The sequence below is a fragment of the Natronorubrum sp. A-ect3 genome (assembly GCF_041821125.1).
In the GTDB taxonomy this organism is placed as follows: domain Archaea; phylum Halobacteriota; class Halobacteria; order Halobacteriales; family Natrialbaceae; genus Natronorubrum; species Natronorubrum bangense.
On record NZ_JBGUBB010000002.1, the window covers coordinates 1,007,064 to 1,062,151 of the forward strand.

Genomic DNA, 55,088 nt, shown 5'->3' on the forward strand with positions numbered 1-55,088 from the left:
ATGTCGAACGAGACGGACGGGAGCATTCAACTCGAGTACGAGATTGACGACAGGCCGCCGTGGCCGAAATCGATCCTTCTAGGATTGCAACATGTCGCAGTGATGATCGTCCCGGCGACCGCCGTGGCGTTCGTCGTCGCCGGCGGCGTCGGCCTCGATGCTGCCGACACGGCCTACATCGTACAGATGGTGCTCCTGTTCTCCGGGCTAGCAACGGTCGTGCAGGCCTACACCGTCGGCCCTGTCGGGGCACGGCTGCCGATCGTGATGGGCTCGAGTTTCACGTTCGTCGGCGCGGCGATCACGATCGGTGTCGACTACGGGATGGCTGCGGTGTTCGGGGCGATTCTCGTCACCGGGTTCACGGTCGAGGGACTCATCGGCTGGCAGTTCAAGCGCATCAAACCCTTCTTCCCGCCACTGGTGACCGGCCTCGTCGTCGTCATCATCGGGCTGTATCTCATTCCGGTCGGTATGGATTACGCTGCAGGTGGTGCCACAGCGGAGGAAGCCGGTGAGTTCGGTGCACTCCACCACATCGGACTGGCTGCGCTCGTATTGGCGATCGCTGTGGGGCTCAACATGTTCACTGCGGGCGTCACACGACTGTTGAGTATCCTCGCCGCCATCGGTGTCGGCTACGCGGTCGCCGTCGTGGCTGGACTCGTCGATTTCTCGCCCGTGGGCGACGCAGCTTGGATCGCCGTTCCCTCACCGACCCGGTTCGGCTTCGAGTTCGAGCCGGTCGCGATCGTCGTCTTCGCCTTCCTCTTTCTCGTTTCCGCGATGGAAACGGTCGGCGATATGTCTGGTGTGACGGCTGCTGAGGGTCGTAACCCGACCGATAAAGAGTTCCGCGGCGGGCTGTTCAACGACGGCATTCTGAGTTCGCTCGGCTCAATCTTCTCTGCGTTTCCGATTACGTCGTTCTCACAAAACGTCGGTATCGTCAACTTCACCGGCGTGATGAGCCGCCACGTCGTCGGCATCAGCGGCGTCATTCTCGCGGTTCTTGGTCTCAGCCCAAAAGTCGGTGCCGTCGTCACGACCATCCCCAGTGCGGTCTTCGGCGGTGCCGTCTTGCTGATGGTCGGCATGGTCGCCGCAAGCGGCGTCCGGTTGATCGTTCTGCACACCGAACTCGACCGACGAAACATGGTCATCGTGGCCGTCTCGCTTGGCCTCGGGCTCGGCGTCGCGACGACGCCTGAAGCGCTCTCGGGACTTCCGAACGCAGCAGAAACGTTCTTCGGGGAACCCGTTATCATGACGGCGCTGTCAGCACTCCTGCTCAACACGTTCGTTCCGGGCGAACAGAGCCCCCTGTTCGACGCCGTCTCCTCGAGTCCGGCGCCAGAGGCCGCCGCCGGTCCCAGCGACGATTAACCCCGTCGTGTGAACCGCTTCGGGAGGAGATCCCGAGGGACTCACCTCGTTCACCTGTCGCTGATTCCGATCGTCCCGGCAGATTCAACGTCAAGCCTGTCAGCTGTCGCTGCAAAAACGGTTCGTTCGCTCGCCGGTCGACTGGAGCCGGGAACTCGAGTCCGACGACTGACTGCGGGTGCAAACGACTGGGCACAACGCCTGCGTGTTCGGGGCTGACGACTATGGAACTGCCTGGTACGTGTTCCAGTATGGAGACCACTGTCGACCACATCGACGACCTCGAGGAACTGTTCTACCACAAACTCGCTCAGCAGTATTACATCGAAGAGGAACTCGTCGGGACGTTAGACGAGATGGCGATCAATGCGACCAACGATCGGCTGAGCGACGGCTTCGCCGACCACCGCGACGAAACCCGAACACAGATCCGGCGACTCGAGGACGTGTTCGCCGCGCTCGATCGACCGGCAGAACGACGCGAGGCCCCGATCCTCGACGCGCTCGAGGAAGAACGAGCGACGGTCGAAAACGCCATCGAAGACGACGACCTGCGCAACATGGTGTATCTGAACGCAGGGATGATGACCGAGCGCATCGAGATGACGGCCTACGAGGGACTGACATCGATCGCGGGCCAGCTCGGCTACGATGACGAGATCCGAAAACCGCTCGCGTCGAACCACGACGAGGAGAAGTCTGCCTACCGAGAACTGTCGGCGATGGAGACCGCGGCGGATATGAAGTCGCTGTGGGATCGACTGACGCCATCCTGAGTGGGGCTCACGTTTCGATGTGTCTCGCCCCTCGTGGCTGGACGTGACACGTGGTGGAACCAGCGGCTACAAGATCGATCACGTCGAACCCAAGCGCGTGCAACTCGAGTGCGTCTTCTTTGGGCCGTTTCGGGACGTGACTGGCGAAAAGATCGTCATCCACGAGACGGATGCCGAGACCGTCGGCGAGCTGCTCGTCGAACTCGAGACAGCGTACCCGGCTCTCGAGGGTCAACTGGTCGACGAGGATGAAGGCGAACTGGTCGGGAAGACGGTTGTCACCAAGAACAAGCGAAACGTCACGCACATCGACGGCCTCGAGACGGCCCTCGACTCGACGGACGTGATTCGGCTGGTGCCGTCAGTGTACGGTGGGTAACCGACCTCACCAGACACACCGCCGTTGATAGCGGTGTACGGACAGCGACTCGCCTCGGCTCCCGCCCGACCCCACTCGCTCGGCTCCAGCATTCTTTGCATGAGTATGCCACCCACGAGTATTATTTCCTCGAGAACGTACACTGGGCGTACTGCCGGACGATAGCAAGTTCGGCAACCGACCCAGCACCGTTTCCGAACACGATTGGTGGGTCACGCACGCTCGAGGGAGAGAACGCACTCGGATACCTGACCCAATTGGCGTCGTCGAGTGTCACGCCTCGACGACCCGCCGACGCGTTCACACTCCTGCGTGACCCCCTCACTGTGGTTCGATCGCGGCTGTTTTTTCGCGACGACTGGACAGGCTCGCCAGGCTAGATGCGCCCAGTCAAACTGAGCTCGCGAGAACAGCTATCGCGCGACCGTCGTGTGATGGCGTTGCAGTGACGGTCACTCTCGACTCTCGTCTGTGGCTGGTGCGAGCGACTCGAGCGCTGACTCGGGCACGAGCCCGTCTTCGGACCAGCCACGTGCATCGTAGTACTCGGTGATCGAATCCTCGAGATCCGGGATCTCGTAGGGGAGTTCGTCGTCGTCACGGTCGAACCCGCGCTGGTTGTTGAAATGACGCTCGAGCTGGACGGTTCGCGCACCGACCTCCATAAGCGCTGCATAATCGGCATCGAAGAGCGTCTCGAGGCGCTCGTCGGTGACGTAGTCGTCTCCGAAGGCACAGACGATCCCCGTGTCGCGAAACGCGTTATGATTTTCCTCGGCGACGAGCGTTTCGGCTTTGCCGAGTGTTCCCTGTGGGTCGAGTTGCCCGCTGTACTCGAGACTCAACAGGCTCGCATACATGTGGTCTGCGCCGCGATTCGCGACGGCGTAGGACAGCCCCTGGCCGTGGAGGACGCGACCGTCGTGGGCGGCAAACTCCACCCCCTTGACAGTGTAGTCCTCGACACCGAGCTCGTCGTGACAGCGGGCGACGCCCTCCGCGAGTTGCTCTCCCACGCCATCTCGAGTCGCGATTTTCTCGACGAGGTCCTGAGCGAGGGCAGCGTTTCCGAACTCGCCTTCGCTTGCGAGGTACGCAGCGACGGTAACACCCGCGGAGATAGTGTCCATGCCGAGCGTGTCACACAGCTCGTTCGCTCGCATGACGTCGACGATATCACCGACGCCCTGCAGCGAGCCGAAGGCGTAGACGGTCTCGAACTCCGGCCCTTCGGTCTCGACGCCGGTCGCCTCGTCCCGCGTCGGGAGCTTGCAGGCGTACGCACAGGCCGAGCACGCTCCTTTCGTGTACTTCTTTTCCTCGACGGCGTCGCCACCGATGGCAGCGACGTCCTCGAACTCGTACCCCTCGAAGTACCGTGTTGGGAGCGAGAAGTTGTCGTTGATAAACTCGGTGCCACCCGTCGTTCCCTGTCGGCGCATTCGGTCGTCCGACTGGGCAGCCTCCCGATGAATCTCCATCTCCGGCGGGTTTGGAATCTCGAGTGGCGGAGCCACGTCGCCGTCGAACGTGACGCATTTGACGTTCTTCGAACCCAGAACAGCACCGAGGCCGCCACGCCCGAACGCTCGCGAGTCGAACGTCATCACGGACGCAAACCGAACCAGGTTCTCGCCTGCCGGGCCGATCGCGATGCAGTGTTCGGGGCCGAGGTCGTGATGGTCGCTCATATAGTCGGAGGTTTCGGGAACAGTCGCACCCTCGAGTTCCGGCACGTCCTCGAATTCGACGCCAGTGTCTGTGACGTGGATGGCGAGCAGTTCGTCGCTCTCGCCTGTCACCTCGAGGACGCTGTATCCCGTCGCAACGAAGTTGCGTGAGAGATACCCTCCGGCGTTGGTCGAAACCAGCCCGTCAGTCAGCGGCGAGAGGCCGGTCATGTTCATCCGCCCGGTAAAGGACATCTGGGACTGCTGGAGTGGCCCCGTCGAAAGATAGACCCGGTTCTCGGGACCGAACGGATCCGCATCGAACGGAATTCGCTCGTGGGCGAGTGCCGTCGCCGTCGCGCGACCGCCGACGGTGGCTTCGAGGACGTCGTCGATTACCGTCTCACGTGTGGTCCGTTCACCGGCATCGACGGTGAGCAGTGGCCCTGTAGCAGACAGCATACTCACATGGTTTGAGACCGTGCTCCTTAGCTGTACGCGCCGCTTTCAGCCGGTTGACGACACGGATAGTCAGCAACTTCAACATTCCAGTGACGGTCCATAGCCACCCAGTACCAGAATACCCTCTAGTAACAACTGAACCGATGGCCACACGCGTCGCACAGCCGTCGTGCGATGCGGTGTGCAGTGGCCACTGTAATGACAGTTGGTGGTCAGTAGCAACGGTCGCTATCGCCAGCTAGAAAAAGCTTTGAGACCGGGGCAAATACAACCCCAGCGATGCAGTACGACGCGGTCCTGTTCGACTTCGATGGGGTCGTAGTCGAGACGCCCTCGTCCCAGCGGATGTACGACGCACTTGGACGAACATACGAGAAGCTCGGACGCTCTGGCCCCGTCGCAGCGACGCTTCAGGAACTCATGCACGGCGACTTCGAGTCAATCGCTGACCGCTGTCGACGCCTCGAGATCGACACCGACACGTTCTGTACCCAGGCGGCCCGCGAGATGGTTCGAGCCCAGCTCTCGGAGGTCGAGAACGGGCTGCGGTCGATGTATGACGACGTCAGTACCGTTCGCTCGCTTTCGGTCCCGCTCGGAATCGTCAGCGACAACCACCCAACCGTCGTCTCGCGGCTGCTCGATCGCTTCGGCCTGCGATCGGTGTTCGAGACCGTCTACGGCTGTCCCCTGACGCCGGAAGGGTTCTCCCGCCGGAAACCCGACCCGACGAACATCGACCGCGCGATGGACACCCTCGAGGCCGAGTCGGCGCTGTACGTCGGCGACCGGGCGATCGATGTGCAGGCCGCCCACAACGCGGCGATCGATTCGGCGCTGCTGACGCGCTCGAGTGAGTCGCCAGCGGACGACGCTGCCGACATCGAGCCGACGTATCGGCTGTCGTCGCTCACGCAACTGCCGGCAGTGCTCGAGTAGCCGGCTGCCAGTTTCGAGCCCGCAAGCGAACTGCCGTGTGTGGCCCTCATACCGTCGAACAGAACTCTATGAAGAGCGTTCGCCGAACGGGTACGGCGAATTCTCACAATATAGTAACAACTGCAGCTATTTACACACTGATCGCACAGCCGTCGTGCGATCAGTGTGCAGTGACTTGCAGTGGCTACTATAGTTCTGTCCGGCAGTATCTGTCCTGATCGATTCGGACGGATCCTGGGACCGAGCCAGTTATACACGCTGATTGCTGAATTCTGGTGTGGTCCCTGCCGAATCGAATACGTCCGCAGAATCCGACTCATTGCAGAGTCACAGCTATCGTATCACCGTCGATGACGGTCGCGAGTCGTTTTTCGCACTGAGTATCGAAGACGCCTCGAGTGAAGAGGCGTGGCTTATGTCTGATACCGTCGTCGCACTGGAGAACATGCGATAAGTACCGACCGAATCATCAGTGTTCCGTCTGCTTCTCTCGAACCACCCACAACAGCTGTCACCGGCCTCGAGACGTGACGGCGCGACAACACTCGGTTCGCCGATAGAAAACCGCTTCAGAACGCACGCCGTTGCCCCACTCGATGAGGCGTCGGATGTTTCTGACCGCTGGTGGCGTTCTCGCGGGGACAGTTACAGCAGGGGTCGTAAGCCGGCCGTCGGCGAACGAACACCTGCTGGGAGCGGCGCGCGAACCCAACAGCGCAGGCGAGCCCCAGCGAGTGACGGAAACGATTCTTCCCGGCACTGCCCACGAGACGCAGCTGTACGAGGTCGATGCACCGCAAACTGGTCCGACGGCGATGGTGTTCGGGGGCGTCCACGGCGACGAGCGAAGCGGGATCGACGTTGCCCACGAGATTACCGACTGGTCACCCGACGCAGGGACACTCGTCGTCGTCCCTGAAACCGACCGCGTGGCCGTCGACAACGACGAGCGTGAGGGTATCGACGGCGACCTGAATCGTCAGTTTCCGACCGACAGCGAGCCGGTGAGCGAACTCGCGCGTGGGATCTGGAACGCCGTCGAAGCCCACGATCCCGACGTCGTTCTCGATCTCCACCGATCGCTCGGGATCTACGGATTACACCGAGAGTACGTGGGACAGGCGATCTTTCACTCGCCGAACGCCCACGGTGGCGCACTCGCCGACGCGCTCAACGACGACGGCGTCCCGTGGTACCTGCCGTTGCATCGGTTTACCGCCCGGGAGACGTCGCTCTCGGGCTCGTTGCTCTTCCAGAAGGCGGCCCGCGAACTCGAGACGAGTGCGTATCTCTTCGAGACGACCGAGTTCCTCCTCGACCGCGAAACGAAAGTCGACCTCACGCGACTGGCAACGGCGCACGTCCTCGCGCTGCATGGACTGCTCGAGGTCGAGGTGGTGCGATGACAGGGCTGTTTCGACGGGCGCTCTCGAGTCCCGCAACGATCGCGACGTGGCTGTTGCTCGTCGTCCCGTTCGCGCTGGGCTGGCTCTCGACGGCGCTGTACTCACCGCTTTCGCTGCCGGGCTATCTGCTCTATGGCCTCGGGACAGCCGTCGGCAACGCCATCGCGCCGCGCTTTGAGTTCTGGCTCTACTGGGTTCCGTTTCTCGCTGGCTGTTGTGCGGTGTCCGTCGTCGTCGGCGTCGGCTACGAGTGGTGGCGCGACTGGACGGATGCGGGCTCGAGTGGTCGTCGTCGACAGTGAGCTGACCGCCGACCGGTCACGCTGGCCGCCAGCATCGGGTCGCTCGAGACAGCCTTGCCGCGAATCAGTCCCTTTTTACGCCGTGGTGGGGAATCATCGGTTATGAGCTTCGAGGAAGACGACCACGTCGTCCTGCACGACGAGCACAGCGAGTTCGATGGAGAGACCGGCACCATTACGCAGGCGATGGAGTCGATGTTCGGTGACGTCACCTACACGATCAGCTTCGAGGACGGACAGGAAGCCGGCGTTCCCGAGGATGCCCTCGAGGCAGCCGACGTGGACGACGAAGACGACGAAGACGAATAAGCGAGTTCCAGGGAGCACAACGGGCTCCCATCAACTCGAACCGCACCCGTATCACACAGATGCCACAGATCCCGCTTCACTACGTCGATTTACGCACGTTCTGTTACGCCACCGAGGACGAGAAACGCGTCGAGGAGGCGCTCCGAACCTTCCTCCCCGAGGAGTTCGAGATTGAACGCGTCGAGAGCGAAGGCCACTACGGCGACCGCATTCTCGTTCTCTCAGCACGCGTCGAGAACGCCGACGACATCCGTCACGTCCTCGCTCGACTCGCCGACCTCGAGTCGTTCGACCAGCTGATCGACGAACTCGACGAGCGGGTCACCGAGAACACCGAACTCTTCTTGCGACTGGACAAGCAGGCGGCCTTCGGCGGCGATATCCGTCTGGGTGATGGAATCACCTTCCGTGGCAAGGTCGAGGCCTACCCGGCAAAGAAAGAACAGGCCGTCGAAAACGCTGAGGACGTTCTCGAGCGACTCCGAGACGAGTCGTAGATCGGCCGGCTGTCGGTTGCTGTCACCTTTCACCGGAGCCGACGGTACAGCCGGAGCAACGCCGAGGTCGCCGTTCCAAAGCCCGGCACTCGAGACGAGACGGCAGCAGCACCGAGCAACAGAAGCCCGCTCCGTTTGCGCCCCTTCGCAAACTCCATGACGGCGTCGAGAAGCGTCGTCACGACGCTTGCGTTTTTCAGCAGGTCCGTTCGGTCGTGTGTCACACTCATTGTGATCGTTCTCACGGCGGCCGTCGACAAACGATGGGTGCTTGCAGGTGTCGGCTAGCCCGTCACAGGGTGCGTTCGCGTGTCAGATCTTCGAGAGCGAGCAGGCACTCGGGCCCTCGAGTCGACCAGTGAGCGCGGCGCTTTTCAGCCCAGCCTGCGACGGCTTTCGTATGCACATCCACGTCGTCGGTGACGATCCGGTTCGGTCAGCCGTCGTCGCCGCGCTCGGAGACGTCGATATCGCCATCGAAGACGCCAGTCCGGACGACCTCGAAGCGGCTCGGTTCGCGGTCGTCAGCGATGTCGCTGGCTCGGCGACGTTCACGCGGGCGAACGAGGCTGCACAGGCGGGCGGAACTCCGTGGATCGCCGTCGAAATCGGCGGTGTCGGCGGCTACCCGATTGCTGACGTCGACGCGGCCGTCTCGGGCTTTGCCCCGGCGACGGGCTGTTTCGACTGTCTCCGCCAGCGTGTCGCGTCGAATCTCGAGGAGGGGGCGATGAGCGACCGACCACAGGCGGATCGCAGCGCTGTCCGACTCGCCGGCGCAGTTGCCGGCCGGGAGTGTGTGCGAGTCCTCTCGGGCGAGGACCAGTCGGTGATCGGGCAGACGGTCGAACTCCCCCACAACAGACGGCGATTCCTTCCGGTGCCGGGCTGTGACTGCCAGACCGAGCCACGATCACGGGCCCTCGAGCGTGACGACGACTCGCTCGGTCTGGATGCGGCCGTCGAACACGCCGAGGCGGCGATCGACGACCGGGTTGGGATCGTCAGGAGTATCGGCGAGGTCGAATCGTTCCCCGCACCGTACTATCTGGCGACGACAGCCGACACGTCGGGCTTTAGCGACGCAAGCGCGCCGACACAGGCCGCCGGCGTCGCCGACGACTGGAACGCAGCGTTGATGAAAGCCGTTGGCGAGGGCCTCGAGCGCTACTGTGCTGGCATCTATCAGAACGACGAGTTCGTCCACGCAAGCGAGGCCGAGTTGGAAACGGCAGTCTCACCGACCGATCTCGTCCGGCCGGACGACGCCCCCGAATACGACTCGAGCGAGACGTACCGGTGGGTTCCGGGCGAGGACCTCGCGACCGGCGAGTCCGTCCATCTGCCCGCCGCGGCCGTCCAGTTCCCCCAGCCCGGCGAGTCGCTCGTGCCATCGATCACGACCGGGCTCGGGCTCGGCTCGTCAACTGTCGACGCCCTGCTGTCGGGACTGACGGAAGTGCTCGAGCGCGATGCGACGATGCTTGCGTGGTACTCGACGTTCGACCCGCTCGGGCTGGCAGTCGACGACGACGCCTTCGCGACCCTCGAGCGCCGTGCCCAAAGCGAGGGGTTGTCGGTGACGCCGCTGCTCGTCACCCAGGACGTCGATGTCCCCGTCGTTGCTGTTGCCGTGCATCGAGAGCCGGCTGCGCTGGATGGCGACATCGAGCCGGGCGACGACGCGTGGCCCGCGTTTGCCGTCGGCTCCGCAGCCGGACTCGACGCCACGGCTGCCGCACGGTCGGCACTCGAGGAAGCCCTCCAGAACTGGATGGAACTCCGGAATTTGGGGCCCGAAGAGGCCGCCGAGGCGTCGGGGGCGATTGGCGAGTACGCCGCCTTCCCCGACGCTGCTCGAGCATTCATCGACGTCGAACAAACGATTCCCGCAGCCAGTGTCGGCCCCGATCAGGTGCCCTCAGGTCAGGAGGCCCTCGAGGCGCTCGTCTCACGGACGGCCGACATCGGCTTGACGCCGTATGCGGCCCGACTGACGACGCGAGACGTCGAGGAGATCGGCTTCGAAGCGGTCCGGGTCGTCGTCCCCGGCGCACAGCCGCTGTTTACCGGGGCGCCGTACTTCGGCGAGCGGGCTGAGCAAGTGCCGACCGATCTCGGATTCGAGCCACGGCTCGAGCGGGCGTTTCATCCGTATCCCTGACTCGCTCGACTCGAGAGCGAAGAACACCGCAGCCGATCGCGTTACTCGTCGGGGTCGCTGTCGGGATCGTCGGTTTCGTTTCCGTCGGGATCGACCGGTTCGCTCGGCGTACCGTCCTCGCCGTCGACGGTCACGTTGTCTTCGTCGTCGCCCCGGTCAACCTCGATCACGAGCTCGTCATCGGTAAACCGGACCATCACGAGTTGGGTGTTCTCCGTCACCGACACTTCTCTGACCTCCACTGCTTCGTCGTCATCGATTCTGGAAACCCGGAAGCTTTGCTCCGTTCGATCTAAGTGCGGTGGCCCAACGGTTTCGTTCGGCGTGATGGAGTAGCTCTGCTCGTAGCTTTGCCGACCCGTCTCACGCTCACGAGCCTCGAGATGGAGGTTGTGTGTGCGTTCGGCTTCGCTGTGGATCTCGATCGGGATGACACCCTGAAATCCGAAATGCTCTTGGACCCCATCGAGACAGCCCGCAAGCCCAGCGGTAGCAGCCACCCCGGCGAACTGAAGTACCCTGCGACGATTCACGCTCGAGAGTCAGGGATGAACGAACGTAGGCGTTACTCTTCAGCTATTTCTCTCGAGCAGTCAGCACTGGCGTATGGTAGACCAGACCGTGTGTTTTTATCCCGTGATAGAGAAACACCCGCGTATGGAGAAAGTCACGATCGACGAGATCGATATCGAACGCAATCCGATGGAGGTCCACTCGGTTCGGCGGCCGATCTCACAGGCACTCGGGATGACGGATTTCGCGATGAACTACTTCGAGCTCGAGCCCGACGAGTCGTTTTCGGGTGGGTTTCACACCCATCACGATCAAGAAGAGGTGTTTTATGTTCAGGAGGGTGTCGCCACGTTCGATACGGAAGACGGTGAGGTGGCCGTCGAGGCCGGTGACGTGATCCGGTTTGCACCGGGAGAGTTCCAGCATGGATACAACGATTCCGACGAGCGCGTCGTCGGATTTGCCTTCGGCGCACCCGGTGCTCGACACGACTGGAGCGAGATCGAATCACTGATCTACTGTCAGGAATGCGAGGAGGAAGTCGGCCACGGGCTCGAACTCATCGACGGGAGTGCCTTCCGGATGACCTGCACGGCGTGTGAGAACACGTTTACGCTCAGCTGATCGCTATCGCCGACCTCGAGCGTCTCGCAGCGTGGTGGCGGGGTGCTGTTCTGGCCACCAGTGTTGAGCGAGTGTCTCAACTGAGACGGGTTCGACACCGACACAACGGCGTCGCTCGATCGGGTGTGAACTGATAGACGCCGCTGACGAGGTCGCCGTCGAAGTGCAGTGGTGTCTCTGTTCAAGAGACAGCTGTTGACATGTTAACGGTCACCTTCTCATCCACAACGAACATGTTACCTAGTATTGCGGCGGACAAGAGCGCTGCAGCGATGGGGAGGCGTCGAAAGAGGGCACGACTGTTCCCTGAATCCAGGTGACTGTCCTCGAATGGGTCGTTCCCGGTCCATAATCAAGCCGACCGCAAGATGACTTCGATACGAGCAATCTAACAATGGCACGAAACGTTACAATGAGCCTGATCGGTGTGCTCTCAGTGGGTGCACTGGTGACGGCAAGTCTCGGGTGGTACAGAACGTTCTCGTTTATCGGCGGGGCGATCATCCTTTCGGTGATCGCGACGTCGACGATCGAGCGAAGCGATAGCGACCCCGACCTGGCCCCGTATACGGGGCTGATCGGCGGACTGGCAGTGTTTTTCCTGATCGGTCTGAGCGGGATCTGGCTGACGTGGGATCCCTCGGTCACCGAATACAGTTATATACTCGGGCTCCCAGTTCCGACGCTTATCTACTTCGGGTTCCTCTGGCTGTTGCCGCTGACAGCAGCGATCTACTACTCGGTGATCTTCGATCGGATCGCCAGTGAGGAGATCGTCAACGACGTCATCGACTCCGCGCGCAAACAGCAGCGCCAGGAGTCGTTTCCGCTGGCACCGAACAGATCGAAGGGTCCCGCAGAAGCGACCGACGGTGGTGAGGTGACCGATGAATAACTTCCTCTCGATGCTGGCGCTCCCGCTCCAGCAAGACGGAATCCCTATCGCTGACGACCCCATCATCATCGCCTTCGGAGCAGCGTACCTGCTGGTCGTTCTCGCGATCGGAGCCTGGGGATGGATGCAGACGGAGTCGACAAGTGACTTCCTGATCACCGGCAAGAGCATCGGAACGTGGGTGCTTGCGATGACCGCGTTCTCGGTGATCCAGTCCGGCTTCGGCTTCGTCGGTGGCCCCGAACTCGTCTACTCGTTCGGGACGACGGCGCTGTGGATCTTCTTTACCGCGCCGCTTGGCTTCCTGCTTACCTGGATCGTCCTAGCAAAACGGATGCGCTTGCTCGCCGACATTCGGAACGTGTTGACGCTTGCGGATGCGACCTACGTCCGCTATGAGAGCGAGTGGGTCCGCGGGCTTACCGGGTTCGCCGTCGCCCTCGGTGTGGTGGCCTACCTCGCGGTCAATCTGGCCGCACTCCAGTTCGTCATGCGGGCGATCTTCGGCATCCCCCTCATCTGGGGACTGCTCGGCGGCGCGTTGATCCTGCTGTTGTACAGCATGCTCGGCGGCATGATCGCCGGCGTCTGGACCGACTTCCTGCAGGCGATTACGATGATCATCGGTGCTGTGTTCGTCTTCGCCTACGCGATGTCGTTCGGTGGCGGTATGGAGAACATCTCCCAGAACCTGGCGAGTGCAGATCCTGCCCTCGTCTCGCCGTTCGGCGCGCTCGGTGGTCCGGAAACGGCCATCCTGGTCGGTGTCGCCTGGTGGGTCCTGTTCTCCGTCGGCGCGGCCGGCCAACCTCATCTCATCACGAAGTTCTACATGAGCCGTGATATGACGATCCTGAAGTGGGGCGCACCGATCGCCGCCATCTCGTACGCGATCTCGAGTATGATCGCGTTCTCCGCCGGGTTCTCGATGCGAGCGATGGTCGAGGCTGGCCAGATTTCGGAGACGTTCTCGCCGTCTGAGGTCGGTCCCGTCTTCGTGCTCGATCACACGGGAAGCATTATCGCTGGCCTGATCCTCGCAGCATTGCTCGCGGCGATCATGTCGACGAGTGACTCCTTCCTCAACATCGGCGCTGCCGCGATCTCGCGTGACATCCCGCGAGCGCTGGGACACCCGATCACGGACGACCAGACGGAACTTCGCGTGACCCAGGCCGCACTCGCTGGACTGACGGTTCTCGCGACGGTCGTCGTCTTCTACTCACAGGCACTGGTCGGCATTCTGGGTGCGATCAGCTGGGGCTTCTTCGCCGCCGCGTTCGTTCCCGTCGTCGTCTTCGGACTGAACTGGAAGGGGGCGAGAAAGGAAGGCGCGATCGCAGCCCTCGTCGTCGGGATGATCTTCAACATCGTCTACAACGCTATTCCGGAGATCGCAGCCGTCACCGGAACCGAATGGCTCAACGAAGCGATCATGGCGACGTACCCGTACCCTGCTGCGGTGCCAGCTGAAGCGATCGCGCTGCTGGTCGCAATGGTCGTCTTCATCTTCGTCTCGCTGCTCACACAGGCGACCGAGGATGAACGAGCCGTCCCAGCCGACCTGCACGCGCTGTTCGAACGATGACGACCGTCGCCCAGTCCCAACCCATGACCGACACCGAAACCACGATTGCACGACTCACTCGCTGGCTCCGCCAGCGCCCGAACTCGATCGAGTTCTGGGAGCTGGTCATCACCGACGAGCGAGTCGTCTGGTGTTACGTCGGCCAGTCCTACCGATCGATGCTGCTGCGGGCTGATATGGGTGAACGCGATCGGGCGATCGTCGACGACAGCAAACTGGACGAACTCGAGGAGTTGGCCAAGGAGAACTTCGCCGTCCCGCTCGAGGCCCTCGAGTCGATCCGACTCGTGGAAGGCACGCGGTTTCGGCGCGCGAAACTCGAACTCGAATGGCGAGACGACACCGACAGCCGCTACAATGGCCAGATGACGCTGGTCAGTACCAGCGACGCCGACTCACAACGAGACATCGTCGCCTCCCTTGAGGAGGAACCACGCCTCGAGCACGTCGACATCGAATTCGACACGCGGCGCTGGCCGTTTTTCTGACGGCGCGTTTGGGAACGCACGTTCCCGACCGCCGACGTCGGGGACAACATATCGATCGGTGTCGAGCCTCGTACGCGGCGGCAGCCGGATATCTTTTTACACTGAACGGAGAGTGTTCGTGTATGTCCATGGATGCTCCATCGGCCGAGATCGACACGACACTCTTCATTACCGTCTCCGGACCACCGGGATGTGGGGCAACGACACTGTGTACCCAACTGGCCGAAGCGATGGGCTGTCCGTACGTCTCTGGGGGCGACATCTTCCGCGAGATCGCGGACGAACAGGAGATGACGCTCAACCAGCTGACGGCGAAGGCGGACGAATCCGACGAGATCGACCTGGCGATCGATCAGCGCTTGCAGTCGATCGCCGAAGAGTGGGGGATGGCGAACAAGCCGTTTATCCTCGAGTCCCGGCTGGCTGGCTGGCTCGCCGGTGAGCGTGCCGACCTTCGGATCTGGCTGGATGCCCCTGAAGACGTCCGACTCGCTCGTATCGAAGACCGCATCGAAACCGAAGCCGAGATGCGCGTCCGAGAGGTCAGCGAAGCCGGCCGATACAAGTCCTACTACGAAATCGATATCGACGAACGCGAGTTCTACGACCTCAATATCAACACCGCACGCTGGAGCAAACGCGGCGTGTTCGAACTCGTTCGGGCCGCCTTAGAAGAGTACGATCCCGAAACCGACGAAGGTGCGTTCTCTACCCCGACCGTCGATCTGTAACTCGAGGTCGCGTTCGGTCCAGTCTACTGCTGACTTGTGTGGCTGATGACGCCGGTTCTTTCTTGTTGTATGTCGACAAACATCATGGTATGTCATACTACGTCACGGTTACTGAGGAGACGTACGCGGACGCACGCGAGTCGTTTTCGTGGGATGTTCCAGACGGCTTCAACGCAGCTGTGGATCTGGTCGGGGAACACGACGGCGACCAGCCTGCGCTGGTGCAGCTAACCGACGACGGGTCGCGGACGACGTACACGTTCGGCGACCTCGACGCTCGGTCGAACGCCGTCGCAAACGCACTCGAGGCACGTGGTATCGAACACGGCGACCGTGTCGCTGTCGTCGTCCCGCAAAAGCCGGCGAACGTGCTCACCCATCTCGCCTGCTGGAAATTGGGAGCGATCTCGCTTCCGCTCTCCGTGCTGTTCGGTGACGACGCGCTTCGATATCGGCTGACCGACAGCGACACTCGCGTGGCCGTCGTCGATGCTAGCCAGTTGGCGACGATTCGCGAGGTCGCCCCCGACTGCCCGGCGCTTGAGTCCGTTCTCGTGGTCGATGACACGAGTTCCGAGACTGTCGACCAGCAGCGAATCGATGGGGTCACCGTGGAGCCGTTTGACACCGCCGTCGACTGGACGGCGACGGCGCTCGAACCCGCCGACACCAACGTCGACACGCCCGCGATCATCATGTATACGAGCGGCAGCACCGGGGAGCCCAAAGGTGTCCTTCACACCCACGGCGTCTGGCTTGGCCACTGTCCGGCGTTTCAGCTCTACTTCGAGCACGACGTGCGCGACGGCGTCTACTGGACGCCAGCCGACTGGGCCTGGATCGGCGCACTCGGCGATCTCGTCTTCCCCGCCTGGCATTACGGCCAACCGGTCGTCGGCTACCCGATGGGGTCGTTCGACGCCGAGCGCGCGTTCGAACTCATGGCGACCGAAGCTGTGACGAACACCTTCCTTCCGCCGACTGCGATCCGGATGCTGATGGACATCGAGGAGCCGACAGAACGCTACGATCTCTCGCTCGAGTCGATCTGTTCCGGCGGCGAACCGCTCACCCCGGAGATCCTCGAGTGGGCCGACGAGACGCTCGAAGGCGTGGTCGTCAACGAACTCTACGGGCAGACGGAGGCGAACCTGCTCGTCACGAACTGCCGGCAGTGGTTCCCGGCGAAACCGGGGAGTATGGGGAAACCAGTTCCAGGCCACGACGTCGCGGTGCTCGAGCCCGAGACGGGCGAGCGGGTCGACTCGGGCGAGGTCGGTGAAATCGCGGTGCGCCGCGGTGAGGATCCCGTAATCTTCGAGTCGTACTGGAACGACCCGGCGAGGACGGATGCAGTAACGCTCTCAGACGGGCCGGATGGCGACCGCTGGCATCTTACTGGCGACCTCGCCGAGCGAGACGAGAACGGGTCTCTCTGGTATATTTCTCGAGACGACGACCTCATCATCACGAGCGGCTATCGCGTCGCGCCGCGAGAGGTCGAGGAAACGATGCTCGCCCACGAAGCCGTCGCTCAGGTCGGTGTCGTGGGTGTCCCTGACGAACGACGTGGTGAGATAATCAAAGCAGCCGTCGAACCCGCATCGGAGGCGTCTGCAACCGACGAGCTACGGGCCGAGCTTCGCGAGTTCGTTCGCGATCGGCTAGCAGCCTACGAGTATCCGCGCGAAATCGAATTTCGTGATGAACTCCCGACGACGACCACCGGCAAGATCCGGCGGACGGAGCTCAAACCGGAGTGATTAGCTGTTGTCGGGCGAGTAGTTCGGCGCTTCGTCGGTGATGACGACGTCGTGAGCGTGACTCTCTGCCTGGCCGGCCGAAGAGACACGGACGAACTCCGAGCGCTCTTTGAACGCAGGAAGCGTCTCGGCACCGACGTACCCCATCCCCGACTGCATCCCACCGGCGAGCTGGTGGAGTTCGGATTTGAGCGTGCCCTTGTACGGCGTCGCGGCCTCGACACCCTCTGGCACGTACTCGTCTTCTTCGTCGGGTTCGTCCTTGAGATATCGGTCGCTGTCGCCCGACTTCATCGCGCCGACGCTTCCCATGCCGCGGTACTGCTTGTACTTCTTCCCGTTCATCGTGACGACGCGGCCGGGGGCCTCGTCGGTGCCGGCGAAGTATGAGCCGAGCATGACTGCGTCTGCGCCAGCGGCAACCGCCTTGATTGCGTCACCGGAGTAACGAATGCCGCCGTCGGCGATCACGGGAATGCCGTGTTCGCTTGCGACGTCTGCGACCTGTGCGACGGCGGTGATCTGGGGCATTCCGGCACCCGAGACGACACGCGTCGTACAGATCGAACCGGGGCCGATGCCGACCTTGATTCCGTCCGCGAAGTCGGCGAGATCCGCTGCTGCCTCGCGGGTCCCGACGTTGCCGACGACGACGTCTGCGTCGACGGACTCTTTGATCTCTCGAGCGCCGTCGATAACGTTCAGGTTGTGCGCGTGGGCGGTGTCGATAAACAGCACGTCCGCACCAGCCTCATCAGCCGCCTCAGCCCGGTCCTGTTCGAAGGGACTGACAGCGACCCCACAGCGAAGTCGGCCGCCCTCGTCACGGACGGCTTCTTTGTACTCTCGGCGCTGGAGGATGCCCTGCATCGTCACGAGCCCGACCAGCAGGTTCTCGTCGTCGACGACTGGCACACGCTCGATCTTGTGCTCGTACATGAGATCGAACGCCTCGCGGGGATCGATCTCCTCGGGTGCCGTGACGACCTCGTCAGTCATCGCCGCGGTAACCGGGTCCTCCTCGTTGACCTCGAGGTGGGGCCGGATGTCGGTACTCGAGATAATCCCGAGCACTTCGCCGCGGGTGTTGACGACGGGTGCGCCACCGACACCGCTGCGGGCCATCCGCTCGTCTGCCTCACGGACGCTCATCTCAGGGTCGACGGTGATGACCGAGTCGAGAGGGATAATGAGTTCGTCGGCGCTTTTGACGCGCTCGATCTCCTCGACCATCTCGTCGATGTTCATATTGCGGTGGAGCACACCGAGGCCGCCGTGGCGGGCCATCGCAATCGCCATCCCGCTTTCGGTAACAGTGTCCATCGCCGCCGAAAGGATCGGGACGGAGACCTCGACGTTTCTGGAAACCTTCGAGGTGAGATCAGCCTGGTCCGGTTCGACGCGACTCTCTTTTGGCCGAAGGAGTACGTCGTCGAACGTTAGCGCTTCCGGTACTGCTAGTTTCGAAGAATAAGTCCCATGTTCGGGAACGTCGTTCGCCATGTAAGCCGTCGGAACCCACGAGCAAAAAGCGTTGCGAGATATATTCGGGTGTGAACGGTTGACGCGGCCGTCGGCGGCCGATTCAGCAGCTTCCGTGCTGGTACAGTATCTCAATGATCACCGGTTGCTCGAGTGTGGGCTGGCCCCAGTTCGTTGGTGATCGGCAGACACCTCGGGCCGACAGCGCTGGTGAAGAGTACGTTCACTGTGGTCTCCTCGTGGACGTTTTCAGCGGTATCTGCAGTGGCCATGGATACATCAAAAGCAGACAATCGTCTACCAGATAGCGATTGTCTCTCCGATGTGCAACTACAACTCCGTACATTCCCTCGCAGATATGGGTGTCAGTGGCGAAAACACGTCAGCTTGTGCAACCGCTTCCCACGCAACGTTTATTGACACTCCTGTGTATTCTCTGGGTATGTACGCTGTGAGTTTCAGTGAATCCCGAATCGGTGGTTGGATGAGTCATCACTCCACCTCCAAATTTACATTCGGGAATCAGAATACAACACTCACAGCACGAGGTCGCAATCGGACGAACTGGTGGCTCACCCACCATGCCCTTCGGGATCGTCCACCCTATTGCCCGCCGGCCTCGGGTCATGGCCATCGACCCTGACCGATGAGTACGTCACAACACCCGGTTGCACTCCGTCTCGAGCAGCTAGTCGGTGGTGACGCGCGCCTGTTAGCGCTGGTGATGATGCTGCCACTGATCGACGGCGTCTTCCCAGCGTTGATCCTCGCGGGCGCGCTCGATGATCCGCTTGGTGCCATCCAGGTTGGACTCCTGATCTTCGGCGGGAGCGCCACCGTTGCGGTGATCCTCGCCGAAATGTCCGGCACGCCGCGTGAACAGACGGCGATCGTCTTACTGGTCGGCATCCCACTGATACTGCTTGCGGCGGTCCAGGCCGCTCTCGCACCGGCGATCGGCAGCGTCCTCGACAACGTCATCATCACCCGCTTTGCGGCACTGGTGATCCTCGCCATCGCGGCCAAAACCGCGAGTGCGACGATCGGCGACTACCTGCCAAACCCCGTCGTCATCATCGGGCTCGGGCTCATCGCGAGTTTCGACCCCTCTGGCGCATCCATCGTCCTGATGGACGACCCTGCCCTCGTCGCCAACGCCGTTCTCGCCGCCAGCGTCGGCGTTGGCTTCGCGCTGGCGGTCGCCCTCGGTGGCCCGTATCTGCGCGAGTATATGGATATCGACCGCTTCCGCTTTGGCAGCGCCGTCGCACTCGGCTTGCTGCCACTCTCGATGCTCGGCATGGCCTTCGGACAGGCCCCCCTTGCCGCATTAGTCGTCGCCGCCGTCTTCGCGATTGACTTCCCACTCGAGCGAGACTCGAGCGACTCGGACACGTCCGCGGACGGCCCGGTGGCCAACGGCGGCGACGAGGAGGCACTCAAGGAGGTCGACGAACCTGAGCCGGACACGTATCCAGGCGACGACTCGACGGATACCGAGGGCCGTGCCCCGTGGCTGTAATTCGGTTCCGAATCGAAACCACTTTAGGCAACATCCCCCAACTGGATGACGAGGGGTCGTGGCCAAGCCAGGGATGGCGACTGACTCCAGAGGCAACGCGCCCGGGACGACACTCCAGAACTGATATACTGATCGGACACCTGATCAGTGTCCGTGTGATGACCCTCTGGAGTTCCGAGGCGCACCGGAGATATCAGTCGATCGGGGGTTCAAATCCCTCCGACCCCATTTCCTCACCGCACTTGACTTCATGAGCGAGGAGTAATTCATTTACCGAGTATGCACACGAGATCGGAAACGCTGAGCACTCGAGCTGTTAGCTTTGATGTCGAGTGCAACGTGTCTGCTCAGACTAAAGAAGAGATGTGAGTGATCGCATTCAGTGACTATCAATTGAACCTTTAATTGGGTTTTTTCGCCCCGAGTATGGCACATAGTCACATGCTGTCAGATATGGCAGATCAAATCGAAGAGGGGGGCATTGGTCGTAGCCGCCGGAGTGTGCTGGCGAGCGGTGGTCTGGTCTTAGCAGCAGCTGTCGGGGTGCCAATCGGAAGTGCCGACGAACACGAAGATGCGTTCACCGAGGACGAGATCCTCACACTGTTCGAGATCGTAATCGAAGACGAGGGTGTTGAGGTGGCCGAACTGGAGGTTGAAGAAGAAGAGACGCTGGGTACGGAGATCCTTTCGTTCGACTACTACCCACTTGGTCCGACCGAAGATGAAATCATAGAGGAGATGGGCTACGTCACTGGGGCCTTCGCCGAGGCGGTCAACATGGGACTGGAGGTTGAACGATTGGAAGCGACAGCGCTCGACATCGCAGGCGAACCCATCTCGGAATGGTATGTCGAGACTGAATGGGCCGAAGAGTACAATGCAGGCGAGACGACTGCGAACGAACTAGCACTGGAAACGATGATGACGCTTGAAATGATCGATGAGTAGCTAGAACACATCTGCAATGGAGACATTCGCCTGCTCGGTTCCGCGGTGATCACCGCCCCCGTGCCATCGGAGCAACGAGAGATCGCTCGAGCGAACCAGCTTCTCTTTCAGCACAGTCAGCCCGCTGCGGCCGTGGGCTTGGAGACGACGAAGCAGTACCAGCCGTCCGCCCGCCGAAGCTTCTCGTGAGACGTTCGGGAGCCCTCGAACGTGCCCGACTGGCCGTCGGCGTACTCGAGCAGCGTTGACTCGATCTCGACTGTCGTATCGTTGCCAAATCGGGCATCGTGCCAGCCGGCGCACAGAGGTGATGTTCAGTGTCTCAAACCGGTATGCAGCACCAACAGCTATCAGAAATACGTACAGTTGTGTAGAACACAGTTGAGCCTGTGTAAAGCAAACGTTGTGAGACATGGAGAGCGAACAAACAGCCGCCGTTGAGCCGTGAGCAGTCGTGAGACGACGGGTGTCGAGCCATCGAACGCTGGCTTGCTGTCCGTTCGTTCTGAAACTCGAGTCGCGAAATCGCTCAGCGTGCGTCGTTCGCGTTTCAGTTCCGAACGCGTGTCCGTGTCCGCATCTTCGACTCGCCTCGAGTGAATGCGACTCGAGAATCGGCCACAGACATGTCCAGCAGCGGGAGTGGTCCGTGAGAGTGGCCGTAATCGGTAGCATTCTGTTACTCTTGAATGTGTATTCTGAGTCTATCACAGATTCAGAATGTGGGGTTTATATGTGTTCGATGAAATGTACGGGGCTGAGCCAGCCGTCTCGGACGGAGGCGTTGGTGAGTAGCACCCCTCCAGAACACGGTTTGACTGCGGGTAGCAGGAGCTTTTGAGTGCTCGCAGAGAGAGACTGTACGCTGTAGCCAAATAAATCATATAAGCGCAGCAGTCGACGAGATAGTGCCCCAGATGACACTCCAGACCATCGTGGAACGGTCACTGTCGATGCTCGGCTATCCAGCCGCGACACACGAACTGTTCAACCGGTATTCCGATTCGACGCAGCTGGATATCGCCCCATCGGCGCGAGTTTCGATCGGGTGTTTGCTCCGACGGCAGGTCGAACTCGGTCCGCACACGCGACTGAGTCGAGGCTGCGTGCTCGACGGAGACGTGACTATTCGGAAGCGGACGAACCTCGAACCGAACTGCGACCTCGTCGGCGACGTCGAGCTCGGAAAGTACTGTGCGATTGCCAGGGAGACGACGTTCCAGCAAACGAACCACAAGACGTCGCAGCCGTCGATGCAGATCCGATTTTACGACGAAGTCCTCGACAGCGATCTGCCGCCAACGGCGGAGGGACCGATCACAGTCGGCAACGACGTCTGGATCGGGACTCGAGCGACGATCCTTTCGGGCGTGTCAATCGGTGACGGCGCCATCATCGGTGCCGGCTCAGTCGTGACTGACGATGTTGAACCGTACGCCATTGTCGCTGGCGTTCCAGCTGAACGGGTCAAATGGCGATTTCCCAAAGCCATCAGGGAGAAGCTTCTGGATCTCGAGTGGTGGGAGTGGGACAGAGATGAAATCCTCGATAACCGCGAGTTCTTCGAACGCGAACTGCGAGAAGCTGAGGATATCCCGACGGTATCGATATAAATTCTCCGTCTCAACACCGCGACGCTACGCACTCGAGTCGTTAGCGGTAGTCTCGCGAGCGCAGCCACCCCGACGGGGCGACGAACGCATCGGCAACTGCACAGTCACGCCGACTGTACGCCAGGCGGACTGAACAGCGAGCAGTTTGGACACCAGGTAGAGTTGTCGGTGCGTATTTTCTGTCTGCCACCACAGTCGGAGCAGCGCTCATCCGAGTAACGAACCATACACACCCGTGAGAAGAGCCAGCACATATCCCTTTCGGTTTAAATTTCACTCTATTCCAGATGAATATAAGTTCAGATGCAATGACTAACACGAATGCTGATAACAGTCTCGATGACGGGTCTGCGAGGCGCCAGCCTGCTCGAGGTCGATACCATTCGGCAGTCCACCGTCGGCTCACGACACTGCCAAGCGATCACAACGGGGCTGCTTACCAGTCGCTCGAGACGTGGGCGACCGCTGTCTCGCTCGGCCTCGAGGTGTCTGGAGACGGCGGTTACAGCCGTGAACGAAGTGGTCGATGAATCGCGGCGACGAGTCAATTCACTGAGAGCGAGCTATATAGCTGCTGGTCGCGTAACCGCCTCAATGACTCCTCGAATGCCCACGCGGATTGACGACCGCCAGCGGGATCACAGACCGGTCCGTACACGACTCGAGGATGCGACGACACGCCTCGAGCAGGCGGAGTCCCAGTTACAGGAGATGACCGCGCGACTGGATCAGGTCGAGTCCCGGCTGCAGTTGCTCGATCGGACAGTCCACGCCGTTGCCCGCCAGTCGGGTCTCTCAGTTGGGGGTCCGTGTAACCGCTGTGAACGGAGTTGCCTCCTGATCGCTGATGGAGTGATGCAGTGTCCGACGTGTGGCTACCAACGGTCGATGTAGCGAGCGTCGCGACGAGAAAATCAAGACTGCTGGCCGTGCATTCCCTGTCGACCAAGTTGCAGGACTCGGTCAACTGAATATATGGCCACAAGACTCTTATAGTTTTTTGGCACTGTCTGTCACTGAGAACGGTACAGTGTCTCACGGAGCGTGATCGCAGGTCGATAACACGTTCGCTGTGAATAGGGCGTGAGTACAGTCCACCAGCCCTTCCCCGTGTTGTTGGACGTGCTCGTGACGTTCAGACTCCAGAGAGAGTCATCAAAACCGGATGGCGGGAAAGGCTACCGGAAACACAACGAGTCTATACGTCTTTGTGGTGGGTTGTCCTGATGACGACAGTCGTCGAACTCGAGATTCCGGCTGATCGACTCGGGGCTGCCCGGACGTTCGATCGGGTCCCGACGTTCCAGTGCCAGATCGGTGGAATGATCGGTGAGTCACCGCCGCTGGTCTGGGTGATTGGTCCGGATATCGACACCGTCCACGAGGCACTCGAGGCGGATCCATCAGTCGACGTGATCGCGAGTGTAACCGACAGCAAGCAGGGAGATCGGACTGTTGACGCGGACGACCGCGATCGCTGGTTGTTCCAACTCGAGTTCGGGGATGGGTTTAAACTGTTCCAGCAGATCGTCGCAGAAAACGATGGGGCCATTTTAGCAGCCCGCGGTGAGAGCGGCACATGGACAGTAAAACTCCTCTTTCACGAACGAGCATCGCTCTCGGAGTGTTACACGCTGTTCGGCCAGTACGAGTTCGACGTGGAGGTGACGCGACTTGCCGGAACGAACGAGTTTACTGGTTCCCAGACACCGCTGACAGAGACGCAGTACGAGACGATCTGTAAAGCCCACGAACTCGGCTACTTCGACATTCCTCGACAAATTACGCTCAAGGAACTCGCCGCGGAGCTCGACATCTCACACCAGGCGCTCTCGGAACGGCTCCGACGGTGTCACGCCGCACTCGTCAGCGCAGAGTTGACCGATCGGATGAAACCAACAGCGATCGATCCGTAGCTTCTGTCACCCGGTCTCGAGTGCACATGCTCGGTGCTGAGCGAGAGGTGAACGCAGCACGGATGTTCCCGGTGGCACACAATGACTGACAGAGACACAATTTTCACAGCCCGGAAGCAAGATAATGCAAACCAACCAAATTAATGCGGCCTTCAGTGGTCTTCTCAGAAGTTTTCTGCAGAAGAAGCACGCATCTACCGCAAGAGATAGCTTTATTATTGGACAGATAGAAGTGTGTATCGTCGGCGTGGTAGCCGACCCCGCAATGCATACCGAATAACGGTACGCGCCGGAAGATCACTCGTACTCAATCACTGTGGCCACTCGTGGCTGTGTGGCCATCAACAGACGATCAGGAGGCCGTTCCCCACGGCCCACCCCTGTTTTCAAGACGCTTAGCGCGTCGCATCGAGACTGATCAGTTCGATGATTCACTAGACAAAATACTTACTTGTTCTCGCAGAGACAGTACTGACAATGGCGATTCTCATGTCCCGAACACAAGAGATCGATGACCAGCGCGTGTCTCGGGACGCCGAGTCGGACGGTCACCAACTCGACCTCGAGCCGGACGATATCTACCACATCTTGCAAACCCGCCGTCGTCGAGACGTGATTCGTTATCTCCACGCCGCTGATGGACAGGTTCGGCTGCGTGATCTCGCTGAACGGATCGCAGCCTGGGAATCAGAGACAGATATCGAACACCTGACCTCGAGCCAGCGCCAGCGCGTCTATATCTCGCTGTACCAGACACATCTCCCGAAACTCGACACACATGGCATCATCGACTACGACAAAGACCGTGGCACAATCGAGTCGACACCGCGTGTCACCCAGCTCGTGCCGTATCTGACTGGACTCGAGACAGCGACCGAACACGACCCCTGGCCACGTCGGTATGCAGGAACGGTAGGCTGTTGTGGGCTCGTACTCGCAGCGATCGCAGGAGGCATCGTCTCGCTTTCGTGGTTCGTCGCAGCGGTGAGCATTACCGTCGCCGTCACCGCGGTGACAGCGCTCCACGCCTATTCGGTTCGGTGAGTGACCTCCTCGAGGACGCGACTGAGACTGCCAGCCAACACGATTCACGTACCGATCGCATGCGAACGGTCGTCGCCGACGGCGACGAGCCGTGAGACGCGAGCGGGCGATTACTGACTGTTGTCTAACAGTCTGAAACACACGGCGACAGTGCGACGACCGTCAATCGGCGCGGGAAACAGGGGTCGCCGTGTTCGGTTTGTCGCTGGTTGTCTCCTCGAGCGCACGGTGTGCGTAGAAGGCCACCGAGAAATCCTGTGGACTGGGAAGCGCACAGGCGAGCCATCCGATTCCGACTGCCATCACGACCGGTGACTCGACCGGCACGAGACCACTGGCTCCGAGCCCGAAGGCGGGGACAGCGAGGAGCAATGGCGCGAGGGCGGCCACGCGAAGGATCGTGGTTGACTCGCGGCCAGTCGGTCGCGGGTGGACAGCTGCCCACGGACAGCTCGCCAGCAGACCGACAACACCGCCGGTCCGACCTGGAAAGTAGGTGATCGTGTACTCGACGCCGGCGAGGCGCAAGACCGCTGCGTGAGCACACTCGTGGGCCACCAACCCAACGACGACTGTGATGGCAAGCACACACCCAGCAACGACCACAGCAGTTCCACTCATGGAGGTGCGGAAGATGAACATCGATTGGCACGATCGGGAGGAGTCATCTTACGCACTCGGTGGGAGGAGACGAAACTCAAAACCTGTCCGGCTTCATTCGTTCGGCTATTATAGGGTTGGCCGGTGCCCGGTGTCTCACCGAGCGTGGGAATCGAAAGACAGTTTGAACGGACGATGCTACGGGAAGGCATGCTTTCGATTGCGCTTGCCGGAAAGCCAAACGCCGGCAAGTCCACGTTCTACACCGCGGCGACGATGGCGGAAGTCGACGTCGCCAACTACCCCTTTACGACTATCGACGCGAACCGGGGCGTCAGCTACGTTCGAACCGACTGCCCCTGTCTCGAGCGCGACGAGCGCTGTAACGCCGACAACTGCGAGGACGGCAAGCGCTACGTCCCGATCGAGCTGTTAGACGTCGCCGGGCTCGTTCCCGGAGCCCACGAGGGGAAAGGGCTTGGTAACCAGTTCCTCGACGAACTCACCAACGCGGACGTGATCGTCAACGTCATCGACGCCTCTGGCGGCACCAACGAGAAGGGCGAACCCGTCGATATCGGCGCACACGACCCACTCGAGGACATCGACTTCGTCGAAGAGGAGATGGACCTCTGGCTGGCGGGCATCGTCGAGAACAACTGGGAGTCCGTCGAGCGAAAGTCCCGCTCGCCCGATTTCGACATCGACGACGTGCTTGCGGACATGCTTTCGGGCTTCGGTGCGTCGCCGACCCAGATCGCCATCGTCTTGCGGGATCTCGACTACCCAGACGATCCCATCCAGTGGGAGGACCACCATCGCGAGGCGCTCGCCCGTGACGTCCGCCAGCGCACCAAACCGATCGTCGTCGCGGCGAACAAGATCGACGTCGCTCCCGAGGAGAACGTCGAGAAACTGCTCGAACTCGACAAACCCGTGATCCCCACCACCGCGGAGGGCGAACTCGCGCTCCGCCGGGCCGCAGACAACGGCCTCGTCGACTACGACCCCGGCGACGAGACAATCGCAATCGGCGACGACGTCTCCGACGCCCAGCGCGAGGCCCTCGAGGGGCTCGCCGAAACGATGGACGCGTGGGACGGCACCGGCGTCCAGGCGGCGCTCGATTACGCCGTCTACGACCTACTCGAGCACATCACCGCCTATCCGGTCGAGGACGCCTCGAAGTGGTCCGACGGCAGTGGGAACGTCCTCCCCGACGCCTTCCTCCTGCCCGATGGCTCGACGCCGGTCGATCTCGCCTACACCGTCCACTCCGACATCGGTGACGGTTATCTCCACGCCGTCAACGCGAAGTCGAGTCGAGAGGTCGGAGAAGAGTACGAACTCGAGGAAGGAGACGTAATCAAGATCGTGAGTACAAATTGACAGTTATCTAATAGACTGGACTCTGCGTTTTAGATGAGTGCGCGATCAGTACAAAAGATGGATAGAGCAAACCAGCCTGTTTAGTCCAAATAGATTGTGATAATTCACTGGGAAGACAATACGTCAGATAGTGCGTAAGCGGCAGCACTGAACGTAAGTATCGGTCCAAGATATAATAACAGAACAAAGATAAACTGTTCTTCGATAAGACCGATTACTGAGAGTTGAAGACCGATAATCATGAGTATAATGCACGTGTGATAGCGGGTGCTAGATTCACTCATAACTAGTAAAATGGTTTATCCAGTTAACAGACTTGTGTTTTCCGCTCTATTTCACGTTCCACTGGTAAGTTCGCATCTGCAGTGACCGCGAAGATCGAAGCAGATCAAAATGGAGTTTATATATTGTGGACGCTGTGTGTACTCAGAAATGGTAATCAAGATCGTGAGTACGAACTGATAAAATCGGAGTCGTCGCGCGTTATTCGTCCTCGAGCGCGTCGTAGATATCTCGATTTGCATCCCGGTCAGCTGCTGCTACCCGCCGGACGAGTTCACCTCGGATATCCTCCATCACTTCATCGAGTGGAGTATCGGACTCTGAACTTTCCTTGGTCGCCATAGTTGTTGTATCGTCGCGACTGCCGTTAATCGTTCGGGTTAGACGCATCACCGGTCAGTTCGTCCAGTCCGTACCGGATAAGATCGTCGCGCCACTGTTCGATCTCACCTGCGAGGTCGATCTCTTCGGTGTGAGTACGAAGGTATTCAATGGTTTCCACTTCGTCGACGCTCGTCTGATCGGTGCCGAACTGCTTGAGAATCGTCCTAATTTCGTCGTCGTACGTGAACCGATACCCGTTGAGGAAATAGAATACGACCGTCGTGTTGAGCGCGGTGCGTTTGTTTGCATCGACGAACGAGTGATTTGCCACCAACAGTCGAAGGAGGTGAAACGCTTTCTCGTGAATCGTTTCGGGCACTGTCCCAAAACTCCCACTCTCGATGTAGTTCAGGGCAAACTCGATATCGCCACGATTCTGAACGCCAGCGTGCGTGTCAGAGTACTCTGAGACGATGTCGTCGTGGATGGCGAGAACGTCGCCCACTGACGGATACCAGAACGGGTCTGCCATTGGTTCGTCCACTCGGACTGCATCCGACGTAATCCTTGCTATTGCAGCGCACGGTGTCTGGCTGTATTTATCTGTTGTGTACGTTGTGTGTACTCAGAAGTACTGCTCAAGATCGTGAGTACGAACTGAAAACGCTCTAGCAACTGAACCTCCGTTCTGTATGCGATAGTCGAACACAGTGATCAGTACAGACAGTACAGTTCTCGAGTCAGAACGCTGTTCTCGAATGGTGTCAGGAGTAGGCTGGTGAAGACAGAGAAGCGAGTAGCCACTGAACCCCAATACACAGTTGCTCCCCTGCAGAGATAGGCTGGTGTTGTGCAGAGTGGGTACTTACCAGAAACAGCACCCACACAGTTACTGTGTGTCAAGTTGTACCACGCTCATGGGTGCGGCAATCGATGACATCAACTACCTCGTCAGTTCGGAACATCGCGTCGGGGTGCTCAACGCGCTGGCCGACGGGCCGAGCGACCGGGATGAGCTGCGCGCCACAACGGGAGCGTCCTCCCCAACCATGGGACGAATCCTCACCGACTTTCAGAACCGCCACTGGATCGAACGAGATGGAACGCTGTACCAGCTAACCGGTCTAGGCGAGTTCGTCGCCAATCAGTTTGAAGAGTTTCGGAACGCGATGGCGTACCAACGGCAACTCCGCGAGGTCTGGTCATGGTTGCCCCACGAACTCGAAGGATTCAGCATTGAGTTGCTCACCGACGTGGTAGTCTCCCAGCCAGGATCTGGCTATCCCTACGAGCCTGTCGAACGTCTCACGGAATTCATCACGACGACGAGAACGATGCGCGGGTTCGGCATGGCACTACTCAAGTCGGGGAATCTGGAGCCATTTTTCGACCACGTCCTGGATGGCTTGGTGTGTGAATACATCTATCCGCCCGCCGTTTTTGAGGATCTCCTCAAGTGGGACGAAAAAACAGTCCTGAATGCGGTGAGACGCGCCAACTACACTGTCTTACTACACGATGATCTTCCGCTTGACGAGCGGTGTGGTATCTGCCTGTTCGATGACTCTGTTAGCATCTGCTGTTACAATCCGGAGACAGGGACGCTACAGTCACTTGTTGACACTGGGAGCGATGAGATGCGTGCCTGGGCAGACACCTATTACGAACAGTTCCGAGACGAGGCTCAACCGCTCAATGACGCAACTGACCTACTCTCGGTCGATTCAATTCAGTGACCAATGTCGTTCGACTCGGATTCGTCTCGGTGATCATGCTTTCACAGTATGAAATATTTCACTAGGCATTTATACGTCCATTCGAGCCGTACCTGTCTCGTGGTGAACGCTCATGACCAATCACGCAAGTCAATCAGCTGGCTGGCAGGTCGAACAGAGCGCTTCAGAAGCCTATGAACAGTATCTCGTGCCACCCATGTTCGCGCCATGGGCTGACCGAATGCTCGAGACTAGTGGTGTTAACGAGGGTGATAGAGTCTTGGACGTTGCTTGCGGGACCGGTATCGTGGCACGGCGTGCTGCGTCCCGGGTGAGTGAGAGTGGATCCGTCGTGGGACTCGACATCAACGAAGAAATGCTTGCAGTAGCTGCGGAAATCGCTGCAGATCTTCACCATTCGATCGAGTGGCGACAGGGCGACGCAACCGAGCTTCCGTTCTCCGACGAGAGTTTCGACGTCGTTTACTGTCAACAAGCCCTCCAGTTTGTCGACGATCCTGGCGCATCAGTTCGGGAGATGCGTCGGGTTCTCGAACCAGGCGGACGCGCGGTGTTGAGTGTCTGGCGACCGCTCGACTACCAGCCTGCATACATGGTGTTGGCCGACGCTTTGGAGGAGTACATCAGTGACGAGGCCGGAACAATGATGCGCTCGCCGTTTCCCGCATGGGATGGGAAGAAACTCCGAACACTCGCTCAAAATGCAGGATTCGATGACGTATCAGTCACCATTGAAATTGGTTCCGTACGCTATCCGTCGGTCGAGGAGTTCGTTCGTCGCGAGGCAGCAAGCTCGCCGTTAGCTGAATCGATCACGGCCGTCAAACGAGCGGTGCGAGACGAACTGGTTGGTGAGATCAAGGATGCATTACAGACGTATCTTGACGACGAAGGAATCGTCTCGCCAATGGAATCATACGTCGTCATTGCAGAGCGGTAGCAGAGGCAGCCGATTTACCCACACTCTCTTTTCAGTCCTAACATATCGAAATCATGGGCTACGTCGAACTCGCCGATCAATCGGCCCCACTCTCTCTCGTAGTTTCGATGTTATCCGAGTCCCACCAGCGGCTCGAACCAGACAGCAGCGACGAGGACGGCCAGAAACACGTATGAGCCGCGGATGAGCAACATCGTTGCGACCTCGGGCGTGGCCCGGCGGGCGACAAACCCAACCGCGGCAAAGGCAAGCGCTGCGAGCATCGCCGTCGGGGGAAACACTCGAGTCATGGCGAGGCCGACGACGGCGAGCAACGCGGCCCCCATCAGGCCGTAGGCAAGCGTATACGCCCGCTGTGGGCCAACCAGTACGGCGACGGTTCGTTTGTCGATCGAACGGTCGTACGCGTAGTCCTGTGCGTCGTCGATCACCTTGATTCCCGAGAGAAGCACGAGAAAGACGAGCGCGAAACCAAGCGGAACAGCGGCGAGCGTCTCGGTCTGGACGTAGAACCCACCAAGCAAGGAGAGGGAGATCCCGAGCGGGTAGCCGATCGTCGCTGTCACGGGGTTCATATCGAGCTGGGGGGCGTGATAGTAGGCGATCACCCACGTCGGCACCACCAGCGCGACGGCAAGCCAGTCGACGAAGACGAACAAGAGGAAACAACACAGCACGAACACCGCTGTCGACAGCACAAGTGCAACCCGACAGCCGCGTTCGGTCAGCGGATGGTCGTCGTCCTCACCGCGAATATAGAAGTCAACGTAGCCGTCTTTGACGTGAGCAGTGTAGACCGCCGCGAACATCGCGACGACGTGGATCACTGCGAGCGTCGCCTCGAGACTCCCCGCCAGAATCGCCCCGAACAGCGACGCTGCAAGCGGCGGCGTCATGAAGACGGGATGGACCTGCGACCAGAACGCCCGCGCGGTCGCGTCGATACCGCGGTCGGCTCTCGCGAGGGCCATGGCTCGAGCGACAACGAACGGCGATATAATACCCTGCCCGGTATGGCACTCGATGCGATCGGCGGCCACCGATCGCGGGTCGTTCTCCGAAACACACAGGTTGATGTGTGGTCCCGTATCACAGTCTGCCATGACGAGTACCTACACTGGTGCCGATCTCTTCACTGACGCACTCGAGTCCTACGGCGTCGACTACGTGTTTGGCAATCCGGGGACGACGGAACTGCCGATCATCGAGGCGATCGGGACGAGTGACCTCGAGTACATCCTCGGATTGCACGAAGACATCGCCGTCGGGATGGCATCAGGCTACGCCCAGACGCGACGGTATCACGCCCACCACGACGACTCGATCACGCCCGTCGGCGTAGCGAACCTCCACATTGCGCCGGGACTGGCTCACGGCCTCGGCAACCTCTATGCTGCCAAGATCACCGGCGCGCCGCTGGTCGTCACCGCGGGCAACCACAGCACCGACTTCCGTCACGAAGAGCCCATCCTGAGCGGCGAACTCGTGGGCATGGCCGAGCAGTTCTGCAAGTGGTCCGACGAAGTGTTAGCTGTCGATGCGCTGCCGACGATGCTCCGGCGGGCGTTCCGTGTCGCGATGACGCCACCGACTGGCCCCGTCTTCCTCGGCCTCCCGCTCGACGTCATGCTCGCCGAAACCGACGCTGAACCCGAACGGCTCGGCCCGATTCCCAACGCCGGCAGCGGCGACCCCGCCCAACTCGAGCGCGCTGCCGACCTGTTGGTCGAGGCCGACAACCCAGTGCTGGTCGTCGGCGATCACGTCGCACGATCGGGTGCAGCAGCCGTCGACGCGGCGGTCGATCTCGCGGAAGCGACCGGCGCTCGTGTCCACGGCGAAATCCTCGCCTCCGAGATCGACTTCCCGACCGGCCACGACCAGTGGGTGTCCTACATCCCGCCGGACGAGGACCTCGCCAGGATGTTGCTCGACACCGATACGGTCGTCTTCGCCGGCTGTTCGACCAATACGACGCTCACTCGCCACGAAGCGGCGCTGGTCGACTCGGAGACGACCTGCATCCATCTCAGCGACGACGACTGGCAGGTTGGCAAGAACCAGCCCGCTGACGCAGCCATCGTGGGTGATCCCGGCCTGATCCTTCAGGGGCTGTTCGAGCGAGTCCAGGGTCGTATTCCCGAGGCGACAGTCGATGAGCGACTCGAGCACGTCGCGGGGGTCAAAAAGATGGCAGCTACAAAGCTGGGCAGTATCGGCACGGGCGACGCCGAGGACGACCCACGAGCCTCGAAAGCCGAACTCGTCGACGCGATGGAACGCGTGGCCGGAGACGCGTACGTCGTCGACGAGGGCATTACCTCGAAGTACGCCATGCTGGCCCGCTGGGACCTCGCCCCCGAACAGTACATCTCGAACAAGGGTGGCGGCCTCGGCTACGGCCTCCCTGCGTCCGTGGGTGCAGCCATCGCTGAAAGCCAGCGCGACGACCCTCGCGACGTCGTCGGCTTCATCGGCGATGGCTCCTACCTGTACTACCCCCACTCGATCTACAGTGCGGCCCGCCACGGCGTCGATCTCACGGTCGTCATCTCGGACAACCGCAACTACCGCATCCTGAAGGATAACACGCTGAAACTCATGGGCGGCGAGGAGGACGACTACGCGTTCACCGGCATCGACTTCGAGCCAGCCGTCGACTTCGTCCAGAACGCAAAGAGCCACGGGGCTCGCGCCGAACGCGTCGAGACGCCCGACGAAATCGAAGGGACACTCGAGGACGCGCTGGCTCGCGAGGGTGTCGACGTGCTCGACGTGTTGGTCCACGACTGACTCGAGGCCGCTAAATTCGCTACCGAAGAACAGGTAGACTACCTTCAGTTATTAAGTGTGGAATGAGTGCCACTGGATTGATGAGAAGAAACTACCACATATGCCACAAGTAATTTTGGCCACATATTATAAATAGTGTTCGTTCTATGTGACTGATAACAGATGAATATGTTTACTGAACGGCGAACATTATTGAAAGCGACTGGCGGCTGTCTTGCAGGGGTGGCAGCCATCGGAGCAGGAAGCGGTCATGTTCGTGGAAATGAACCGAATATTTCAATCACATTTGAGGACCAAGAATCCGACCGAAGGTCAGTTGTTATCAAAGAAGTTACAACAGACAAAGATATATTCGTGACAATTCGAGATGAGAATGACTCTATCGGGAGAACCAACCTTGACGCCGGCGTGGCTACAGATGTTACAATCACGTTGACTGATCCGATCGCTGAATCACAGACCCTCTCAGCAAGGGCGTACCCGGCCTCAGGCGGCTCCCGGCTCGCACGCGACGACGCGCTAGTCAGCGTCGATGATGATCTTCCAGAGCGGATCGATGGCGTGGAGCCACAACGGATTGATGCTAACCCCGATGCGGGATTTAATTATCCGTACTATCTCTACGCACCAGATACATTCGAGGACGAGGAACCGAAATCGCTGCTGGTCGAGCCAACCAACACAGGGACTACCAGTGATGAGTTTGAAGAGCACCGGAAAGCTGGTGAGCGGACAATATCTGGTGGGCTTGGCAGACAAATTGCTGATGAACTCTTCGCCCCGTTCATCGTTCCCGTGTTCCCGCGTCCGAGAGAGGAACCAGTTGATGGAACCCACTATGTGCATCAACTCGATGACACCACGATGTCACTCGAGTCCGGGCCACTAGAGCGAGTAGACCTCCAGTTACTCAGCATGGTAGAGCATGCACAGGACCGACTTACAGATCAGGGATACCCAGTCGCCGAGGGGATCATGCTTAACGGCTTTTCTGCATCGGGGAATTTTGTCGATCGGTTCACGATGCTCCATCCTGACCGAGTTCTGTCAGTGACCGCTGGTGGGCTCAACGGAATGGCTATACTCCCGCTGGAGGAGGCCGAGGGACATACGCTGCCGTACCACGTTGGAATTGCAGATGTTGCAGAACTGACGGGCGAGCCGGCTGATCTGGACGCACTTGACGAAGTGAATCAATTCCTCTACATGGGTGAAGAAGACAACAATGACACGATCCCATATGGTGATGCGTGGACCGACGACGAACTTCGACAAACCGCACTGGAAGTCTACGGCGACGACATGATCGAAGAACGGTTTCCCAGGTGTCAGGAAGCATACCAAGAGGCAGGAGTCGAAGCACAGTTCCGCGTCTATGAGGATGCAGGCCATACTCCACAACCAGCAACCGACGATATCGTGGCGTTTCACAGGCGGAGTCTCGAGGGCGAAGATGTGAGTGAATTTGGCCAGACGATCAGAGCGACACCGGAGTTCGAATCAACTCCGGAGAACCCGGCAGTCGGTGATACGGTCGAGTTGGACGCTTCGAATTCAGAAGGTGGTACCAGCGATATTACCAACTACCTGTGGGAATTCGGAACTGGAGACACTGCAGTCGGGGAGACTGTTACATACACCTACGAGGATGCAGGAGAACAAATCATCACACTGACCGTCATTCTTGAGAATGGAGGTGAAAGAGAGTTTACAGATGAAATTACTGTTACCGAAGCAGACAATATTTCCGTCAAAGATGAAAAAGACAACGACAAGACAGAAACAGACTCGGTGGTCAATCACACAGAAGACGACGAAACGGGGATAGCCGATGAGACAGATGACGATTCAGACGATGACGGCAGCCCGGGCTTTGGCGTCATGAGTGCTCTTGCTGGACTCGGCGGTGTTGGCTATCTCTTGAAACACGGTTTACTCGACAGTACCGAACAAGAGTAGATCGCCGTCTCCTTTACTCATCTTCTGTCTCGAGCGCGCTGTCCTCACGAACTCGCTCACCCCGTGCAGTCTCGGGGAAGATCTTTCCCGGATTCAACGTGCCCGTTGGATCGAGCGCGCGCTTGACCCGCCGCATCGTTTCGACCGCGCCAGCGCCGTGTTCGGCCTCGAGGTACTCACGTTTGCCCTGGCCGATACCGTGTTCGCCGGTTGCCGTGCCGCCCACATCGAGCGCTTGTTCGACGATCGCTGCGTACAGTTCTTCGCCGCGCTCGACCATCGCTGGATCGTCCGGATCGACGAGAACGGTGTAGTGGAGGTTACCATCACCCGCGTGGCCGAAACAGGGAACGAGCAGGTCGGACGCCTCGCCGAGTCGTTTGGCCTCGTGGACGATTTCTGGATACCGGCTGATCGGCACTGTCACGTCGCCAGGGTGGAGTGGCTCGAGGGCGGGGTCGTAGCTGGCGACCGCGTAGGCCAGTTCTCGGCGTGCTTGCCAGAGGGCGTCCATTTCGGCGTCGTCGTCGCTCATCTCGAAGCGAGCGACATCGTGGTCCTCGAAGATCGTTCGACAGAGCGCGATCTCCTCGTCGACGCCGTGGTTGGCATGGAATTCGAGAAAGACCATCGGCGCGTCCGGCAGGTCAGTGCCGAGATACGCGTTCGCCATCCGTGCGCTCAGTCCGTCGACGAGTTCGATTCGGGCGACATCGACATCGGTTCGAACAGTGTCGAAGACGGCTGTGGCGGCGTCGTCGAGGGTCTCGAAAATGGCTCGCCCACCACGGATCTGGTGGGGTCTGCCCGCCAGTTCCAGCGTGGCCTCAGTGATGACTGCGAGCGTGCCCTCGCTGCCCACGATGAGGTCGGTCAGGTTGTACCCACTCGAGGTCTTGACCGCTCGCGAGCCCGTCTGAACGATGGTGCCGTCGGCCAGCACGACCTCGAGACCGAGCACCCAGTCGGCAACCTCGCCGTATCTGACGGTTTTCATCCCGCTGGCGTCGGTGGCGATCATCCCGCCGACCGTCGAAATGTCGCCCGAGGAGGGCAGCGGCGGAAAGAACAGGCCGTCGCCGGCGACGTACTCGTCGACGGCCGAGCCGATGATCCCGGGGCCGACATCGATCTGGAAGTCGTCGGGTCGGTAGTCGATGACGTCGTCCAGCCGGGTCAGATCGAGGCTGATCCCGCCGTCGGCGGGCACGGCGTTGCCCTCGAGTCCAGACCCTGCGGCGTACGGCGTCACGGGAACGCCGTGGTCGGCCGCCGCGGCGAGAACGGCAGCAACATCGGCCGTGGACTCGGGCCAGACCACCGCGTCGGGCTGGACACCACGTCCGCGCTGTTCTGCGCCCCAGTCCGCAGCGTGTGATTCCCGTCGCCCCTCGGCAAACGATAGCTGGTCGTCCTCGAGGTCGAGTGCCTCGAGAAACGAGCAGTCATGTGTCATAGGCCTACGTTGGGGATGTTCGGTATCAACGCTTTCCACCGCCGGGCGTCGGCTGTCGGCCACCCGGTGGCGAGTCAGCGACCGAGCGGCTGGTCAGTATAGTAGCCGCTGCACGTCGGTGCGCACCTGATCGTACGACAGAAGCGCGGTTCGGAGCGTACGCGGTTCGGAACGAACGAAGTGAGTGAGAACCGCGGCCAGTGCGGTGGGTGTGTCCATCGTTTCAGTTGTTATGATAGCCGTTGGCCAAGCGTATACCAGTCGCGCCGTCATAGCTTCGGCCATGACTGACGAGTCCACCCCACCGACAGCCGACGCCGAAGATCGTGAACGCCTACTTGCCGACCGGACGCAGCGGCTCCATCAGCACCTCGAGGCGACCGCCGAGTTACCCATCGACCGGGAGGCAAACCGCTGGCTCGGCGAAGCCGAAGCCATCGCCAGCGACGTCGCGACGAGCGACCTCGAGGCGGCGACGGTTCACGAACGCGTCGAGAAAATCAACCACCTGCTCGCGGCAGTCGACGAGACCGGCCACGACGAGGCCGACGACCACCTCGAGGCGGCAACACAGGTCGCTGCGGCCATCCTCGAGTCGTCACGCGACGATCAGTGACTGTACTCGAGCGTGGCGTCTTTCGAGACCGCTGCATTTTATGAGAGTCGGTAACGCGATAGCTGATAATGGAAGACAGTCACACGATCCGACAGCCGTCGTGGAGGGATGTCTCGTGAACGCCGAACTGGACCTGCTGGTGAGCCTCAACGACTACGATCGGCCACAGGATGTCGCTGATCGGGCTGTTCAGGCCGAGGGGATGGGATTTGACCGGATCACCGTCGGCGAGACGACCGGCTGGAACATCGTGCCGCCGCTGACGCTTGCGGCCGACCGCACCGACGAACTGGGCATCTCGAACGACGTCATCTCGCCGTTCGGGCGCTCACCGGCGATGCTCGCCCAGACGGCGCTGACGCTGCACGACGCCTCCGACGGGCGCTTTAGACTCGGACTTGGCCCGAGTTCGCCCGCGATTACCGAACGCTGGCACGGCAAGACGTTCGAGCGCCCGCTGCGACGCACCCGCGAAGCCGTCGAGATCATCCGCGCGGTCTATGAAAACGGCTCACCAGCTTACGAGGGCGACATCTTCGATATCGCCGGCCTCAACTACGAACGCGACGTGCCCGAGAACCCACCACCGATCGACATCGCCACCCTCGGACCGAAAGCGACCGAGATGGCCGGCCGTTTCGGCGACGGCTGGGCACCCCAGATGTTCACGAGAGACGGTCTGGAGGAGCGACTCGAGGATCTAACTCGCGGGGCCGACCTCGCGGACAAGACACTCGAGGACCTGCGTGTCGCCCCGATTGTCCGTGGTATCGCAAGCGAAGATCGCGAGGCTGCACGCGAGAAAGCCCGCTCGACGATTGCGTTCATGCTCGGCGCCTACGGTCCCTACTACGGCGACTCGGTCGCCGAGCAGGGGTATCCCGAGGTCGTTTCCGAGATTCGAGACGCGTGGGGCGAGCGCGATACCGACGCGATGGCTGCCGCCTTACCAGACGAGGTGCTCGATGAACTGGCGCCCGCGGGGACGCCCGACGAGGTCCGCGAGTGGGTCGCCAACTACGCTGCCCTCGAGGGTGTCGACGCCGTTCGTGTCGGCTTCGTCGATGGGATGTCCGAAGACGAAAAGACGACGACGATGCACGCGGTCAGCGAACTGGCGTAACGGTCTCGTGCGCCGTCGCTCCCTTTATTATCCTTCCCCTTCGGACTGAAACGGCTCCCCGACGGCGTTTCGGGGCAGTAAGTTGAACACCTCCGTTTCCAGATCGTCCATCGACGCGAACGTGTCGCCATTCGAGTCAGCGACGGTCTCGGCGAGGTTCACCTCGCCTTCGGCGAGAATCAGCGTCACGTCGTCACACTGATCGACGACTGCCGCCTGCGAGATCGGATAGTCGAGCTCCTCGAGCACCGTCTCGAGGGCATTGAGCTTGACAGCTTGTGCCATAGGACAGCCACGACTGCGGTCGGCTTAGCGGTATGGATGGATCAGATTTCGTGATCGTCTGGCGGCTCTCGATCGGAATTCGAACCGATCTATTTGACGCTTACCTGCAGTTTCCGGCCGTCTTAGGGCTCGATGACGAGCTTTCCGAAGACGCTCTCAGTCATCACGTCACGCTGGGCTTGGCCGGCCTCCTCGAGGTCGTAGCTTCGGGCGATCTCGATCGACAGTGCGTCCGTCGCCATGAGATGGGCCACGCCCCGAAGCGGAACGCGCAGATCCGGCGTGTTGAACATACTCATGAACTGGTAGTTGACGTCTTTCGAGCGGGCGACCCCGTCGTTTGTAAACGCCGGGTCGGGACTGTTCTCGCCGATGCCGACGACGCGGGCCCCCGTCGTGGCGACGTCCGCATCGAACTGGAGGTAGTCGTCCAGCCGGTGGTCGAGAATCACGTCGACGCCACCGTTGCTGGCCTCGAGCGTCGCCTCTGTGAGGTCGTCGCGCGCGTAGTCGAGGACGGTTTCGGCACCGAGGGCCTCGAGGTCGTCGTGATAATCCTCGGCGGCGGTGGTGAGCACGCGGGCACTGACCGCGGCCCCGATCTGGACGGCGGCGTGGCCAACACCGCCGGAGCCGCCGTGGATGAGACAGTACTCGGCGGGGTCGAGGGCGGCGTGGTCGACCAGCGCGCGCCAGGCGGTAACGGCGACGACGCCCGCCGCGCCGGCCTCAGTCAGGTCTGCATCGTCGGGCAGGTGGACGACGCGGTCGGTTGGAATCGTCGCGTACTCGGCATACGCGCCCTGGGCGGAGGCGTTGCCGATGCCGGTGCCGAAGACGCGGTCGCCTTCCTCGAACGCCGTGACGGCCGAGCCGGTTTCCGCGACGACGCCGGCGATGTCGACGCCCGGCGTGAAAGGGACCGAAACCGGCTCATAGGAGCCATCCCGGAAGTAGGTGTCGACAGGATTGACCCCCGCCGCGGCCACTTCGACGAGCAACTCGTCGCTGTCGGGCTTGGGTTGGTCAACCTCGTCTACTTGCAGTACATCCGCGTCACCGTGTTCGTGAAGGCGTACAGCTCGCATGACGTTCGAGCACACGCCACAGAACCGTATAAGCGTACAGTTCCACACCTCTCGGCAGGCATATTTCAGCTGTCGTCCGACTCATCGGCGTCGTGATCCTCAGCTGACTTGTTTGCGGTCCACCAGTCGATTGCGAGCCACGGAAGCGAGAGGGTGACGAGCCCCGCGATCAGCGCGAGTGCGAACACCAGCGATTCGATGAGACTCTCGGCCATGTGCGACTTGAGGTGTTCGATTCGGTAAGTGATAGTCTTCCCGAACGGAAAAATCGTCACTCGGTTCGGTCGTACTCGCGTCTATCGCACCGCCTGTGTCGCCTCGTCGATGATCTCGAGTGCCTCCTTCAGTTCGTCCATCCCGGTCGCATACGAGAGGCGAGCGTAGCCCTCGCCGTTTGCGCCGAAGGCATCGCCGGGGACGACGACCACACCCCGGTCGAGCACTTCCTCACACCAGCCCTCGGGCACTTTCGGCATGACGTAGAACGCGCCTTCGGGTTTCGGAACGTCGAGGCCGGCGTCCTCGAGGCCATCAAGCACGACGTCACGGCGATCCTCGAACGCCGCGACCATCTCGTCGACCGGGTCCTGTGGTCCCGTCAGCGCGGCTTCAGCGGCGTACTGGGCGGGTGCAGAGGCACAGGCCTGCCCGTACTGGTGGACCCGAAGCATGCGTTCGATGCGCCGATTGGAGCCAACGACCCAGCCGAGTCGCCAGCCGGTCATCGAGTAGGTTTTCGAACAGGCGCTGACGGTGACGACGTTGTCCGTCTCGGCGAACTGCATCGGCGGATGGTGTGTGCCCTCGAAGACGATGTGTTCGTACACCTCATCCGAGAGACAGAGGACGTCGTGTTCGTCCGCGATGCGGGCAAACTCACGCATGTCGTCTTCGCTCTGGACCGCGCCGGTCGGGTTGGCTGGGCTGTTGACGACGAAAACGGCGGTGTCGTCCGTAATGGCCTCCTCGACGGTAGCGGGATCGAGCGTCAGATCCGCACGCAGCCCGACGGGTTTGGGCGTCCCACCGGCAATCTTCGTCAAGGCATCATACGAGACGAAGCCCGGGTCGGGAAAGATCACTTCTTGACCCGGATCGACGTGGGCCTGGAGGACGAGATGTAGCGCCTCGCTGCCGCCCGACGTCGCGATTAGGTCTTCAGGATCGATCTCGAGGCCGTAGTCGCGGTCGTACTTCGCCGAAATCGCCTCGCGGAGGCTGCGTGTCCCCTTGTTCGAGGTGTACGCGTCGGTCAGGCCGGACTCGATCGCCTCGATCGCGCCGCGGCGGGCGTGGGCGGGCGTCGGAAAGTCCGGCTGTCCGATCCCGAGGTTGATCGCGTCGTCACCTGCAGCCTCGAACACTTTCCGAATGCCACTGATCGATACCTGCTCAACCCGATTTGCGAACGTCGTCATGTCTATACGGGTGGTGCCAATCCCGATAACTCTTGATGTGTGTCCATTCTATAGTAGCCACTGAACGTCAGTGCGCATCCGATCGCACGACAGCTGTGCGGTCAGTGTGCAAACAGTTTCAGTTGTTACTATACCAGCCGCCCACACGTCTAGACGATCGCGATATTCTTGTCTACAGAACTGAACGTGACGAAACCGATATACGTCCACCAGCGCAGTAGTCTGGTAATGACGTACTCCCGACGACGCCTTCTCGCTGCCGGCGCGACCGGAACGCTCGCGTTGACAGCCGGCTGTCTCGATTTCGTCCGTGGCACTGGCCCGCTCGAACTCGAGGCCCAACGGGTCGCCCCGACCGACGAGGCGCTCGCCGAAACCGGCTACGAGGAATCGGAGATCACGGACCGATCGATCGATGAAACGATCGAACTCGGCGTCGAGCGCGACGTTCGGGCAACGGTCTGGACGTCGATCTATTCGAAGACCGTCGACTATCAGGGCCACGAGTACGAGGGCAGTTCCTTCGTTGCCGTCTCGATTCCGGACTACTCGGTGCTTGGCTACTCGGCGAACCCGATCGGGAATATGGACAACGAGGAACTTCTCGAGGAGTTTCTGGATGAACTCGACGATGATCACTCGGTCGAGAACATCACCCACCAAGAGTCGTTCTCCCTCGACATCTTAGCGGAGAGCCGAGACGTCGACGTCTTCGAGGGTGAAACCGAGTTCCGAGGAGAGCTGATCGATATCGAGATCACGTTGACCTCGTTCAGCCACGAGGACGATATCCTCGTCTTGATCGGCACCTACCCAGCCCCACTCGCCGAGGAGTCGGCCAACACCGAACTCCTCATGGAATCCGTCGAACACCCCGTCTAGACAGCGGCGAGTAGAACGGCAAACTCGAGTTGGACCCAGACCGCAGTCGTTTCGCGTGTTGATTTCACGAGTAGCGCCGTCGCTGCTCGGTCAAACCACTCGAAAAATATCGACTCGTCGTGTGGCGAGTTAGTAGAACTCGCGGACGAGGTCCATCGCGTCGTCAGGAGCGCCCTCCGGAATCTCGGACATATCCTCGGTGACGCCGTGTTGTTCGTGGTACGGGACGGAGTTTTCGTCCTGGTACATGACGCCCTGGTACTCTTTGTCGCTGTCGAGGATGACCTGTTTGGCCGCCTCGTAGTCGGTTGGGTCGTGACCCTCTTCTTTGAGATCGACTAAGTTGTCGCGGAAGTAGTCGTAGGTGTCGACGTCGTTGAACGTGACACACGGGCTGAAGACGTTCACGAAGCCAAAGCCGTCGTGTTCGACGGCCTTCTGGACGATTTCCTGATGGCGAAGCGCGTCGGAACTGAACGACTGCGCGATGAAGGATGCACCGGAGGCAAGCGCGAGCGCGAGCGGGTTGACTGGTGGCTGTTTCGATCCTTCTGGCGTCGTCGAGGTCTCGAAGTCCGAGCGCGAGGTCGGCGACGCTTGTCCTTTCGTCAGGCCGTAGATACGGTTGTCCATGACGACGTAGGTCATGTCGACGTTCCGGCGGACGGCGTGGACGAAGTGGCCGGCACCGATCGAGTACCCGTCACCGTCACCACCGGCGACCATCACTTCGATGTCCGGTCGGGCCATCTTGACACCGGTTCCGACGGGGAGTGCACGGCCGTGAACCCCGTGGAGGGCGTAGCTGTGCATGTAGGTCCCGATCTTGCCGGAACAGCCGATTCCGGCGACCACGAACGTGTTGTCGGGGTCGTTGCCGGTTTCGGCGAGGGCTTTCATCATGCCGTTCATCGTCCCGAAGTCACCGCACCCGGGACACCAGGTCGGCTGCTTGTCGGATTTGAAGTCTGTGAATCGGACGTCGGAGCTCATTGTGCTGGCACCTCTTCGGAGAGTTTCTCGGTAATCTGTTCGGCGAGTTCGTCCGCTTTGAAGCGAACGCCCGTGTATTTGTTAATGCGTTTCACACGGGTAAGGACATCGTGTTCAATCAGGTCAGCAAACTGTCCCGTAGCGTTACACTCGACGACGATCACGTCGTCTGCAGCTTCGATCTCGTCGGTGAGATCCGGCCGTGGGAAGATGTACGGTACCGAGATGACGCGGATGTCGATGCCGTCTTCCTCGAGGTAGTCGAGTGCTTCGGCGAGTGCGCCTTCGTTGGAGCCCCAAGAAATAATGAGGTTATCGGCGTCTTCGTTGCCGAACTCTCGGTAGTCCCAGTTCTCGTTTTCTTTTGCGGTCTCGACCTTTCGAGATCGCTTGTCGACCTGTTCGACACGCTCGTCCTGCTCTTCGGTCCGGCGACCGAGTTCGTCGTGCTCTAAGCCTGTGCTCATGTGTGCGCCGTCAGTCGTTCCGGGGATTGCACGGGGACTGACACCGTCGTCGGTGACGGCGTGGGCGCGGAAGCGGCCCTGTTCGTCGAGCCACTCGTCGATGTTGTCCTCGTCGACGAGCTTGCCGCGGTCGATCTCGACCTCGTCCATGTTGAACGCCTCTGGCGGGAACGTCTGTTCGGTAACAGACATTGCCAGGTCGGAGATGAGGAACACCGGCGTCTGGTATTTTTCGGCGAGGTTGAACGCCTCGACCGTCTTCCAGAAGCACTCGGTGATCGACGTGGGCGCGACGACAAAGCGTGGGACTTCGCCGTGGCCAGCGTACAGCGCCATGTTAAGATCGCCCTGTTCCTGTTTCGTCGGCATCCCCGTCGAGGGACCGGATCGCTGGACGTCACAGATGACCAGCGGCGTCTCGCTGGTTGCGACCAGGCCGAAGGTTTCGGTCATGAGGTCGATCCCGGCACCGGATGTCGCGGTCATCGATCGGGCACCGGCGCGTGCGCCACCGAGCGCCATGTTGATCGCCGAGAGTTCGTCTTCGGCCTGCACGACGTGACCGCCGTAGTCCTCGATTCGGCCCGTCAGATACTCCATGATCGACGTCGCGGGCGTGATGGGGTAGCCGGCGTAGAATCGGCAGCCAGCGGCGAGTGCGCCCATCCCGATCGCTTCGTTACCGTTGAGCAGGATGTAGTCGTTGTCGGTCGTCTCGAGGTTGTAGCCGAGATGATCCAGGTCGTAGTGTTCCTGGACGTACTCCTGTCCTGCGCGGGCGGCCTTTTTGTTGTTCTCGACGATCTTCGAACCTTTGCCACCGAAGCGCTTCTCTAAGGCTTCGTCGAGGTACTCGACGTTGAAGCCGGTAATCTCACATGCGGCGCCGAGGGCGACGATGTTGCGCATGATTGCGCCACCGGCGTCTTCAGCGAGCGATTTCAGTGGGACGTCGACGGCGTTCATCTCCTCAGGGATCTCCGCTTCCCAGGACCGTTCGCCGTCGTAGATGATCGCACTGTCCTCGTGGAGTTCGTCGAGGTTTTCGTCGATCGTTCGCTGTGTCAACGCGACCAGAATGTCCAGTCGGTCGACGACGCTCTGGACCTGATCGACGGACGTGCGAATCTTGTAGGCTGTGTAGCCACCGCGGATTCGCGACGCGAAGTCTTTCGACGTGAATACGTGTCGTCCGGCTCGGGAAAGTGCCTGAGCGAAGATTTTTCCGGTGGAGTCGATACCATCACCGGCTTCGCCTCCGACCGCCCAGTTGAGATCCTCAGCCATGTTATGCAGAACGTTGCTCCCAGTAAATGAAAAGGCTTCTGAAAGCTTGAGCAGTTTTTCCGGTTCTGAAAAGAGGTTTTTACTCTGGGATGAGTATATCGGACGAAAGATCGAACGGAACGGCTTTTCACGCTCCCGCCGAAGCGCTTCAGTATGGAAGGGACGCCAGTTACCGTCGAATCAGTACGTGAAGTCGGTCCCGGAACCGTTGCACTCGAACTCGAGACGCCTGACGGGTTCGATGCCGCACCCGGTCAGTTCGTCTTGCTCCGAGCCGTCCCCTGGGACGTCGCGGACGACGAGGAGGTCGACGAGGACGACGTCGTCATGCGCCACTACACGCTCTCGTCACCGTCCGTCGACGAGACGTTCGAGATCACGGTCGGGATCGACCCCGACGGCGACCTCTCGCCGTGGCTCGCCGATCTCGAGGGCGGCGAAACCGTCCACATCGACGGGCCATTTGGAACGATCACCTACGAGCGCGACGAGGACGTCGTCGCTGTCGCCGGCGGCCCAGGGGTTGGCCCTGCAGTGTCGATCGCCGAAGCAGCCCAGGAGTCGGGCCACGACGCAGTCGTCATCTACCAAGACGACGAGCCAGCCCACGTCGAGCGCCTCGAGGCCCTCGAGGCGGCGGGCGTGGACGTCGTCCTCCTCGACTCGGACGATGACGACGGACTGGCCGATGCGATCGACACGCACCACGCGGACGGCCAGCTCTACGCGTTCGGCTTCGAGTCGTTCGTGACGGCCGTCGCGGATGCAATCGAGGACGCCGGTGGCGATTCCGACGAGGCGCTGATCGAGAACTTCGGCTGAACGTTCGCCGTTTGCGTCACCCGCAGTTTCCCGTTGTTCGCAAGCACATGTTTCTCCCGCGCTCCTCCACTACTCGGTCGCATGGTTGACGACGATCTTGAACTCGAGCGCGAACTCGGCAACGCGACCATCGTCTACGACGACCCCGATGAGGGGACGGTCGAAAAGACGGTACCGAACGAACACGTCGCCTACTTCCAGGATCACTGGATCATCAAGACCGACGAGGACGACCAGGGCCACGACATCGTTCGACGAATTCCGTCGGGACGGGTCCACTACGTCGAACGGTCCGTCGAACAGTTCGAAGACGAGGTCGAGACCCTGGTCGATCGGGTCCAGTCGTTTGCCAGCAATCTCCAGACGAAGATCCCGGTCGGTGGCGACAGCGACGAACGAAGCGAACAGCGCGAGCCACACCGCATTGACGTCGGGTCCGGAGCCATCGACGAGCGCGACGAGCCGGATCGGTAACTCGAGACGCGTCGGTGCACAGTCGGCCGCGAGCTCAGTGCTCGACGAACTCGACCAGAATGCCGCCCGTGTCTTTTGGATGTAAAAAGGCGACCTCGTGGCCCCACGCACCGGGTCGTGGCTCCTCGTCGATCAGCGTCACGTCGTGCTCGCGTGCGCGCTCGAGTGCTCCCTCGATGTCGTCCGTCGCGAGCGCGAGGTGGTGGATACCGGCCCCGTTAGACTCGAGATAGCGCGCGATCGTGCCGTCTTCAAGCGGTTCGAGCAACTCGAGGTAGCTCTCGCCACACTCGAGGAAGACGACGCGCATCCCGTCGAACTCCTCTTCATGGACGGCCTCGAGGCCGAACAGGTCTTCGTACAGTGTTGCGAGTTCTCGTGCGTCTTCGGTCGCGATTCCCGCGTGATCGAAGTGCATGGGAGACCGTTTCGTGGGGGGCGACAAATATCGCGGTGATATCGATCGCCAACAGTAGGCCGGCGAATATATCGACTGGGAGGACGTACAGTACTGCGTATATGCAGATCACGAACACTGAAACGGTCCCCGACCACGACATCGTCGAGACGCTCGGTATTGCCCGCGGAAACACCGTCGAAGCGCGAAACGTCGGCCGTGATATCACACAGTCGATCCGCAACGTCTTCGGCGGCGAACTCAAGGCGTACTCCGATCTCCTTTCGAAGGCACGAGATGAAGCGATCGACCGCATGGTCGCAGACGCCGAGCGGATGGGTGCCGATGCCGTGGTCAACGTCCGCCTCGAAACCTCCCAGATCACCGACGGCGGCTCCGAAGTGATGGCCTACGGCACTGCCGTTCGACTCCGATAAGATCGCAGTCGGTGGTCGACTCGACGTTCCGTTCGGTCGTTATCGAAGCCCAAGTGTGGCCGCCAGGTGGTCCCAACGACTATCGCCGACCTCGGCGACGGCCGCCAGCTCGTCGGGCGACAGCTCGAAATCGAAGACGTCCGCGTTCGCCTCGATATGTCGGTGACTCGCCGATTTCGGGATCGCCGCGACGGCTGGCTGCTGGAGCAGCCACCGCAGCGCGACCTGTGCTGCTGACTTCCCGTACGGTTCGCCGATCGCCTCGAGTCGATCATCTCCCGGCACAACGCCCTCCGCGAGCGGGCTGTACGCAGTGAGACAGATCTCGTGGTCGACACAGTACTCGAGCAGCTCGTCTTGATCGTGATAGGGGTGGTATTTCACCTGATTCGCGACGATCGGCGTCTCGGAGTGCTCGCGGGCGGCCTCGAGGCCATCGACGCCGAAATTGCTGACACCGATATGATCGACGCGGTCGTCGTTCTGGAGGTCGTTCATCGCCGCCAGCGTCTCCTCAAGCGGAGCCTGCTTGCTTGGCGCGTGGAGCAAAAGGAGGTCGACGGTCGACAGGCTGAGTCGCTCGAGGCTCGCGCGCGTCGACTCGAGAACGTCGTCGAAAGCGGCGTTGTCGGGATGGACCTTGGTAACGACAAAGACGTCGTCGCGGTCGACCTCGCTTGCAGCGACGGCTGCGCCGACTGCACGCTCGTTGTCGTACATCTGGGCGGTGTCGATATGGCGGTACCCGACCTCGAGGGCCCGTTCGACGGCCCGTTGGCACTCGTCGCCAGTCATCCGTGCAGTGCCGAAACCGAGCGCCGGAATCTTGGCATCGCTGGCAGCCACTGTTGCCGTCGATATCGTTGCATTCGAATCCATACCACGACAGTCACCGACTCGGCTATTCAAACTGGGTCCAAAAACACCGCGACGGTGGGCTACGTCTCCACGAAATTTCGCTGAACACCCATGACGCATCGCGCGTTACTGGTAATCAGGATCGACGCCATCGACGAGCCAGTCGACTGCCTGCTGGTGCCAGTCGTCGCTCGTCCCGGCGTTAATATACCGTTCCCATTCATAGATTCCCGACTCCTTGGCGAGGCGACGAAACTGCAGCGTCAGAATCGCCGAGTCGAGAACAACGCTCGAGCGAACCATCCCTGCGTCCTGATAGTGTTGCTGTCCCGCTCGCATGACCTGCTGTTCATCGTCGCTAAGCAGGTTCAACTCCCGCATATCGACGAGGACACCGAACTCGTCAGGTGCGTCCTGTAACGCCGTTCGAGAGTCGTCGGTCCACTCCTGAAGCTCTTGTTCGTCCATCTTCCCAGCAAACGTAATCTTGAACCCGAACTCCGTCTGTTCAATTGTGTACATTAGTGAACTATTTCGGCGAGAGGAAATCTCATACTATTATGATTTCGATGTTCGCTACCCTGTGTCCGAACTGTGACACGCCGCAAAAACAGCTGCTTCGACTCGAGGACAGCCCTGTCTAGACCGCGCTGCCGGGCTGGTACTCGCCGAACTCTTCGCGGAAGACGTTACAGACCTCGCCGACGGTCGCGTACGCTTTCACCGCGTCGATGATGTACGGCATGAGATTCTCGTCGCCTCGAGCCGCTTCACGCAGGGCCTCGAGTTTCGCTTCGGCTTCCTCGTCGTCGCGCTCGCTGCGGGTCGCCTCGAGGGTTTCGATCTTCCGTTGTTCGTCCTCTTTGGTGACCTCCTCGACGTCCATCTCGACGTCTTCCTCGACTTCGAACTCGTTGACGCCGACGATGATGCGGTCTTTGTTCTCGATTTCTTTCTGGCGGTCGAAGGCCGTGTCCTGAATCTGGCGCTGGACCCACTGCTGTTCGATGGCCTCGAGCATCCCACCGCGTTCGTCGACCTCCTCGAGGAGTTCGTAGGCTTCTTGCTCGACCTGATCGGTGAGGCTTTCGACGTAGTAGCTGCCGGCCAGTGGGTCGATGGTGTCTGCCGCGCCGGATTCGTGAGCGAGGATCTGCTGGGTTCGCAAGGCGGTACGGACGGACTCTTCGGTCGGCAGCGCGAGCGCCTCGTCTTTGCCGTTGGTGTGAAGACTCTGGGTGCCGCCGAGGACGGCCGCAAGGGCCTGATAGGCGACACGGACGACGTTGTTCTCGATCTGCTGGGCGGTCAGCATCGAGCCGGCCGTCTGGGTGTGGAACTTGAGCTGTTTGGATTTCGGATCGTCGGCATCGAAGCGCTCGTCGATGATATCGTGCCACATCCGACGGGCTGCGCGGAACTTCGCGACCTCTTCGAAGATGTTGTTGTGGCCGTTGAAGAAGAAGGATAGCTGCGGGGCGAACTCGTCGACGTCGAGTCCGGCGTCGATCGCCGCCTCGACGTACTCGATCCCGTCACCGAGCGTGAATGCGAGTTCCTGTGCTGCCGTCGCACCTGCCTCGCGGATGTGATAGCCCGAAATGGAGATCGTGTTGAACTTCGGCGTCTCTGCCGAACAGAACTCGAAGATGTCCGTGATGATCCGCATCGACGGCTTGGGCGGATAGATGTAGGTGTTCCGCGCGCTGTACTCTTTGAGCACGTCGTTTTGGATCGTCCCACGCAGCTCCTCACGGTCGACGCCCTGCCGATCACCCACGGCGATATAGAGGGCGAGCAACACCGAGGCGGGTGCGTTGATCGTCATCGACGTCGAGACCTCGTCGAGCGGAATGCCGTCGAAGACCGTCTCCATGTCATCAAGCGAGTCGATCGCGACGCCCGCTTTACCGACCTCACCAGCGGACATCGGGGCGTCCGAGTCGTGACCCATCTGCGTCGGCAGGTCGAACGCCATCGACAGCCCGGTCTGTCCCTGATCGAGCAGATAGTGGAACCGCTCGTTGGTGTCTTCCGGCGTCGAGAAGCCAGCGTACTGGCGCATCGTCCAGAGTCGACCGCGGTAGCCCGTCGAGTACACACCGCGCGTGTACGGTGGCTCTCCCGGGAAGCCGAGGTCTTCATCGTAGTCGATATCAGCGACGTCCTCGGGCGTGTAGATCCGATCGACTTCCTGGCCCCCCGTGTCCGTCGTGAACGTCTCCTTTCGTTCACCGAACCGGTCGATAACTGGCTCTACTTCGTCTTCGTGCCACTCCTCCTCGTTGGCACGAATCTCCTCGAGTTCGTCAGAGTCAAACATTATGGTTACAGTTGGTGGGGTGGGGCTTGAAGGTTGATGAATGCGGCTGATGTCGTCGCGGACTGTGGCTCGTTGATGTCATCGCTGAGCGCCCGACGTGACTGGATGGCTCGCCGATTAGACATCGTCGTCCGGCTCGTGTTGCTCGGCCATCCTGCGCGCCTCCGTTGCGTACCGATCTCGAGTGTCGGGATCGGCGACGGTGCCGACCGCGTCGGGTGAGACGCATAATCCGGCTTTCGTCGCTCGAGCAGGGCCGGTAAAACTCGTCAGCGCACGCTCGCGGCGGTGGTAGTAGCGACCGTCTTCGGTGGCGTACACCAGAATAATCAGGTTCAGTTCGTCGTCCGAGTACGTCCGCTCGACGAGCCAGACACGGACGCTGTCGTCGTCGCTGCACCTTTCGGTGTCGGGTTCGGTCATCGAGTTACCGGCCAGTGTCGTACTTATACGTCGCCGTCTCAGGGTCGATTCCGAAATCTTCGGCGGACTCCTCGTCCGAGGTTTCCCCACGGTCTTCAGGAGCGCGTTTGAACGCCTCTCGACGCTCCTCGGGCATTCGGAATCGATCGACGCTGATTTCCAGGGGGACCGCCTCCGGATCGACGCTATCGCGTTTCTCAGTCAGACGCTGCTGAAGGGTGGCTGGGAGCTGTGAGGTGTCGATCCGCCGGAAGCCAAACTGGGCGAGGTAGCTCCCTGCGCCCGTCAACGCGTAGACGGTTTCGAACCCTTCGTCGCTGGCGTATTCGACGAGTCGCTCAATAACGTGGGCACCGACGCCCTGATCTCGCCATCCCTCGAGGACGCCGATGCTGGTCAACTCACAGACATCGCCGTCGTCGTCCCTGTGGATGCGAATACGTCCGAAACCCGCCTTCTCGCCGGACTGTTCGTCGATGGCGACGACGTAGTCACGTGAGCGAAACGCCGTCTCGTCGAGCTCCATCGCCTCGATATGGTCGAGCAGCCAGACCTCCTCTCTGTTTTTCGCGTCCCGGACGTACATGATCTGAAGTACGGGCTGTGCCGATAAAAGAATACTGTCGGCTGTCACGGGAATCTCGCAACGATGGAGGTCTGAAGTCGCTGCGTTCGTCTCGAGTCGGCTCAGCCGGTGAGCCGGCGACTACGGCGTTTTGCTGACGACCAGAGCGCACGCGTGGGTGCAACCCATGGAACGACGACGACGGCTGTGAGAAACAACGCAGTCCAGAGGACGATGAACAGTCGGTTTCCGATGCCCAGGTCCGTCACGAACCAGGTCCCGACGACGATGGCAATACCCAAAATCGGGAGGAGAGACTCCCAGACAGAGTCTTGGATTGTCGTGACGAGCACTGGGGTGTAGTGCCAGGCGAGTAGGCCGCCGAGCCCACCACCGAAGGCGATGTGTGCGTTGCGGCTCCCGACGTAGATGACTGCGATCAGGCTGACGACGAACCCGACTGCGAACGCAGCGGTCGCCGTATCGATCGACAGCCGACGCGCAAGGACGTGTCTGACCAGATAGTAGCACGCCAGAAAGCCAACCCCATACGCAATCCCGCCAGCGACGTCACCGGGATAGTGGACGGCCAGTCCAACTCGCGTAAAGCCGACCCAACCGATGGCAGCAGTTCCAGCGAGAGCCCGTCGACGGACGGTGCTCACCGGCAGATCGACGACGAGCATGCCGACAATGATCGTCGCCGCCATCGCGTGGCCGCTGGGAAAGCTCGTTGTCGAGATATGAGCGGCGTGTTCGTACCATGGGACGAACCACGCGGGGAATGCATCGGCGCTGACTGGCGGGCCAACAGTCGGTCGGGTCGCCGTGTGAAAGGATTTCGTGATCGACATCAGCCCATAACAGCCGATGACACCACCGAGCCACGGTGCGACGAGGTCACGGTTGGCCCAGTAGGCGGCGATCATTGCAGGTGCAATCAGGTAGATGCTCCCGAGATACGAGAGCACAACCATGATGACGCCGAGCCACGTCGGCACGGCATCTCGGACGGCTTCGATAACAGCGGGGTCGAACCACATCGCCAGACTGTTCAGTATTCTAACCAGTATTTCTTTCGGTCGTGTTACATTTGGGTGACGGAATCCGCACCAAGCTGCGGTCTCGAGGCGAGCGTCGAACGACAGTCACCGATCGTCGTCAAGGTTCAACGCGTCGAAAAACCGGTGGACGAGTCGACCGCCGACGAACGCGAGCAACACGTCCGTGTCGTTTGCATTGTCGGCGAACAAGCCAAGACCGATCCGTCCGCCGGCCATATCGTGATGGCCGCCAGCCTGACCGAGATCATCGAAGCCGTCCTGCAACGTCTCACCGATATGGATCCGTGGATCGATAGAGCGAGCGCTCAGTCGGATCACATCCCCGACGATGCCGTAGACCAGAACCGTATCGACGCCCTCGAGATTCAGTAGATAATCCGCTGCTTGCGGGAGTGCATCGGTTTCAGCGGTCTTGCCAGCGCTTGCAACCAGTGCAGAGCCCCGCCGTTCGCGAGAGCCGATCGCCTGTCCGATCGCATCGAGTGTCTCCGAGGAAAACGCGCTGCCATACAGCTGCTCGAGCGTCTCGAGATCCGCATTTGGATAGACCGCAAGTGCGGCTTCGTACTCTCGTCTGGTCGGCTCGCGGACGAAGTCCAGTCGCTCACGGTGGAGCGCAAACAGGAGCGCTGATGCGAGCCGCGTCGTCAGTTCGACCTCGAGCGCGTCGAGATACTCGACGAAGATCGTGGCTGTCGCGCCGATGCTGTTTCGGACATCTTCGAACGCGGCCCCGACCGGCTCACCGGGGTGGTGGTCGACGATGATATCGGGCGTGGTCCGGGCAGGAACTTCCGTGTTCGCACCCGGCTGTGAGTGATCGACGAACCCAACACGGTCGTACTCACCGAGATCAGTATCGTCGAGCGTCTCGAGAGAGATGTCGAGCATATTGACGAACGCACGGTTTTGTTGGTGTGAGATCTCACCACCGTAGGCGATCGTCACCTCGTCGACGTCGTAATCACTCGCGATTGCTTCGAGAGCCAGCGCGCTGGCGAGACAGTCCGGATCCGGATTGTCGTGACAGACGATCACCAGCGACTCGGTCGTCTCGAGGATGGACGCGAGTTCGGCCGCACGGGACATAGCTCAAAATACGGGGACGAGACGCTTGAATGCCCTGTCAAAACGCAAAATTCGAGGCATGTTGTCTCACAGGTGGTTTCAGCCCTCTGTCTCGGCGTTTCCGAACCTCGTGTCGCCGATTATCGGACCCGCATTCGGCTCGGTGGTGATGTCAGCCAGGCCGGTGTGCGTGTCTACTGTGTGGACGATATCGATCTACTCGAACAGAGAAGGGTGCAGTAACAGTTTCGGCAAGACGAAACAGCGAGATTGTCACGACAGAAAACGACCGCGAAGAGAGAGAAGATCCGGAACGGGTTAGTCTGCGTTGAGGGGCGGACGTGCAGAGCGAGCTTCGTCGGAACCGTCGGCCGGGCCGTTGACGAACATCGCGTGGCCCATGATCGCGATTGCGACGATCGAGCCGATCGGAACTGCTGCGGTTAACGACACACCCACGACGGTCAGCGCTGCAGTGATACCGAGCAGTGCGACTGGGATCAGGCCGAGAACAATGTCGTAGTATCCAGTCATAATCTATGCTATAGTATGAGGAATATGTATATAAGCGTTTCCCATAATCGCTCTGTACTGGACTTATTTCTAACTCGTATTCAACTGAGTGCATATCCATAACTTATGGGTGGGATATTTGTCTCGATACGTGTGGAATAATAACCCCAACATTGCTTGAATCTCCCCCAGCGAACACATATTATTCTACCAGACAAATTTGTTAACCGCAGTACGGCAACGTGGTACTCCACATTTCTGACGCCGATGTTTAACTGTGCATGTATAATGGTTATTCATTATAGTCCTCTCAGTCACAGCAAAGGCCTGTACGAATAGTGATATATCATGAACGGAATAACTGTCAGGCGCGAAGATCGTACCGGCAACGGGACTGTCAAACGATCACCCAAGACCGCGGCGCGTCTCGTACTGCACGAAAGGGGCTGCTCACGGGAGGGCAGCGAAATGGCTGTCCTGTCGTAACAACGGAGCCGATTTCCACAGCCGTCGTTCGACCGGCTGTGCAGTGACGACCAGTGGCTGCTGTAGACGATTCGAGCGCCAAAAACCCAACAAGTTTGCGTGCCAGTAAAAATCTACGGCTCGTTCGAACCACCCGACTCGAGGCAGTTCACTGCGATGTTCGATACAGAACCGCCGTGTAGCCGACGCGCCAGCCAACGATCAAGAGCAGTCCAAACCCCGTCATGACAAGCGGAAACGGCCACGCTGCCGTGTCACCGAACACCGACTGGCGAAGCAACAAGCCAACGTTCGCCGCTGCAATCCACGTGACCGTCGTCAGCCGCGCGACTCGAGTCACCGACGACACGACGGTGTGCGCATAGAGGCCCGCCAGCACCGCCACGACGAGCCAGCCGATGACGAAGGGTGCGATTGCCTCGAGCGATGCGATCGGCTGCTCGAGCGGATTCACACCGTGGCTGCGTTGGCCGACGAGAACGAGCCCTGCGAGCAGCCCAACGTCTCCGACACCGAGGATGAGGGTCTCTCGATCGACCAGCCGAGAACGGCCGTCCGTTCGAACTGCTGTGTCCATAGCGTCAGTTCGGGACCGAACAC

59 protein-coding genes, 1 tRNA gene and 1 pseudogene are annotated in these 55,088 nt (G+C 60.5%); 34 read left to right on the top strand and 27 right to left on the bottom strand.

Annotated elements, in window-relative coordinates; all coding sequences use genetic code 11:
• The 3 genes from ACERJA_RS11695 (at position 1) to ACERJA_RS11705 (ending at position 2,541) form a co-directional block, all read left to right on the top strand.
• Positions 1–1,386 carry a uracil-xanthine permease family protein gene (locus tag ACERJA_RS11695; protein WP_373608364.1) on the top strand — a complete coding sequence of 462 codons (1,386 nt, stop codon included), beginning with the start codon at positions 1–3 and terminating at the stop codon, positions 1,384–1,386.
• A gap of 251 nt (positions 1,387–1,637) precedes the next feature.
• On the top strand, positions 1,638–2,162 hold the full coding sequence (locus tag ACERJA_RS11700; protein WP_373608365.1) for a ferritin-like domain-containing protein: 525 nt from the start codon (positions 1,638–1,640) through the stop codon (positions 2,160–2,162).
• Between the two features lie 97 nt (positions 2,163–2,259).
• Positions 2,260–2,541, top strand: a complete 282-nt coding sequence (locus ACERJA_RS11705; RefSeq protein ID WP_373608489.1) for a ubiquitin-like small modifier protein 1 — start codon at positions 2,260–2,262, stop codon at positions 2,539–2,541.
• Between the two features lie 452 nt (positions 2,542–2,993).
• On the opposite strand, the gene ACERJA_RS11710 is transcribed toward ACERJA_RS11705, so the two are convergent.
• Positions 2,994–4,673 carry an aldehyde ferredoxin oxidoreductase C-terminal domain-containing protein gene (locus ACERJA_RS11710; RefSeq protein WP_373608366.1) on the bottom strand — a complete coding sequence of 560 codons (1,680 nt, stop codon included), beginning with the start codon at positions 4,671–4,673 and terminating at the stop codon, positions 2,994–2,996.
• A 279-nt stretch (positions 4,674–4,952) separates the two neighbouring features.
• On the opposite strand from ACERJA_RS11710, the gene ACERJA_RS11715 reads away from it, so the two are divergent.
• The 6 genes from ACERJA_RS11715 to ACERJA_RS11740 all read left to right on the top strand — a co-directional run bounded on the left by ACERJA_RS11715 (position 4,953) and on the right by ACERJA_RS11740 (position 8,126).
• Positions 4,953–5,612, top strand: coding sequence for an HAD family hydrolase (locus ACERJA_RS11715; protein ID WP_373608367.1), 660 nt, complete (start codon positions 4,953–4,955; stop codon positions 5,610–5,612).
• 277 nt (positions 5,613–5,889) lie between these two features.
• On the top strand, positions 5,890–6,066 hold the full coding sequence (locus tag ACERJA_RS11720; RefSeq protein ID WP_006065649.1) for a hypothetical protein: 177 nt from the start codon (positions 5,890–5,892) through the stop codon (positions 6,064–6,066).
• A gap of 142 nt (positions 6,067–6,208) precedes the next feature.
• Entirely contained in the window at positions 6,209–7,018 is an 810-nt protein-coding gene (locus ACERJA_RS11725; RefSeq protein ID WP_373608368.1) for a succinylglutamate desuccinylase/aspartoacylase family protein, read from the top strand.
• Positions 7,015–7,320, top strand: coding sequence for a hypothetical protein (locus ACERJA_RS11730; protein WP_373608369.1), 306 nt, complete (start codon positions 7,015–7,017; stop codon positions 7,318–7,320). The genes ACERJA_RS11725 and ACERJA_RS11730 overlap by 4 nt, the downstream gene beginning before the upstream one ends.
• A gap of 102 nt (positions 7,321–7,422) precedes the next feature.
• Positions 7,423–7,629 (top strand): DUF1918 domain-containing protein, encoded by a 207-nt coding sequence (locus ACERJA_RS11735; protein WP_373608370.1) that lies wholly within the window; start codon positions 7,423–7,425, stop codon positions 7,627–7,629.
• A 59-nt stretch (positions 7,630–7,688) separates the two neighbouring features.
• Entirely contained in the window at positions 7,689–8,126 is a 438-nt protein-coding gene (locus tag ACERJA_RS11740; protein ID WP_373608372.1) for an RNA-binding protein, read from the top strand.
• Positions 8,127–8,155: 29 nt separating this feature from the next.
• On the opposite strand, the gene ACERJA_RS11745 is transcribed toward ACERJA_RS11740, so the two are convergent.
• Positions 8,156–8,356: a hypothetical protein gene (locus tag ACERJA_RS11745; protein WP_049889742.1), complete on the bottom strand. Its 201-nt coding sequence runs from the start codon at positions 8,354–8,356 to the stop codon at positions 8,156–8,158.
• 170 nt (positions 8,357–8,526) lie between these two features.
• On the opposite strand from ACERJA_RS11745, the gene ACERJA_RS11750 reads away from it, so the two are divergent.
• A complete protein-coding gene (locus ACERJA_RS11750) occupies positions 8,527–10,290 on the top strand; it encodes a YcaO-like family protein (RefSeq protein WP_373608374.1) in 1,764 nt (587 codons plus the stop codon).
• Positions 10,291–10,331: 41 nt separating this feature from the next.
• Here ACERJA_RS11750 and ACERJA_RS11755 read toward each other — a convergent pair whose 3' ends face one another.
• Positions 10,332–10,823, bottom strand: a complete 492-nt coding sequence (locus tag ACERJA_RS11755) for a hypothetical protein (protein WP_373608375.1) — start codon at positions 10,821–10,823, stop codon at positions 10,332–10,334.
• A 124-nt stretch (positions 10,824–10,947) separates the two neighbouring features.
• Here ACERJA_RS11755 and ACERJA_RS11760 point away from each other — a divergent pair, with 124 nt between their 5' ends.
• The 6 genes from ACERJA_RS11760 (at position 10,948) to ACERJA_RS11785 (ending at position 16,892) form a co-directional block, all read left to right on the top strand.
• Positions 10,948–11,427, top strand: coding sequence for a cupin domain-containing protein (locus tag ACERJA_RS11760; protein WP_373608377.1), 480 nt, complete (start codon positions 10,948–10,950; stop codon positions 11,425–11,427).
• Positions 11,428–11,821: 394 nt separating this feature from the next.
• Entirely contained in the window at positions 11,822–12,322 is a 501-nt protein-coding gene (locus ACERJA_RS11765) for a hypothetical protein (RefSeq protein ID WP_373608378.1), read from the top strand.
• Positions 12,315–13,910 carry a sodium/proline symporter gene (locus ACERJA_RS11770; protein ID WP_373608379.1) on the top strand — a complete coding sequence of 532 codons (1,596 nt, stop codon included), beginning with the start codon at positions 12,315–12,317 and terminating at the stop codon, positions 13,908–13,910. The genes ACERJA_RS11765 and ACERJA_RS11770 overlap by 8 nt, the downstream gene beginning before the upstream one ends.
• Positions 13,907–14,398, top strand: coding sequence for a hypothetical protein (locus ACERJA_RS11775; RefSeq protein WP_373608380.1), 492 nt, complete (start codon positions 13,907–13,909; stop codon positions 14,396–14,398). The genes ACERJA_RS11770 and ACERJA_RS11775 overlap by 4 nt, the downstream gene beginning before the upstream one ends.
• 122 nt (positions 14,399–14,520) lie before the next feature.
• Positions 14,521–15,129, top strand: coding sequence for a (d)CMP kinase (gene cmk / locus ACERJA_RS11780; protein ID WP_373608381.1), 609 nt, complete (start codon positions 14,521–14,523; stop codon positions 15,127–15,129).
• Between the two features lie 89 nt (positions 15,130–15,218).
• A complete protein-coding gene (locus ACERJA_RS11785) occupies positions 15,219–16,892 on the top strand; it encodes an AMP-binding protein (protein ID WP_373608383.1) in 1,674 nt (557 codons plus the stop codon).
• On the opposite strand, the gene guaB is transcribed toward ACERJA_RS11785, so the two are convergent.
• Both guaB and ACERJA_RS11795 read right to left on the bottom strand, forming a co-directional pair.
• The gene (guaB, locus tag ACERJA_RS11790) at positions 16,893–18,395 is read right to left on the bottom strand and encodes an IMP dehydrogenase (protein WP_373608384.1); all 1,503 of its coding nucleotides are present in this window, start codon (positions 18,393–18,395) and stop codon (positions 16,893–16,895) included. It lies immediately after the preceding gene.
• 110 nt (positions 18,396–18,505) lie between these two features.
• A complete protein-coding gene (locus ACERJA_RS11795) occupies positions 18,506–18,646 on the bottom strand; it encodes a hypothetical protein (RefSeq protein ID WP_373608385.1) in 141 nt (46 codons plus the stop codon).
• A 374-nt stretch (positions 18,647–19,020) separates the two neighbouring features.
• On the opposite strand from ACERJA_RS11795, the gene ACERJA_RS11800 reads away from it, so the two are divergent.
• The 3 genes from ACERJA_RS11800 to ACERJA_RS11810 all read left to right on the top strand — a co-directional run bounded on the left by ACERJA_RS11800 (position 19,021) and on the right by ACERJA_RS11810 (position 20,847).
• The gene (locus tag ACERJA_RS11800; protein ID WP_373608387.1) at positions 19,021–19,896 is read left to right on the top strand and encodes a DUF5794 domain-containing protein; all 876 of its coding nucleotides are present in this window, start codon (positions 19,021–19,023) and stop codon (positions 19,894–19,896) included.
• A 52-nt stretch (positions 19,897–19,948) separates the two neighbouring features.
• Positions 19,949–20,124, top strand: a tRNA-Trp gene (locus ACERJA_RS11805).
• Between the two features lie 225 nt (positions 20,125–20,349).
• Positions 20,350–20,847: a hypothetical protein gene (locus ACERJA_RS11810; RefSeq protein WP_373608388.1), complete on the top strand. Its 498-nt coding sequence runs from the start codon at positions 20,350–20,352 to the stop codon at positions 20,845–20,847.
• Here ACERJA_RS11810 and ACERJA_RS11815 read toward each other — a convergent pair.
• Positions 20,848–21,152: pseudogene (locus tag ACERJA_RS11815) on the bottom strand (hypothetical protein).
• 612 nt (positions 21,153–21,764) lie between these two features.
• On the opposite strand from ACERJA_RS11815, the gene ACERJA_RS11820 reads away from it, so the two are divergent.
• The 4 genes from ACERJA_RS11820 (at position 21,765) to ACERJA_RS11835 (ending at position 25,420) form a co-directional block, all read left to right on the top strand.
• Positions 21,765–22,460, top strand: a complete 696-nt coding sequence (locus ACERJA_RS11820; RefSeq protein WP_373608389.1) for a CatB-related O-acetyltransferase — start codon at positions 21,765–21,767, stop codon at positions 22,458–22,460.
• Positions 22,461–23,054: 594 nt separating this feature from the next.
• Positions 23,055–23,354, top strand: a complete 300-nt coding sequence (locus tag ACERJA_RS11825) for a hypothetical protein (protein WP_373608390.1) — start codon at positions 23,055–23,057, stop codon at positions 23,352–23,354.
• 332 nt (positions 23,355–23,686) lie between these two features.
• Complete coding sequence (locus ACERJA_RS11830) at positions 23,687–24,376, top strand: helix-turn-helix domain-containing protein (protein WP_373608391.1); 690 nt, start codon at positions 23,687–23,689, stop codon at positions 24,374–24,376.
• 477 nt (positions 24,377–24,853) lie between these two features.
• Complete coding sequence (locus ACERJA_RS11835) at positions 24,854–25,420, top strand: hypothetical protein (protein ID WP_373608392.1); 567 nt, start codon at positions 24,854–24,856, stop codon at positions 25,418–25,420.
• 162 nt (positions 25,421–25,582) lie between these two features.
• On the opposite strand, the gene ACERJA_RS11840 is transcribed toward ACERJA_RS11835, so the two are convergent.
• Complete coding sequence (locus tag ACERJA_RS11840; RefSeq protein ID WP_373608393.1) at positions 25,583–26,041, bottom strand: hypothetical protein; 459 nt, start codon at positions 26,039–26,041, stop codon at positions 25,583–25,585.
• Between the two features lie 189 nt (positions 26,042–26,230).
• On the opposite strand from ACERJA_RS11840, the gene ACERJA_RS11845 reads away from it, so the two are divergent.
• A complete protein-coding gene (locus ACERJA_RS11845; RefSeq protein WP_373608490.1) occupies positions 26,231–27,409 on the top strand; it encodes a redox-regulated ATPase YchF in 1,179 nt (392 codons plus the stop codon).
• 483 nt (positions 27,410–27,892) lie between these two features.
• Here ACERJA_RS11845 and ACERJA_RS11850 read toward each other — a convergent pair whose 3' ends face one another.
• Together ACERJA_RS11850 and ACERJA_RS11855 are read right to left on the bottom strand one after the other, a co-directional pair.
• Entirely contained in the window at positions 27,893–28,033 is a 141-nt protein-coding gene (locus ACERJA_RS11850; protein ID WP_373608394.1) for a hypothetical protein, read from the bottom strand.
• Between the two features lie 25 nt (positions 28,034–28,058).
• The gene (locus ACERJA_RS11855) at positions 28,059–28,547 is read right to left on the bottom strand and encodes a type II toxin-antitoxin system death-on-curing family toxin (RefSeq protein WP_373608395.1); all 489 of its coding nucleotides are present in this window, start codon (positions 28,545–28,547) and stop codon (positions 28,059–28,061) included.
• A 385-nt stretch (positions 28,548–28,932) separates the two neighbouring features.
• On the opposite strand from ACERJA_RS11855, the gene ACERJA_RS11860 reads away from it, so the two are divergent.
• Entirely contained in the window at positions 28,933–29,751 is an 819-nt protein-coding gene (locus ACERJA_RS11860; protein ID WP_373608397.1) for a helix-turn-helix transcriptional regulator, read from the top strand.
• Positions 29,752–29,863: 112 nt separating this feature from the next.
• Positions 29,864–30,691, top strand: a complete 828-nt coding sequence (locus tag ACERJA_RS11865) for a class I SAM-dependent methyltransferase (RefSeq protein ID WP_373608398.1) — start codon at positions 29,864–29,866, stop codon at positions 30,689–30,691.
• A 110-nt stretch (positions 30,692–30,801) separates the two neighbouring features.
• On the opposite strand, the gene ACERJA_RS11870 is transcribed toward ACERJA_RS11865, so the two are convergent.
• Positions 30,802–31,662 carry a UbiA family prenyltransferase gene (locus ACERJA_RS11870; RefSeq protein WP_373608399.1) on the bottom strand — a complete coding sequence of 287 codons (861 nt, stop codon included), beginning with the start codon at positions 31,660–31,662 and terminating at the stop codon, positions 30,802–30,804.
• 130 nt (positions 31,663–31,792) lie between these two features.
• Here ACERJA_RS11870 and ACERJA_RS11875 point away from each other — a divergent pair, with 130 nt between their 5' ends.
• Both ACERJA_RS11875 and ACERJA_RS11880 read left to right on the top strand, forming a co-directional pair.
• Positions 31,793–33,484: a thiamine pyrophosphate-binding protein gene (locus ACERJA_RS11875; protein ID WP_373608401.1), complete on the top strand. Its 1,692-nt coding sequence runs from the start codon at positions 31,793–31,795 to the stop codon at positions 33,482–33,484.
• A 168-nt stretch (positions 33,485–33,652) separates the two neighbouring features.
• The gene (locus ACERJA_RS11880; protein ID WP_373608402.1) at positions 33,653–35,443 is read left to right on the top strand and encodes a PKD domain-containing protein; all 1,791 of its coding nucleotides are present in this window, start codon (positions 33,653–33,655) and stop codon (positions 35,441–35,443) included.
• A 13-nt stretch (positions 35,444–35,456) separates the two neighbouring features.
• Here ACERJA_RS11880 and ACERJA_RS11885 read toward each other — a convergent pair whose 3' ends face one another.
• Positions 35,457–36,899, bottom strand: a complete 1,443-nt coding sequence (locus tag ACERJA_RS11885) for an FAD-binding oxidoreductase (protein WP_373608403.1) — start codon at positions 36,897–36,899, stop codon at positions 35,457–35,459.
• 283 nt (positions 36,900–37,182) lie between these two features.
• Between ACERJA_RS11885 and ACERJA_RS11890 the strand changes: the two genes are divergently transcribed.
• On the top strand, positions 37,183–37,515 hold the full coding sequence (locus ACERJA_RS11890; RefSeq protein WP_373608404.1) for a hypothetical protein: 333 nt from the start codon (positions 37,183–37,185) through the stop codon (positions 37,513–37,515).
• A gap of 115 nt (positions 37,516–37,630) precedes the next feature.
• Positions 37,631–38,638: a TIGR04024 family LLM class F420-dependent oxidoreductase gene (locus tag ACERJA_RS11895; RefSeq protein WP_373608406.1), complete on the top strand. Its 1,008-nt coding sequence runs from the start codon at positions 37,631–37,633 to the stop codon at positions 38,636–38,638.
• A gap of 27 nt (positions 38,639–38,665) precedes the next feature.
• On the opposite strand, the gene ACERJA_RS11900 is transcribed toward ACERJA_RS11895, so the two are convergent.
• The 4 genes from ACERJA_RS11900 to ACERJA_RS11915 all read right to left on the bottom strand — a co-directional run bounded on the left by ACERJA_RS11900 (position 38,666) and on the right by ACERJA_RS11915 (position 41,429).
• Complete coding sequence (locus ACERJA_RS11900; RefSeq protein ID WP_373608407.1) at positions 38,666–38,923, bottom strand: hypothetical protein; 258 nt, start codon at positions 38,921–38,923, stop codon at positions 38,666–38,668.
• Between the two features lie 122 nt (positions 38,924–39,045).
• Positions 39,046–40,011, bottom strand: coding sequence for an NADPH:quinone reductase (locus ACERJA_RS11905; RefSeq protein ID WP_373608408.1), 966 nt, complete (start codon positions 40,009–40,011; stop codon positions 39,046–39,048).
• Positions 40,012–40,076: 65 nt separating this feature from the next.
• A complete protein-coding gene (locus ACERJA_RS11910) occupies positions 40,077–40,226 on the bottom strand; it encodes a hypothetical protein (RefSeq protein WP_373608409.1) in 150 nt (49 codons plus the stop codon).
• A gap of 81 nt (positions 40,227–40,307) precedes the next feature.
• Positions 40,308–41,429: a pyridoxal phosphate-dependent aminotransferase gene (locus ACERJA_RS11915; protein ID WP_373608411.1), complete on the bottom strand. Its 1,122-nt coding sequence runs from the start codon at positions 41,427–41,429 to the stop codon at positions 40,308–40,310.
• A 228-nt stretch (positions 41,430–41,657) separates the two neighbouring features.
• On the opposite strand from ACERJA_RS11915, the gene ACERJA_RS11920 reads away from it, so the two are divergent.
• Positions 41,658–42,311, top strand: coding sequence for a DUF6517 family protein (locus tag ACERJA_RS11920; protein WP_373608412.1), 654 nt, complete (start codon positions 41,658–41,660; stop codon positions 42,309–42,311).
• Between the two features lie 129 nt (positions 42,312–42,440).
• Here ACERJA_RS11920 and ACERJA_RS11925 read toward each other — a convergent pair whose 3' ends face one another.
• Together ACERJA_RS11925 and ACERJA_RS11930 are read right to left on the bottom strand one after the other, a co-directional pair.
• Positions 42,441–43,304, bottom strand: coding sequence for a 2-oxoacid:ferredoxin oxidoreductase subunit beta (locus ACERJA_RS11925; protein WP_006065760.1), 864 nt, complete (start codon positions 43,302–43,304; stop codon positions 42,441–42,443).
• Positions 43,301–45,058, bottom strand: a complete 1,758-nt coding sequence (locus ACERJA_RS11930; RefSeq protein WP_373608413.1) for a 2-oxoacid:acceptor oxidoreductase subunit alpha — start codon at positions 45,056–45,058, stop codon at positions 43,301–43,303. Before ACERJA_RS11930 ends, ACERJA_RS11925 begins: the two co-directional genes overlap by 4 nt.
• A gap of 153 nt (positions 45,059–45,211) precedes the next feature.
• Between ACERJA_RS11930 and ACERJA_RS11935 the strand changes: the two genes are divergently transcribed.
• Both ACERJA_RS11935 and ACERJA_RS11940 read left to right on the top strand, forming a co-directional pair.
• A complete protein-coding gene (locus ACERJA_RS11935) occupies positions 45,212–45,880 on the top strand; it encodes an FAD-dependent oxidoreductase (RefSeq protein ID WP_373608414.1) in 669 nt (222 codons plus the stop codon).
• Positions 45,881–45,961: 81 nt separating this feature from the next.
• Positions 45,962–46,354, top strand: a complete 393-nt coding sequence (locus ACERJA_RS11940; RefSeq protein WP_373608415.1) for a hypothetical protein — start codon at positions 45,962–45,964, stop codon at positions 46,352–46,354.
• 34 nt (positions 46,355–46,388) lie between these two features.
• Here the strand turns inward: ACERJA_RS11940 and mce are convergent, their stop codons facing one another.
• On the bottom strand, positions 46,389–46,772 hold the full coding sequence (gene mce / locus ACERJA_RS11945) for a methylmalonyl-CoA epimerase (protein WP_006065764.1): 384 nt from the start codon (positions 46,770–46,772) through the stop codon (positions 46,389–46,391).
• 101 nt (positions 46,773–46,873) lie between these two features.
• Here mce and ACERJA_RS11950 point away from each other — a divergent pair, with 101 nt between their 5' ends.
• Positions 46,874–47,188, top strand: coding sequence for a YbjQ family protein (locus tag ACERJA_RS11950; protein ID WP_373608417.1), 315 nt, complete (start codon positions 46,874–46,876; stop codon positions 47,186–47,188).
• 39 nt (positions 47,189–47,227) lie between these two features.
• Here ACERJA_RS11950 and ACERJA_RS11955 read toward each other — a convergent pair whose 3' ends face one another.
• From ACERJA_RS11955 to ACERJA_RS11995, 9 genes are all read right to left on the bottom strand, one after another.
• Positions 47,228–48,067 carry an aldo/keto reductase gene (locus ACERJA_RS11955; RefSeq protein WP_373608419.1) on the bottom strand — a complete coding sequence of 280 codons (840 nt, stop codon included), beginning with the start codon at positions 48,065–48,067 and terminating at the stop codon, positions 47,228–47,230.
• A 105-nt stretch (positions 48,068–48,172) separates the two neighbouring features.
• Positions 48,173–48,568 carry a hypothetical protein gene (locus ACERJA_RS11960; RefSeq protein ID WP_373608420.1) on the bottom strand — a complete coding sequence of 132 codons (396 nt, stop codon included), beginning with the start codon at positions 48,566–48,568 and terminating at the stop codon, positions 48,173–48,175.
• A gap of 118 nt (positions 48,569–48,686) precedes the next feature.
• Positions 48,687–50,369 (bottom strand): methylmalonyl-CoA mutase, encoded by a 1,683-nt coding sequence (locus ACERJA_RS11965; protein ID WP_373608422.1) that lies wholly within the window; start codon positions 50,367–50,369, stop codon positions 48,687–48,689.
• Positions 50,370–50,486: 117 nt separating this feature from the next.
• Positions 50,487–50,792, bottom strand: a complete 306-nt coding sequence (locus ACERJA_RS11970) for a hypothetical protein (RefSeq protein WP_373608423.1) — start codon at positions 50,790–50,792, stop codon at positions 50,487–50,489.
• Between the two features lie 4 nt (positions 50,793–50,796).
• Complete coding sequence (locus ACERJA_RS11975; RefSeq protein ID WP_373608424.1) at positions 50,797–51,378, bottom strand: GNAT family N-acetyltransferase; 582 nt, start codon at positions 51,376–51,378, stop codon at positions 50,797–50,799.
• A gap of 101 nt (positions 51,379–51,479) precedes the next feature.
• Positions 51,480–52,400: a phosphatase PAP2 family protein gene (locus ACERJA_RS11980; RefSeq protein WP_373608425.1), complete on the bottom strand. Its 921-nt coding sequence runs from the start codon at positions 52,398–52,400 to the stop codon at positions 51,480–51,482.
• 105 nt (positions 52,401–52,505) lie between these two features.
• Positions 52,506–53,510 (bottom strand): bifunctional oligoribonuclease/PAP phosphatase NrnA, encoded by a 1,005-nt coding sequence (locus ACERJA_RS11985; RefSeq protein WP_373608427.1) that lies wholly within the window; start codon positions 53,508–53,510, stop codon positions 52,506–52,508.
• A gap of 297 nt (positions 53,511–53,807) precedes the next feature.
• Positions 53,808–54,023, bottom strand: a complete 216-nt coding sequence (locus ACERJA_RS11990; protein ID WP_006065773.1) for a hypothetical protein — start codon at positions 54,021–54,023, stop codon at positions 53,808–53,810.
• A 613-nt stretch (positions 54,024–54,636) separates the two neighbouring features.
• On the bottom strand, positions 54,637–55,065 hold the full coding sequence (locus tag ACERJA_RS11995) for a DUF3054 domain-containing protein (protein WP_373608428.1): 429 nt from the start codon (positions 55,063–55,065) through the stop codon (positions 54,637–54,639).
• Positions 55,066–55,088: the final 23 nt, after the last annotated feature.

Bases quoted from the DNA above. Each gene is read 5' to 3' on its own strand.
- ACERJA_RS11750 (WP_373608374.1), top strand. From the start codon at position 8,527: ATGCACATCCACGTCGTCGGTGACGATCCGGTTCGGTCAGCCGTCGTC.
- ACERJA_RS11760 (WP_373608377.1), top strand. From the start codon at position 10,948: ATGGAGAAAGTCACGATCGACGAGATCGATATCGAACGCAATCCGATG.
- ACERJA_RS11830 (WP_373608391.1), top strand. From the start codon at position 23,687: ATGACGACAGTCGTCGAACTCGAGATTCCGGCTGATCGACTCGGGGCT.
- ACERJA_RS11810 (WP_373608388.1), top strand. From the start codon at position 20,350: ATGGCAGATCAAATCGAAGAGGGGGGCATTGGTCGTAGCCGCCGGAGT.
- ACERJA_RS11850 (WP_373608394.1), bottom strand. From the start codon at position 28,033: ATGGCGACCAAGGAAAGTTCAGAGTCCGATACTCCACTCGATGAAGTG.
- ACERJA_RS11950 (WP_373608417.1), top strand. From the start codon at position 46,874: ATGCAGATCACGAACACTGAAACGGTCCCCGACCACGACATCGTCGAG.
- ACERJA_RS11965 (WP_373608422.1), bottom strand. From the start codon at position 50,369: ATGTTTGACTCTGACGAACTCGAGGAGATTCGTGCCAACGAGGAGGAG.
- ACERJA_RS11840 (WP_373608393.1), bottom strand. From the start codon at position 26,041: ATGAGTGGAACTGCTGTGGTCGTTGCTGGGTGTGTGCTTGCCATCACA.
- ACERJA_RS11770 (WP_373608379.1), top strand. From the start codon at position 12,315: ATGAATAACTTCCTCTCGATGCTGGCGCTCCCGCTCCAGCAAGACGGA.
- ACERJA_RS11730 (WP_373608369.1), top strand. From the start codon at position 7,015: ATGACAGGGCTGTTTCGACGGGCGCTCTCGAGTCCCGCAACGATCGCG.
- ACERJA_RS11860 (WP_373608397.1), top strand. From the start codon at position 28,933: ATGGGTGCGGCAATCGATGACATCAACTACCTCGTCAGTTCGGAACAT.
- ACERJA_RS11865 (WP_373608398.1), top strand. From the start codon at position 29,864: ATGACCAATCACGCAAGTCAATCAGCTGGCTGGCAGGTCGAACAGAGC.
- ACERJA_RS11910 (WP_373608409.1), bottom strand. From the start codon at position 40,226: ATGGCCGAGAGTCTCATCGAATCGCTGGTGTTCGCACTCGCGCTGATC.
- ACERJA_RS11825 (WP_373608390.1), top strand. From the start codon at position 23,055: ATGACTCCTCGAATGCCCACGCGGATTGACGACCGCCAGCGGGATCAC.
- ACERJA_RS11885 (WP_373608403.1), bottom strand. From the start codon at position 36,899: ATGACACATGACTGCTCGTTTCTCGAGGCACTCGACCTCGAGGACGAC.
- ACERJA_RS11765 (WP_373608378.1), top strand. From the start codon at position 11,822: ATGGCACGAAACGTTACAATGAGCCTGATCGGTGTGCTCTCAGTGGGT.
- ACERJA_RS11710 (WP_373608366.1), bottom strand. From the start codon at position 4,673: ATGCTGTCTGCTACAGGGCCACTGCTCACCGTCGATGCCGGTGAACGG.
- ACERJA_RS11905 (WP_373608408.1), bottom strand. From the start codon at position 40,011: ATGCGAGCTGTACGCCTTCACGAACACGGTGACGCGGATGTACTGCAA.
- ACERJA_RS11855 (WP_373608395.1), bottom strand. From the start codon at position 28,547: ATGGCAGACCCGTTCTGGTATCCGTCAGTGGGCGACGTTCTCGCCATC.
- ACERJA_RS11930 (WP_373608413.1), bottom strand. From the start codon at position 45,058: ATGGCTGAGGATCTCAACTGGGCGGTCGGAGGCGAAGCCGGTGATGGT.
- ACERJA_RS11890 (WP_373608404.1), top strand. From the start codon at position 37,183: ATGACTGACGAGTCCACCCCACCGACAGCCGACGCCGAAGATCGTGAA.
- ACERJA_RS11955 (WP_373608419.1), bottom strand. From the start codon at position 48,067: ATGGATTCGAATGCAACGATATCGACGGCAACAGTGGCTGCCAGCGAT.
- cmk (WP_373608381.1), top strand. From the start codon at position 14,521: ATGTCCATGGATGCTCCATCGGCCGAGATCGACACGACACTCTTCATT.
- ACERJA_RS11725 (WP_373608368.1), top strand. From the start codon at position 6,209: ATGAGGCGTCGGATGTTTCTGACCGCTGGTGGCGTTCTCGCGGGGACA.
- ACERJA_RS11940 (WP_373608415.1), top strand. From the start codon at position 45,962: ATGGTTGACGACGATCTTGAACTCGAGCGCGAACTCGGCAACGCGACC.
- ACERJA_RS11745 (WP_049889742.1), bottom strand. From the start codon at position 8,356: ATGAGTGTGACACACGACCGAACGGACCTGCTGAAAAACGCAAGCGTC.
- ACERJA_RS11995 (WP_373608428.1), bottom strand. From the start codon at position 55,065: ATGGACACAGCAGTTCGAACGGACGGCCGTTCTCGGCTGGTCGATCGA.
- ACERJA_RS11925 (WP_006065760.1), bottom strand. From the start codon at position 43,304: ATGAGCTCCGACGTCCGATTCACAGACTTCAAATCCGACAAGCAGCCG.
- ACERJA_RS11870 (WP_373608399.1), bottom strand. From the start codon at position 31,662: ATGGCCCTCGCGAGAGCCGACCGCGGTATCGACGCGACCGCGCGGGCG.
- ACERJA_RS11880 (WP_373608402.1), top strand. From the start codon at position 33,653: ATGTTTACTGAACGGCGAACATTATTGAAAGCGACTGGCGGCTGTCTT.
- ACERJA_RS11785 (WP_373608383.1), top strand. From the start codon at position 15,219: ATGTCATACTACGTCACGGTTACTGAGGAGACGTACGCGGACGCACGC.
- ACERJA_RS11975 (WP_373608424.1), bottom strand. From the start codon at position 51,378: ATGTACGTCCGGGACGCGAAAAACAGAGAGGAGGTCTGGCTGCTCGAC.
- mce (WP_006065764.1), bottom strand. From the start codon at position 46,772: ATGCACTTCGATCACGCGGGAATCGCGACCGAAGACGCACGAGAACTC.
- ACERJA_RS11820 (WP_373608389.1), top strand. From the start codon at position 21,765: ATGACACTCCAGACCATCGTGGAACGGTCACTGTCGATGCTCGGCTAT.
- ACERJA_RS11875 (WP_373608401.1), top strand. From the start codon at position 31,793: ATGACGAGTACCTACACTGGTGCCGATCTCTTCACTGACGCACTCGAG.
- ACERJA_RS11795 (WP_373608385.1), bottom strand. From the start codon at position 18,646: ATGGCCACTGCAGATACCGCTGAAAACGTCCACGAGGAGACCACAGTG.
- ACERJA_RS11740 (WP_373608372.1), top strand. From the start codon at position 7,689: ATGCCACAGATCCCGCTTCACTACGTCGATTTACGCACGTTCTGTTAC.
- ACERJA_RS11800 (WP_373608387.1), top strand. From the start codon at position 19,021: ATGAGTACGTCACAACACCCGGTTGCACTCCGTCTCGAGCAGCTAGTC.
- ACERJA_RS11960 (WP_373608420.1), bottom strand. From the start codon at position 48,568: ATGTACACAATTGAACAGACGGAGTTCGGGTTCAAGATTACGTTTGCT.
- ACERJA_RS11845 (WP_373608490.1), top strand. From the start codon at position 26,231: ATGCTTTCGATTGCGCTTGCCGGAAAGCCAAACGCCGGCAAGTCCACG.
- ACERJA_RS11715 (WP_373608367.1), top strand. From the start codon at position 4,953: ATGCAGTACGACGCGGTCCTGTTCGACTTCGATGGGGTCGTAGTCGAG.
- ACERJA_RS11990 (WP_006065773.1), bottom strand. From the start codon at position 54,023: ATGACTGGATACTACGACATTGTTCTCGGCCTGATCCCAGTCGCACTG.
- ACERJA_RS11980 (WP_373608425.1), bottom strand. From the start codon at position 52,400: ATGTGGTTCGACCCCGCTGTTATCGAAGCCGTCCGAGATGCCGTGCCG.
- guaB (WP_373608384.1), bottom strand. From the start codon at position 18,395: ATGGCGAACGACGTTCCCGAACATGGGACTTATTCTTCGAAACTAGCA.
- ACERJA_RS11775 (WP_373608380.1), top strand. From the start codon at position 13,907: ATGACGACCGTCGCCCAGTCCCAACCCATGACCGACACCGAAACCACG.
- ACERJA_RS11935 (WP_373608414.1), top strand. From the start codon at position 45,212: ATGGAAGGGACGCCAGTTACCGTCGAATCAGTACGTGAAGTCGGTCCC.
- ACERJA_RS11920 (WP_373608412.1), top strand. From the start codon at position 41,658: ATGACGTACTCCCGACGACGCCTTCTCGCTGCCGGCGCGACCGGAACG.
- ACERJA_RS11915 (WP_373608411.1), bottom strand. From the start codon at position 41,429: ATGACGACGTTCGCAAATCGGGTTGAGCAGGTATCGATCAGTGGCATT.
- ACERJA_RS11900 (WP_373608407.1), bottom strand. From the start codon at position 38,923: ATGGCACAAGCTGTCAAGCTCAATGCCCTCGAGACGGTGCTCGAGGAG.
- ACERJA_RS11835 (WP_373608392.1), top strand. From the start codon at position 24,854: ATGGCGATTCTCATGTCCCGAACACAAGAGATCGATGACCAGCGCGTG.
- ACERJA_RS11985 (WP_373608427.1), bottom strand. From the start codon at position 53,510: ATGTCCCGTGCGGCCGAACTCGCGTCCATCCTCGAGACGACCGAGTCG.
- ACERJA_RS11700 (WP_373608365.1), top strand. From the start codon at position 1,638: ATGGAGACCACTGTCGACCACATCGACGACCTCGAGGAACTGTTCTAC.
- ACERJA_RS11695 (WP_373608364.1), top strand. From the start codon at position 1: ATGTCGAACGAGACGGACGGGAGCATTCAACTCGAGTACGAGATTGAC.
- ACERJA_RS11735 (WP_373608370.1), top strand. From the start codon at position 7,423: ATGAGCTTCGAGGAAGACGACCACGTCGTCCTGCACGACGAGCACAGC.
- ACERJA_RS11970 (WP_373608423.1), bottom strand. From the start codon at position 50,792: ATGACCGAACCCGACACCGAAAGGTGCAGCGACGACGACAGCGTCCGT.